Source organism: Amycolatopsis vancoresmycina (genome assembly GCF_000716785.1).
In the GTDB taxonomy this organism is placed as follows: Bacteria; Actinomycetota; Actinomycetes; order Mycobacteriales; family Pseudonocardiaceae; genus Amycolatopsis; species Amycolatopsis vancoresmycina.
This window is the reverse complement of record NZ_JNYY01000002.1, coordinates 222,538-277,597: the sequence shown is the minus strand read 5'-3', so window position 1 is coordinate 277,597 and position 55,060 is coordinate 222,538. Positions and strand designations below refer to the sequence as shown.

The following is a 55,060-nucleotide window of genomic DNA, read 5'->3' as shown; positions in this document are numbered from 1 at the left end:
TTGCTCAGCTGGATCGACGTGCTGGTCGAGCTGGTCGCGTTCGGGCTGCTGTGCGGCGGGCTGGTCTTCTTCCTCGGCCCGGCCGTCGTGTGGACGCGCGGCCGGTCGGCGGTGGCGCGGACGCTCGCCGCGCGCTGGTGCGACGTCGAGATCGAGGCGCCCTACCGGCCCGAGCCGCCCGAACCGGTCCGGGAGCGCGACGGCTGGTACCGCGACGGCAACCAGCTCTACAAGCGGGCGTTCTGGATCCGCTGGCAGCACCGCCTGACGTGGGCGCTGGAGGACCCGGCCGCGGGCCGCGAGTTCGGCTGGCAGCTGGTGAACCCGCTGGTCACGCTGCTGCTGCCGGTGGCCGTCCTGCTCGGCGGGCCGCGGGTGCTGCGCGGCTACGGCCGGTGGACGCGCTGGTGGATCGGGCCACGGCCGCCGGCCGAGCCGCGCCGGAACTGGCTGCACCGGCACCTCGAATCGCTCGGTCAGCAGGTGGGCCTGTTCGCGGCTTCGGTGGTGCACTTCGTGTTCTCGATGGTGCAGCTGATCGTCATCGTCGGAGCGCCGCCGCTGGCCGCCCGGGTCGTGTTGTGGAACCGGACGATCACCGACACCCTGCGGCGCGAGGCCGGGAACTGGACGGGCGTGCGGATCGCGCGGCCGTACCTGCCGCCGCCCGCCCTGCCGGTGCCCCGCGCCGACGGGCTCTACCAGGTCGGCAGGCAGTTGTACGAGGACCCGTTCTGGCCGGTCCAGCAGGCCCGGATGCGGTGGATCCTGCGCGACCGGGCCACCTGGCGCGATCTCGCCGGTGGCGTTCTCTGCCCGCTCGTTTCGTTCGTGCTGATCCTGCCGACGGTGGCGCTGGTCGGCCGGGGCGTCATCGGCCTCGGGGCGCTGTGGATCTGGCGGCCGTTCGTGTCGCCGCGCATCGACTGGTTCCCGTTCCCCGCGGTGTCGACGCACCTGGGTGCCCTGGCGCAGACGCCGGTGCTGCTGGCGATGGTCGTCGCCGGGTTGCTGCCGACGACCTGGCTCGCCCGGCAGCAGGCGCTCTTCCTGCGGGTGTGGCTCGGGCCGACCGAGTCGACCCGGCTCGCTCAGCGCGTCGAACGGCTGAAGCAGACCCGGTCCGACGTCACGGTGACGCAGGCGGCGGAGCTGCGCCGGATCGAGCGCGACCTGCACGACGGCATCCAGTCGCGGCTCGTCGCGATGGGCATGAAGCTCGGCGCGGTCGAGGCACTGGTGGACACCGACCCGGCGGCCGCGAAACGGCTGGCGGCGGAGCTGCGGGCGGCGTCGTCGGAAGCGCTCACCGAGCTGCGGGTGCTGATCCGCGGCATCCACCCGCCGGTGTTGTCGGAACGCGGGCTGCTGGACGCCGTCCGTGCGCTGGCCATGGACAGCCCGCTGAAGTCCGAGGTCACCGGCTCGCTGCCGGGACGCGTCGAGGAGCCGGTGGAGGCGTGCGTGTACTTCGCGGTGTCGGAACTGCTGGGCAACGCGGCGAAGCACGGCGCGAAACGGGTGTCGATCGACGTGGCCTTCGCCGACGATGTCCTGACGGTCGTGGTGACCGACGACGGTCCGGGCGGCGCGAACCCGGCCGGGGGTTCGGGACTGCGGGGAATCGAGCGCCGGCTGGGTGGCTTCGACGGTAGGTTGACGCTGACCAGCCCGATCGGCGGCCCGACGAAGGCGACCCTGGAGATCCCGTGTCAGCTCGACCTCGCACCCTCGTCGCCGAAGACCAGTACCTCCTCCGAGACGGCCTGACCCACCTGCTGACCGCACACGGTTTCGACGTCGTCGCGGCGGTCGGCAGCGGTCCGGAGCTGGTGGCCGCTCTGCGCGCGGAACGCCCCGATGTGTCCATTGTGGACGTCCGGATGCCGCCGACGAACACCGACGAGGGCCTGCAGGCCGCGCTGTCAGCCCGCCGGGACATCCCCGGGCTGCCGATCCTCGTGCTGTCCCAGCACGTCGAGCAGCTGTACGCGCGCGAGCTGCTCGCCGACGGCACCGGCGCGATCGGCTACCTGCTGAAGGACCGCGTGTTCAACGCCGAGCAGTTCATCGACGCGGTCCGCCGGGTCGCCGCCGGCGGCACGGTGATGGACCCCGAGGTGATCGCGAAACTGGTGGCGGGCAACGCCTCCGACCCCCTCGCCGCGCTGACCCCGCGCGAGCGCGAGGTCCTGTCGCTGATGGCGGAGGGTTGTTCGAACGCCGCGATCGCCGCGAAGCTGCACTTCAGCGAGGGCGCGGTGGGCAAGCACACGGCGAACATCTTCGCCAAGCTCGACATCGCGGCCTCGGACGACACCAACCGCCGCGTCCTGGCCGTCCTCGCCTACCTCGGCGCGAGCTGAGCCGCAAGACAGCTGGTCTGCCGCGGCTTGTCGTGAGTGGTAAGGCGGGTTCTAACCCGCCTTACCACTCACGAGCCACCTGATCAGCCGCGCGAGACTCGGGTCATCTCGTCGCGCTCGACCACCTTGATGCGCTCGCGGCCCGCCGCCGCACCCAGGGCCTTCTCGTGGGCGTCCAGGCGGCCCCAGCCGTCCCACGTCGTGAACGGGATGCCGCGCGTCTCGAGGAAGTCGAGGATCGCGTCCGGTGACGCGTACTTCGGGGCCGACAGCGTGTCGGCGTCCGCCAGGAGGCTGGCGATCGTCTCGGCCGCGTCGCCCTTCGTGTGGCCGATCAGGCCGATCGGGCCGCGCTTGATCCAGCCCGTCACGTACACGCCCGGCAGCTGGTTCTCGTCCAGGTCCAGCACGCGGCCCGCCTGGTTCGGCACCACGCCTGACACGTGGTCGAACGGCAGCTCCGGCAGGTGCGACGACAGGTAGCCGACCGCCCGGTACACCGCCTGGACGTCCCAGTCGTGGAACTCGCCGGTGCCGCGGACGGAACCGTCGCCGGTCAGTTCGGTCCGTTCGGTGCGCAGGCCGCTCACCCGGCCGTCCGTCCCCAGCACTGAAACCGGCGAGTGGAAGAAGTGCAGGTGCAGCCGTCGCGGGCGGGTGCCCGGCTCGCGGATCGCCCACTCCTGCAGCGTCTTCACGACCATGTCGATCTGCTTGGACGCCCGCAGCGCGGCGACGCTGCCTTCGTCGAACTCGATGTCCTCGGGGTACACGATGACCTCGACGTTCGGCGAGTGGTCCAGCTCCCGCAGCTCCAGCGGGGTGAACTTCGCCTGTGCCGGGCCGCGGCGGCCGAACACGTGCACGTCGGTCACCGGGCTCTGGCGCAGGCCCTGGTAGACGTTGTCCGGGATGTCGGTGGTCAGCAGCTCGTCGGCCGTCTTCGCCAGGATCCGGGCCACGTCCAGTGCGACGTTCCCGACGCCGAGCACCGCGACCGAGGACGCGGTCAGCGGCCAGGTGCGCGGGACGTCCGGGTGGCCGTCGTACCAGGAGACGAAGTCGGCGGCGCCGTGGCTGCCGTCGAGGTCGATGCCCGGGATGTCGAGCGCGCGGTCGGCGGACGCGCCGGTCGAGAAGATCACCGCGTCGTAGAACTCGCGCAGCTCGTCGAGCTTGATGTCGGTGCCGTAGTCGATGTTGCCCAGCAGCCGGACGTTCGGCTTCGAGAGCACCTTCTCCAGCGCCGTGACGATCCCCTTGATGCGCGGGTGGTCGGGCGCGACGCCGTACCGGATCAGCCCGAAGGGCGCGGGCATGCGTTCGAAGAGGTCGATCGTCACGTCGGCGTCGGACTTGTCCAGGATGTCGGCGGCGTAGATCCCGGCCGGACCGGCACCCACCACGGCTACACGAAGAGAACGGCTCACCCGACCCACGGTAAGTTAGGATCACCTAACCTAAAATGTGATTTGGCGTACGGTCCACCAGGTGGGAGCCGGTAAGCTCGGCGCCATGCGCGTTCTCGTCGTCGACAACTACGACAGCTTCGTCTACAACCTGGTCCAGTACCTGGCCCAGCTCGGCGCCGACTGCACGGTCTGGCGCAACGACGTCGTGGACCTCGACCGCGTGCCCGAATTCGACGCCGTGCTTGTCTCTCCCGGCCCGGGCACGCCCGAACGCGCTGGTCAGAGCATGGACGTCATCCGCAAGTGCGCCGAGACGCGCACTCCGATGCTCGGCGTCTGCCTCGGCCACCAGGCCCTCGGGGTCGTCTACGGCGCGACCGTCGACCGCGCGCCCGAGCTGCTCCACGGCAAGACGAGCCAGGTCCGCCACGAAGGCGCCGGCATCCTCAAGGACCTGCCGGAAGAGTTCACGGCCACCCGGTACCACTCCCTGACCGTGGTGCCCGACACGATTTCCGACGACGTCTTCGAGATCACCGGCCGCACCGAGTCCGGCATCGTGATGGGCATGCGCCACCGCGAGCTGCCGCTGGAAGGCGTCCAGTTCCACCCCGAATCGGTGCTCACCGAGGGCGGTCACCGGATGCTGGCGAACTGGCTGGCCGCGGCCGGCCACCCGGTCGATCCGGCCCGGGTCGACGAGCTCGAGCGGGCGACCAAGGCGCTCCAGAAGGCCGCTGTTGCGTGATCCGGCTCGCGGGGGTCGGCAAGCGGTACGGGCGCGGTGACTTCGTCCTCCACGACGTCGACCTGACCGTCGAGCCCGGGCACGTCGTCGGCATCCTCGGCAGCAACGGTTCGGGAAAGTCGACGCTGCTGCGGATCATGGCCGGCGTCTCGCACGCGACCACCGGGACCCTCACCGGCACCCCGCGGATCGGCTACCTCCCGGACCGCTTCCCGGCCGGTCAGCGCATGGGCGCGCGGGCGTACCTGCGGCACATGGCCCGCATCCACGGCCTGGCCGACCTCTCGGTGATCGATCCGCTGCTCGAACGGCTCGCGCTCGTCGGCGGCCCGACGGCCCCGCTGCGCACGCTGTCGAAGGGCAACGCGCAGAAGGTCGGGCTCGCGCAGGCCGTGATGGTCCGCCCCGACCTGCTGATCCTCGACGAGCCGTGGAGCGGGCTCGACGTCGGGACGCACGCGATCCTCGGCGAGCTCGTCGCCGAGACGCGGGCGCGCGGGGCGAGCGTCGTGTTCACCGACCACCGGCCGCAGGTGGTGCACGACCACGCCGACGTCGTCCACCTCATGAACGAAGGCAGGCTGACGGCCGAGAGCGCCGAGCCGACCACCCGGATCGTGCTGCGCGGCGGCGGAAGCGGCTGGGCGGGCGAGCCCGGTGTGCGGCACGCGGTGGTGGAAGGCACGCAGGTGGTGCTCACGGTCGAGATCGCCGCGGTGGACGCGGTGCTGGTGCGCGCGTTGAAGGACGGCTGGTCGGTGCGGGAGGTGGCGCCGTGCTCGCCCTGACGCGGTACTACCTGGCGCTGCTCGGCCATTCGCAGCGGTACCTGCCGGCGTTGCTGGCGTACCTCGCGCTGTGCGTGATCCTCTACGCCGACCCGCATTCGCCGCCGCTGCCGCTGTTCGGCATCAGCGCGGGCGGGTTGCTGGTTGTCTCGTGCTGGCTGACGATCGCCCTGCTCGACATCGAAGACCCGGTGCAGCGCCTGGTGACGTTGAGCCACGCCCGGCAGTGGCGCCGGATGATCACCGGCGCGGTGCTGACGGTGCTGGCCTGCTCCCTGGTCCTCACGGCGATCACCGAAGTGTGGTCGGCGATCAAGTCGTTCAAGGTGCAGCCGTCGGCGCTGGGGATCGGGCTGCTCGCGCACCTCGCGTGCGCGCTGCTGGGGATCGCCATCGCGCTGCCGTGCTCGCGGCTGCTGGTGCACCGCATCGGCTGGACGGTCCTGGCGGCGGTGATCACCCTCGTCGTCGTGCTGCTGGCGAAGATTCCGCTGGTCCACCCGCTGCTGCACGCGCTGACGGACGACGAACCGGTCGGCGGGCCGCTGGTGTTGGCCCTGGTGACGTCGGTGGTGGTGCTGGCCGCCAGCTTCTTCGCCGTTTCGGCTTTGGTTCGCCGGCGCTCCTGACTGCAAATTGCAATCGTCAAATTCTTCACCGGGGTTCCGGCGGGACCGCGCGGCCGACTAAGGTTCGTGGCCTCTCCGGTTCTGCGTGAAGGGAGCTCGGGTGACGGCTGGGATCGTCGCGATCACCGTGCCAAACTCCGAAGGCGAGCTTCCGGAGCTCGCCGCCTGGTTGCGCGGCGAAGACGAACTGCGCGGCCGCGTGCAGGTCTTCGACGCCGTCGTGGTCGGGGTGTCGAGCAACTCCGCGGCGGCTTTCTGCCGTTCGCTGTTCGCGTGGCTGACGCGGGGAGCGGGCAGCGTCTCGCTGAAGGTGAAGCGCTCGGGCGCCGCCGAGGAGCTGCAGCTCGACTGCGGTGCCGCGAGCGACGCCGATCAGGTGCTCGGTGCGGTGCAGGGATTCCTCGACAAAGCGTGACCCAGGAAGGCATCCCACGCCGGGCTTGAGACGGTGAGATGTCCGGCCGCGCGGTCCTTCGTGTCACGGACACCGACGGCCGGACCGGCGAACGCGATCTCGACGCACTCGCCACCGTTGCTGCTGCTGTAGCTGCTCTTGAACCAGATCGGGGACTCGGGGGCTGTCATCACACACCCCTTCAGGTGGCGTTCTACTTGTAGGACTCTGCCACCTTAGCGAGCAACTTGCGGGACGCTTCCGGGTCCAGTGCGGCATCCCGCAGCCGCCCGTAAACGACGCTGTACTGGGTGAACTCCTCCGGCTCCTTGAGGTAGGTCGCGCCGAAGAGGTCCTCCAGGTAGACCGTCGAGAAGTTCTGCTCCTGCAGGCGGAACAGCGAGAAAGCCGACGGCATTGTGATCCGGTCGGGCACCGAGAACGGCAGCACGCGAATCGTGATGTTCGGCCGGTTCGATGCGGTGACCAGGTGCTGCAACTGCTCGCGCATGATCGCCTTGCTGCCCTGAACACGCCGAAGAACCGCTTCGTTGAGCAGCATGTCGAACCGGAGCGATGGTCGGCCGTTGCGTTTCAGCACCGTCTGGCGGCCAAGCCGGGTCTCCACCTGCTTGTCGATCAACCGCGGGTCGGCTTCGGGTTCCCAAGCCAGGATGTTCGACCTCGCGTAAGCCTCGGTCTGGAGCAAGCCGTGCACGCTCTCGACCTGATAGGTGCGGATTTCCGTCGCATCCCACTCCAGCGCGAGGAACCGGCGGAACCAGTCCGGCACCGCGTCACGCTCGGCGGCCTTCCGCCGACGCCGCCGTTTCGGCTGGGCCTCGGCCAGCGCCACCAGGTAATCCCGCTGCTCCGGCGTCGCGCGGTAGAACTCCGCGAGCTTCCGGATGTCCTCCGGATCCGCGGTCTGGTTGCCGTTCTCCAGCTTCGAGAGCTTCGGCGTGTGCGCGTTGATCGCCGCGCACGCCTCCAGCGCGGTGAACCCGGCCTCTTCACGCAGCCGGCGCAGCTCGATGCCCAGCTGCGTCTTCAGCAGCTCGGGATCCGACGGGATATGCATGCGCAGACACTACCAGTTGCTTAAGGAGAAAGTTTCTCGGTAAGGTCTTTCCATGAGCACTGACCGCACACCGTACCAGCGCGTGATCGAGGAGCTGGCCCTCGCCGGAAAGCCCAGGTTGTTCACGGTCTTCGGCACGTCGAACCACCTCGACGGCGCACCCCTGATCGGCTGGGGCATCGAGCTGCAGGACGGCGGCGGTGCCCTCTTCCGGTACAGCGGGCAGCGCTCGATTCACTCGTCCGATACCGCGGAACGGCTGCTGCGCGTCCAGCGGCGGCTCGGGGACGTCGAACTGCGCTGGCTCGACCACTGAAAAGGCCCGCACGGCGAACCGTGCGGGCCTCCTTCACAGCACCTCGGTCAGGGACCGGAGGTCTTCGTCGGCGACGTCGGGAACAACGGCTCCGAGACGTTGACGTTGACCGTCTGGTTCTTGTCGATCATGGTGCCCGGCCGGGGGCTCTGGCCGGTGATCGTGCCCTCCGGCTGCCCGCTCGTCCGGTCCGCCTTCTGGTTCAGCTGGCCGCTCCAGCCCATGCTCTGCAGCTTGGCCTGCGCGTCCTCGAACGTCATCCCGACCAGGCTCGGCATCTGGATCTGCGTCGGCTGGGACTGGTCGGGGCCCGTCGACACGGTCAGCGTGATCGTCTCGCCCACCGCCAGCTGGCCGCCGTTCGGGTTCTGGGTGATGACCGAGTCCTTCGGCACCGTGTCCGACGGCTGCTCGTTCTTCTTCGTCTTCCAGCCCGCGCCCTCGAGCGCCGCCTTGGCCTGCGCGTACGGCTTGCCGGTGAAGTCGGTGACCGTCTTGAGCTGCTTCGACTTGCCCACCGTGATCTTCACGCTGGAGCCTTGATCGACCTCGGTCCCCGAGGCGGGGTTCTGGTTCTGCACCAGGCCGGCCTGGTTCGGGTCGTCGACCTCGATCTCGCCGACGGTCGGGTCGAGCGTCAGCTTCGCGTCCTTCAGCGCCTGCTCGGCTTGGGCGGGCGTCTTGTTCTTCAGGTCCGGCACGCTGGCCTTGCCCGGTGCGACCCCGACCCACAGCGTGATCTTCTGGCTGGTGGCGACCTGCGTCCCGACCGAGGGGTCGATCTTGATGACGCGGTTGATGTCGCCGTCGCCGCACTGCGGGCTGCCGTCGGTCGGCTGGACGCCGCAGGTGACCTGCTTCTGCTCGATCGTGCCGTTGAAACCCTTGCCGTTCAGCGTTTCGCGGGCCTGGGGAACCGTCTGGTGCAGCACGTCCGGGACCGCGACCAGCGTTGCGTCGTTGCCCTTGAACGAGCCCGCCAGCCACATGATCAGCAGCACCGCGCCCAGCACGAACACCGCTGCGACGGCGGCCAGGATCGTGCGGCGACGGCGCTTGGCCCGCGGGTCCTCGTCGTCCGGCTCGGGGTACTCCTCGTAGCGCTGCGGCTGCCGCCGGTCGGCGTTCATCACCTGCGTGCGCTCGTCCTCGGACATCACCATCGGCGCCGCCGGGCGCTGGCCCGACAGGGTGCGCACCAGGTCCGAGCGCATCTCCGCCGCCGACTGGTAGCGGTTCGCCGGGCCCTTGGCCAGCGCCTTCAGCACCACCGCGTCCAGCTCCGGCGCCACCGCCGGGTTCACCGACGACGGCGGGTTCGGGTCCTCCCGGACGTGCTGGTAGGCCACCGCGACCGGGGAGTCACCGGTGAACGGCGGCTCGCCGGTGATGAGCTCGTACAGCACGCAGCCGGCCGCGTAGACGTCCGAACGCGCGTCGACCGACTCGCCGCGGGCCTGCTCCGGCGAGAGGTACTGCGCGGTGCCGATCACCGCGGCCGTCTGGGTCATGGCGGACTGGCCGTCGTGCATCGCGCGCGCGATGCCGAAGTCCATCACCTTGACCGCGCCGTTCTTCGTGATCATCACGTTGGCCGGCTTGACGTCGCGGTGCACGATGCCGTGGCGGTGCGAGAAGTCCAGCGCCGCGCAGACGTCGGCCATGACCTCCATCGCCCGCTTCTGCGACATCGGGCCTTCGGTCTTGACGATGTCGCGCAGCGTCCGGCCTTCGACGTACTCCATGACGATGTACGGCAGCGGCCCGAAATCGGTGTTGGCTTCACCCGTGTCGTAGACCGCGACGATCGCCGGGTGGTTCAGCGCGGCGGCGTTCTGCGCCTCCCGGCGGAAGCGCTCCTGGAACTGCGGGTCCCTGGCGAGGTCGGCACGGAGGATCTTGATCGCGACTTCCCGGCCGAGACGCACGTCGTGGCCGTGGTGGACCTCGGACATGCCTCCGTAGCCGAGCGTTTCGCCCAGCTCGTACCGGTTGGAGAGCAGTCTGGGTGTGCTCATCTCTGGATGCCGTTCCATTCCGTCCAAGGTGTGGTCATGATGCCTTGCCGGCCATCGTCGGTCGTGCCGGGAGTGTCCGCGGGGTAGACGCTCGAGGACTGTTCCGCGGGCACCTGTCTGCCCGGGACCACCTGGCTCTGCGTCTGGGTGTTGTGCGGCGGCGCACCGTTGCCGCCGCCCAGCATCTTGGCCACGAGCACGATCCCCGCCACCAGGACAACGAGCAGGATCGCCGCGAGGAGCGCCCACCAGCCCCACTGCGTCTTCTTCCGGGCCGCGGGCAGCATGACCTGCCGCGGAGCCGGCCGGGACGGCGGGCCGATCGCGACCATCGGGTTCATCGCCGGCGACGGCGGGCCGCCCGGCATCGGCTGCTGCTGCGGGGGAAGCTGCTGCTGCGGGATCGGCACCGGCATCGACGGGGGCGGCGGCTGCTGGGGCACCTGCTGCGGCACCACCGGCTGCTGGCCCGTCGTGTAGGTGGCGTTGACCAGCCCGGACGGCGTCGGCAGCGGCAGCCCGGCGCGGACCGCGGCGACGGCGGAGGCGAACTCGCCGCCGTTGTTGTAGCGCTGCCGCGGGTCCTTGACCAGGGTCGCCTCGATCACCGCACGCGCCGCGGGCGGCACGTCCGGCGGCAGCGGCGGCGCGATGTCGCGGATGTGCATCATCGCGACCGTCACGGCGTTCTCGGACAGGAACGGCCGGTGCCCGGCGAGGCACTCGTACCCGCACACCGCCAGCGAGTAGACGTCGGACGCCGGCTCCGCGGGCTGCCCGAGCGCCTGCTCCGGCGCGATGTAGTGGGCGGTGCCCATGACCATCCCGGACCGGGTGACCGGGGCCGCGTCGGCCGCCTTCGCGACGCCGAAGTCGGTGATCTTCACCTGGCCGGCCGACGTCACGAGGATGTTGCCCGGCTTGACGTCGCGGTGGACCAGGCCGTGCGAGTGCGCCGCCTGCAGCGCGTTGCCCGCCTGCTCCAGCATGTCGAGCGTGAACTCCGCCGACAGCCGCCCGTGCTTGGCCAGCAACCCGGCCAGCGGGTCGCCGTCGACGAGCTCCATCACCAGGTACGCGATCGACAGGTCGCCGTCGAGGATGGTCTCGCCGTAGTCGTGCACCGCGGCGATGCCGGGGTGGTTCAGCGACGCCGTCATCCGCGCTTCCGTGCGGAAGCGGTGGAGGAACTCGGCGTCGCCGGAGAGCTCGGTCTTCAGGATCTTGACGGCGACAGTCCGGTCCAGCCGGGTGTCACTGGCCTGCCAGACCTCGCCCATCCCGCCGACGGCGATCCGGCTCGTCAGCTTGTAGCGATCGGCCAGCAGCTGACCGGAGGACAGCATGCGCTATCCACCCCCGAGCTTGGCGTTGATCGCCGCGCGGCCGATTTCCGAGGCGACCTTGCCGCCCGTCGCGGCCAGCCCGCGGTCGCCGCCGTTCTCGACGATCACGGCGACCGCGATCTTCGGGTCGTTCGCCGGGGCGAAGGCGGTGTACCACGCGTGCGGGGCAGTGTTCTTGGAGTCCGTGCCGTGCTCCGCGGTGCCGGTCTTCGACGCGATCTGGATGTCCGCGCGCTTGCCACCGCCCGCGGTGAAACCCTCGGAAGCGATCATCATGTCCTTGAGAATCGCCGCGTTCGACGCCGACAGCGCGGGGGTGCCAGTGAGTTCGGTCGGGCTGTAGTCCTCGATGGTCGACAGGTCCGGCGCCAGCACCGACTGCACCAGCTGCGGCTTCATCGCGATCCCGCCGTTGGCCACGGTGGCCGCGAGCAGGCAGTCCTGCAGCGGCGTGATCCGGACGTCGCGCTGGCCGATGCCGCTCTGGTAGAGCGCGCCCTGCGAGTCGAGCGGGCCGACCGTCGACGGGGCGACCTTCATCGGCACGGTCAGGTCGGTCTGCCCGATGCCGAAGTTCGCCGCCGTCTTCTTCATCTTGTCCGCGCCGAGCTGGCCGGCGAACTCCGCGAAGGGCACGTTGCACGAGTGCGCGAGCGCGTCCTTGAAGGTGTTGCCGGGGCACGCTTGGCCCGCGTAGTTCTCGAGCGTGATGCTCGTGTTCGGGAGCTTCGTGTTCGGCGCCGTGTTGACCTGGGTGTCCGGGCCCTTGCCGTCCTCGAGCGCGGCCGCCGCGGTGACCAGCTTGAACGTCGACCCCGGCGGGTAGGTCTCCGAGATCGCCCGGTTCAGCATGGGCTTGTTCGGGTCCTTGTTGTTCGCGTTCCAGGCGTCGGTCTGCGCCTTCGACGTGTGCTGGGCGAGCGCGTTCGGGTCGTACGACGGCGTCGAGACCATCGCCAGGATCCGGCCGGTGCTCGGCTCCATCGCGACGACAGCGCCGGTGTAGCCCTTCTGCGTCATCAGGTCGTACGCGGCCTTCTGCACGGCCGGGTCGATGGTCAGCCGGACGTTGCCACCGCTCGGGTCGCGGCCGGTGACCATGTCCGACAGCCGCCGCACGAACAGCCGCGGGTCGGAGCCGTTGAGGACGTCGTCCTCGGCGCGCTCCAGCCCGCCGGCGCCGTAGTTGATCGAGTAGTAGCCGGTGACCGGCGCGTACATCGGCCCGTCGGCGTAGGTCCGGATGTACTTGTACTTGTCGTTCGACGGGTTGATGCCGGCCAGCACCTCGCCGTTGGCCTGCGACACGATCTTGCCGCGCTGGCGGGCGAACTCGTCGTAGAGCACGCGCGCGTTGCGGGAGTCGGTGCGGTAGTCGTCGGCCTTCACCACCTGGATGTAGGTGGCGTTGGCCAGCAGCAGGACGACCATCACGAGCATCGCCATGCCGACCTTGCGGAGCGGGGTGTTCATGCCTGCGCGCCCCCGTCCGCCGGCGGGCGCTGCACGAGCACGGTGTGCGCCTCCGCGATCGGGGCCTGCGGCTGCTGCTGCGGCTTCGGGCGGGCGGCCGGCCTGCGGGCCGCGTCGGAGATGCGGAGCAGCAGCGCGACGAGGATGTAGTTCGCGAGCAGCGACGAACCACCCTTGGACAGGAACGGGGCGGTGATACCGGTCTCCGGGATGAGTTTCGTGACCCCGCCGACGACGACGAAGATCTGCATGACCATGGTGAACGCGAGGCCGCCGCCCAGCAGCTTGCCGAACGTGTCGCGCACGGCGAGCGCGCTCCGCATGCCGCGCATGGCGACCATCAGGTACAGCATCAGCACCGCGGCCAGCCCGATGAAGCCGAGCTCTTCGCCGATCGACGCGGTGATGAAGTCGGTGTTGGCCTCGGGCACCATGTCCGGCCGTCCGGCGCCGAGCCCGGTGCCGCCGACGCCGCCGGTGCCCAGCCCGAACAGGCCCTGCGCCAGCTGGTAACCGCCGCCCGCCTGGTCGTAGGTGGCCAGCGGGTCCAGCCAGTTCGCCACGCGCTGCTGGACGTGCGTGAAGAGGTTGTAGGCGATGATGCAGCCCACGGCGAAGAAGCTGAGGCCCAGGACGACCCAGATGACCCGCTCGGTCGCGACGTACAGCATCACCAGGATGACGCTGAAGAACAGCAGCGACGTGCCGAGGTCCTTCTCGAACACCAGGATGCCGATGCAGACGAACGCGGCGATCAGGATCGGGCCGAGGTCGCGGGCGCGCGGCAGCTCGACGCCGACGAGCTTCTTGCCCGCCACCATGAACAGGTCCCGCTTCGACACCAGGAACGAAGCGAAGAAGATCATCAGCAGGATCTTCGCGAACTCGCCCGGCTGGATCGAGAAGAACGGCAGCTTCAGCCACACCTTGGCGCCGTTGACCTCGGACAGGCTCGACGGCAGCAGCGCGGGCAGCGCCAGCGCGATGATCCCGATCAGGCCGGCGGTGTAGCCGTAGCGGGTCAGCGTTCGATGGTCGTTCACCACGATCAGTACCACGACGAAGAACACGAGCGAGATCACCGTGAACAGCACCTGCGCGGTGACCGCGGGCGTGTAGTCCTTGCCCTGCTGCGTGGCGCGCTCGGCCAAAGCCAGGTCGATCCGGTGGATCATCACCAGCCCGATGCCGTTCAGCAGCGCGACGCAGGGGAGCAGCACCGGGTCGGCGTACGGCGCCCACTTGCGGACCGCGAGGTGCGCCGCGGCGAAGATCGCCAGGTAGGCGAGCCCCAGCCAGATGATCGACCAGGTCAGCTCCTGCTCCTGGTTCGCTTCCACCAGGACCAGCGCGATGGTGACGATGAAGGTGGCGAACCCCAGCAGCACCAGCTCGGTGTTGCGGCGGGTCGGGACCTCGCGCGGCGGGTTCGTCTGGAACTGCGCGGCGAGCGGTTCGGCGGAACGCGCGACGGGCTGGCCCATCAGTTACCGCCTCCCGTCGTCGGTGCCGTCGAACTCGGCGTCGAGCAGTCCCTCCCCGCTGGCTGGTTCGCCGACGACGGGGCAGTCGAGCCGGCCGGAGCCGACGGAGTCGTCGTCGGCGTGACCGGAGGGGTCGGCGTCGTGGACGGCTGGCCGCCCGACGGCGCGCAGTTGTTCAGGCGCTTGCGCAGCTGCAGGAAGTCGTCGATGTACCTGCGGGCGTCATCGAGGCTGTCCTTCTTGACGCCGTTCTGCACCGCCAGCCGCGCGTCCTCCTGGAGCTGGTTGACGCGCAGCTTGTCCGTGCACACCTGGGTGGGCGGGCAGGACCCCTGCTCGTAGGCGTGCAGGTCGATGCCGAGAATGCTGCCGGGGACGCCGCGGTAGATCACGACCTCCCCGTCCGCTCCCTCGCCGACATAGTACTGACTCAGCACGAAGTAGCGGGTCGCGATGGCCGCCGCGGCGAGCACCACGAGGACCACCAGCGCGCCGGCCAGCCAGCGGAACCGCTTCCGGCGCTTGGCCTTCGGGTCTTCCCGAGGCTGCGGCAGCTCCGGGCGCGGCTGCGGCGGCGGCTGGGTCAGCGCTCTGGCCCGCGCCGCGGGCGAGTCGCCCTGGTGCCGTTCGTCGCTGCCGTCCCCGGCGGCGCCGCCCACGATGGGCGCGTCCTCGCCGAAGTCGACGTCGACGACGTCGGCGATGATCACCGTGACGTTGTCGGTGCCGCCGCCCTTGAGCGCCAGCTCGATCATCCGGTCCGCGCACTGCTGCGGGTCCGGGATCTGCACGGCCTCGGCCAGCGTCTCGTCGGAGACCATGCCGGACAGGCCGTCCGAGCAGATCAGGTACCGGTCACCGGAACGCGCCTCGCGCACGGTGAGGCTCGGCTCGACCTCGTGCCCGGTCAGCGCCTTCAGCAGCAGCGACCGCTGCGGGTGCACCGCCGCCTCTTCCGGCGTGATCCGGCCCTGTTCGAGCAGCTCGTTGACGAAGCTGTCGTCGCGCGTGATCTGCGCGAACTGGCCGCCGCGCAGCAGGTACGCGCGCGAGTCGCCGACGTGCACCAGCCCCAGCCGGGTGCCGGCGAACAGGACGGCGGTGAGCGTGGTGCCCATGCCGTCCAGGTCCGGATCCTGCGAGACGAGCTCGGCGATCGCGGCGTTGCCGTTCGCCACCGCCTCACGGAGTTGCGCGAGCAGGTCGTCGCCCGGCTCGTCGTCGTCGAGCGGGGCGAGGGACGCGATGACGACCTTGCTGGCCACTTCACCCGCCGCGTGGCCACCCATGCCGTCGGCGAGCGCGAGCAGGCGAGGGCCGGCGTACACGGAGTCCTGGTTGCTCGAACGCACCAGGCCCCGGTCGCTGCGGGCTGCGTAGCGGAGGACGAGAGTCATGGGCGAAGCTCGATCACCGTCTTGCCGATCCGGATGGGGACTCCGAGCGGGACCCGGAGGGGTGCAGTGACCTTAGCCCGGTCCAGATAGGTCCCGTTCGTCGAGCCCAGATCTTCCACGTACCAGTCCTCGCCGCGCTGGGCGATCCGGGCGTGCCGGGTCGACGCGTAGTCGTCGTCGAGCACCAGCGTCGAGTCGTCGGCCCGGCCGATCAGGATCGGCCTGCCGTCCAGCGCGATGCGCGTCCCCGCCAGCGCGCCGTGGGTGACGAGCAGCTGCTGCGGGGACTTGCTGTTGCGCGGCTTCTTCTCCTTCTTGCGCCCGAAGGTCGGCACCTGGACGCGCATGCCCGACGCCGCGTAGAGGTCCGAGCGCACGACTCGGAGCGCGGCGAACACGAAGAGCCAGAGCAGCACGAGGAAGCCCACCCTGGTGAGTTGTACGACCAGCTCTGGCACTTGGTGTGTCCGCTCCCGACTCGTCCGTGCAGCCGCGACGCGGGTACGCCGCGGTCCCCCCGCACGTCAATTCTGCGGGAACAGTATTCCGGGTCCCGAGTCAGCCCTGTGTACGGAACACCAGGGACGAATGGCCCACCCGGATGACGTCGCCGTCGGCGAGCTGCCAGGTCTGGACCGGGGTGCCGTTCACGGTCGTGCCGTTGGTCGAGCCGATGTCCGCGAGCGTGGCGCTCTGGCCGTCCCAGGTGATCTCCAGGTGACGGCGCGAGACACCGGTGTCCGGCAGGCGGAAGTCCGCGTCCTGGCCGCGGCCCACGACGTTCCCGCCCTGCTTCAGCGAGTACGTGCGGTTGGAGCCGTCGTCCAGCTGCAGGCTCGCCGCGAGCTGGCGGCCGGGCGCGGGCTGGCCGTAGCCGCCCTGCTGCTGGCCGTACGGGTCACCGGCCGGCTGGCCGTACGCCTGCTGCTGGCCGTACTGGTCGTAGCCGCCCTGCTGCTGGCCGCCGTACTGGTCGTAGCCACCGCCCTGGGGCTGGCCGTAGCCGCCCTGGTCGTAGCCGCCACCCTGGGGCTGGCCGTAGCCGCCCTGGTCGTAGCCGCCGCCTTGAGGCTGGCCGTACCCGCCCTGGTCGTAGCCGCCCTGCTGGGGCTGGCCGTAACCCTGGTCGTAGCCGCCGCCCTGGGGCTGGGCGTAGCCGGCCTGGTCGTACCCGCCCTGCTGCTGGCCGCCGTACTGGTCGTAACCACCACCGGCCGGCTGCTGTTGCTGCTGGCCGTACTGGTCGTATCCACCCTGCTGGCCGTAACCCTGGTCGTACCCGGGCTGCTGGCCACCCTGCTGTCCGTAGCCGTACTGGCCCTGCTGGCCGTACGGGTCACCCTGGTCGTATTGGCCGTAGCCGGGGGGCTGGCTCATTGCTGGGTCTCCTGCGTTGCTGGGTCGTGCCGACCGCGGTGAACCGGCGCCTGAGGGGCGGGCGTCGGGATCGACGGACGAACGGGTCTTGAACTGTCCAGTATGCAGCGCCTCGTTGCGCTCGAGTGATACGACGACGTCACCATAGGTGTCCAGGCCCTCCGCGGCGAGGTGTTCCGCCACCGCCTTGGCCAGGACCTGGGTGACGCGTTGCTCGTCACCGGCCATGCGCTCGTGGTCAGCCGTCCCCAAGGACACGATGTAGTGATTCGGGGCGAGCTGCCGACCGCCTGCCAGCTCACGAACGTTCTCCTCACTCTCCCGCTCCAGGGCGATCGCCACTTCCTGCGTGACGACGTTGCCACCGAACATGCGCGCGAAAGTGTTCCCCACCAGGTTCTCGAGTCGCCTGTCGAATCGTTCGGCGCGGCCCACCGGGGAAAACCTCCTCACACGTGTGCTTCCGCACCGATCCTATCCGGGTGAGCCAGCCTCTACACGGCCCCCGGTGAAAGCCGTTCAAACGACCTGCTAGTCTTCACATCGCTGCCGCAAGGAAGCACTCGGGCGAGTGGCGGAATGGCAGACGCGCACGGTTCAGGTCCGTGTGTCCGAAAGGACGTGAGGGTTCAACTCCCTCCTCGCCCACGCTGTTCAGGGCCCCGATCGCTAGCGCGATCGGGGCCCTTTCCCGTTGGCCTTATCTCGCCCGGGGGGCCGAGCCCCCCGGACCCCCCACGGTGCCTTCCCTCACCTTCCAGCGTGGTTCGGTGGTCTAGGTCACTTTTTCGCCCACGGCGAAGTTACGCCGTGTGGGTGGTGATCCAGCCCGCTATCACGTCCGCCCGGCTCGTCGTCTCGATGCCGGCGTGGGGGCAGCCCGGTCCGGTGGCCTCCAGGGCGACCAGTTCGGTGCCGGTGAAGTACGGGGCTCCCGAGTCGTACGTGCACGCGCTCGTCGTGATCTCCGGGGAGGCGCCGCGGACGCCGAGCGTCGTCGGGTCCACCTTCGCCACCGCCACCGTGCCCTGCTGCATCCGCGTCGCCGGCTTGGGGTCGGTGCCGGTCAGGCTGCCCCAGCCCGCCAGCGTCAGCTGCTGGCCCACCTTCGGGGCCGCGTGGTTCACCGCCAAGGGGGTCACCGCCGTCACCGGGGAGTCCAGGCGGACCAGCGCCACGTCGTTCTCCTTGGCCTGGAGGACCTCGGTCGCCTTGCGGGCGATGCCCGACTCGGTTTCCTCGTCGGTCAGGCCCAGCGTCACCGTCGTCGGGTACGGGATCTTGCCCGAGACGCGGTCGCGGTGGGCGTCGTGGAAGCAGTGGCCGGTCGTGAGGACCCAGGCGGGCGCGATCAGCGCGCCCGTGCAGTAACTGCTGTACGTCGAGCCGTCCGGGCGCGGGATCTTCGTCATCGAGAGCTTCGCGACGAACCCGTACTGCCCCGGTGGGACGTCGGAGCCGTGGGCGACGGCCCAGGCGGCGGGAGCGGTGGAGATGGTCAAAACAGCAGCGGCGAGCAGGGCGCGCAGGCGCATTCTTCCCCTTCGTCGAGTCGGTGGTCGACGTTCGACGTTAGGGCCGCCGCCGCGGGCGGGGAATTCCCTGGCCGGGCGTCACCCGGTGGTCCATCGGGTGACGCCCGGCCCGCGGGCTCAGTTCACGCCGACCAGGTCGACGACGAAGACGAGGGTCTCGGACGGCTCGATCGCGCCGGGCACGCCGCGCTCGCCGTAGGCCAGGTGCGGCGGGATGACCAGCTTGCGGCGGCCGCCGGTCTTCATCCCGGCGACACCCTGGTCCCAGCCCGGGATGACCTGGCCGACCCCGAGGCCGAAGCGCAGCGGCTCGCCGCGGTCCCAGGACGCGTCGAACTGTTCGCCGGTCGAGTGCGAGACACCGACGTAGTGCACGGTGACGGTCTTGCCCGCCGTGGCCTCCGGGCCGTCACCGACGGTGATGTCGGTGATTTCCAGGTCGGCCGGCGCGGGGCCGTCCGGGCGGTCGATGAGGGGCTTTTCCAAGGTCATGGGCCTCACCGTACCTATGCGTTGCACGCTGCGCCGATCGGACTACGCCCAAAGAGGGGAGAAACGCGAAAAGTCTTCACACTTCAGCTACTGCTCGGTAGCGTGCGCTTCGTCACTCTTCTGGACTGAGGGGAGCCCGGCATGCGACGACGCATCCGCGCCCTGACCGTTACGGCACTGGGGGCCCTCGTGGCCGGGCTCACCCAGGTCGCCGTCTCCGCGCCGGCCGCGGAGGCGGCCCTGTCACCCGACGACTACTGCGGCGGGCAGTGCAGCGACATCCTGCCGCCCGGCGAGAACGGCAACGCCACCCTCGCCGACATCCTCGCCCACAAGCTGCTCGGCACCCGCCCGGCGCACGCCGCCGACCAACTCGGCAAGTACGCCTCGCTGGCCGGCGGCTACAAGACGCTGACCACGAGCGCGATCAACCAGTACTTCAACGACTCGTCCTTCGGCGTCCCGGCCGACCAGGTGGCGAGCACGACGAAACCGCGCTCGGACGTCACGATCGTGCGTGACAAGGCTCTCGGCGTCCCGCACATCACCGGCACCACCCGCGCCGGCACCGAGTACGGCGCCGGGTACGCGGCCGCGCAGGACCGGCTGTGGCTGATGGACGTGCTGCGGCACGCCGCCCGCGGCCAGGTGACCTCGTTCGCCGGCGGCGCCGAAGCCAACCGCGAACTCGAGCAGCAGTTCTTCGCGAACGCGCCGTACACCGAAGCCGAGCTGCAGCAGCAGATCGACCGCACGGCCGCCAGCGGCCCGCGCGGCGCGCAGGGCCTCGCCGACGCGCAGGCCTACGTCGACGGCATCAACAAGTACATCAGCGACTCCTACAACGGCCGGTACTTCCCCGGCGAGTACGTGCTGACCGGGCACGTCGACTCGATCACCAACGCCGGGTCGATCGACCCGTTCAAGCTGACCGACCTGGTCGCGCTCGCCTCGCTGATCGGCGCCGAGTTCGGCGCGGGCGGCGGCGGCGAGGTGCAGAACGCCATCGCGAAGCTCGCGATGCAGGAGAAGTACGGCGTCGTGCAGGGCGAGAAGGTGTGGCAGAGCCTGCGCTCGGAGGACGACCCCGAGGCGGTCAAGACGCTGCACGACGGCCAGACCTTCCCGTACGGCAAGACGCCGGCCAATGCGGCCGGCCGGGCCATGCCGGACAAGAACTCGGTGACCCCGCAGCCGCTGGTGTTCGACCAGACCGGCTCGGCCGCCTCCGCCACGCCGTCCACTGTGGACGTCGCCGCGCCCGCCGAGCTCGAGCCGGCCCGCGGGATGTTCGACAACGGCGTGCTGCCGGCGAACATGCTGAGCGAGAAGCACGGCATGTCCAACGCGCTGCTCGTCTCCGGGGCCAAGACCGCCAGCGGCCACCCGGTCGCCGTGTTCGGGCCGCAGACCGGCTACTTCGCCCCGCAGCTGCTGCTGTTGCAGGAACTGCAGGGCCCGGGCATCAGCTCGCGCGGCGCCGCCTTCGCCGGGCTGAGCATGTACACGCTGCTGGGCCGCGGCCAGGACTACTCGTGGAGCGCGACGACGTCGGCGCAGGACATCGTCGACACCTACGCGCTGCAGCTGTGCGACCCCAACGGCGGCACGGCGACGAAGGACTCGAACTACTACACCTACCAGGGCAAGTGCGTCCCGATGGACACCGTCGAGGTCAAGAACGCCTGGAAGCCGACGGTGGCCGACGGCACCGCGGCGGGCTCGTACACCCTGCGCAGCTACCGCACCAAGTACGGGCCGGTGCAGAGCCGGGCGACCGTCGGCGGCAAGCCGGTGGCGTACGCGGCGCTGCGGTCGTCCTACTTCCACGAGGTCGACTCGCTGATCGGCTTCCAGGAGCTGAACGACCCGACCTTCGTCAAGTCCGCGGCGGACTTCCAGAAGGCCGCGGCCGACATCAACTTCACGTTCAACTGGTTCTACGCCGACTCGAAGGACATCGCCTACTTCAACTCCGGCGCCAACCCGGCCCGGCAGTCCGATGTGGACCCGAACATGCCGGTGTGGGGCGACCAGGGCCACGACTGGATCGGCTGGAACCCGGCGGGCAACGTCGCGACCTACACGCCGGCGTCGCAGCACCCGCAGTCGGTCAACCAGGACTACTACGTCAGCTGGAACAACGCGCAGGCCAACGGCTACGCGGCGGCCGGGGCGGACAAGTCCGCCGTGCACCGCGTCGACCTGCTCGACTCGCGCGTCAAGAAGCTGATCAGCAGCGGCACCAAGGTCACCCGGGTCAACCTGACCCAGGCGATGGCGGACGCGGCGCTGGCCGACCTGCGCGCCGAGCGCGTCCTGCCGCTGCTGCTGCAGGTGCTCGACAAGACGCCGACCACCGGCGCGGCCGCGGACGCCGAGGCGAAGCTCAAGACGTGGCTCGCGAACGGCCAGCTGCGCAAGGAGACGTCGGCCGGCAGCAAGACCTACGCCGACGCGGACGCGATCCGCATCTTCGACGCGTGGTGGCCGCTGCTCGTCCAGGCCGAGTTCAAGCCGGGCATGGGTGACAACGCCTACAACGCGATGACCGGCGTGCTCGGCATCAACGAAAGCCCGTCCGGCTGGCAGAACGGCAACGGCCAGCACACCGGCCAGCCGCACAAGGGCTCGTCGTTCCAGTTCGGCTGGTGGGGCTACGTCAGCAAGGACATCCGGCAGGTCCTCGGCCAGCCGGTGGCCGGCCCGCTGGCGCAGACGTTCTGCGGCGGCGGCGACGTCACCGCGTGCCGCCAGGCGCTGGTGGACTCGCTGACCACGGCCGCCGGCCAGTCCGCGAGCACCGTCTACCCGGGTGACGCGAACTGCTCGGCCGGCGACCAGTGGTGCGCCGACTCGATCGTCCAGAACCCGCTCGGCGGCATCACGCAGGACAAGATCAGCTGGCAGAACCGCCCGACGTTCCAGCAGGTCGTCGAGTACGCCGCCCACCGCGGCGACAACATCGCGAACCTGGCGGCGACGAAGACGGTCAGCGCCACGAGCGCCGAAACCGGCTTCTACAACTCGCCGGCGTCCAACGCGATCGACGGGAACGCCTCGACCCGCTGGGCCAGCGACTGGAGCGACGACCAGGCGATCACCGTCGACCTCGGCTCGGTCCAGCAGGTCTCGCGGGTCCTGCTCAGCTGGGAGGCCGCGTACGGCAAGAGCTACCGGATCCAGCTCTCCCCGGACGCGGTCAACTGGACGGACGCAGCAGTGGTGACCGACGGCGACGGCGGCCAGGACAACCTGGCGTTCGCGGCGACCCCGGCCCGCTTCGTCAAGATGCAGGGCGTCCAGCGCGGCACGAAGTACGGCTACTCGCTGTACGAGTTCGAGGTGTACGCGCACTGAAGAGCCCTGCCGCAGTGGTCGTGAGTGGTAAGGCGAGTTCTAACCCGCCTTACCACTCACGACCGGTGACCAGGGCATACCGTGAGGTGCATGGACGACTGGACGCCTCGCACCAAGGCCATCGCCGCCGGCCGGCCGCACGGACCCGGTGAGCCGCTGAACACGCCGCTCGTCGCCACCAGCACCTACCAGGCCGGTGGCGATTTCGCGTACGCGCGCGGGGACGGGACGCCGACCTGGCACGCCCTCGAGGAAGCCGTCGGGGCGCTCGAAGGCGGGGAGGCGACCGCCTTCGCGTCCGGCGTCGCCACCCTGTCCGCCGTCCTGGACCTGCTGCCGGTCGGGTCGCGGGTCGTCGTCCCGACCTTCAGCTACGCCGTCACGCGCGGGGTGCTGGCCCACGCGCAGAAGCTCGGCAAGCTCGCCGTCACCGAGCTCGACCCCACCGACACCGCCGCCTGGGTCGCCGAGGCGGCGACGTCCGACCTGGTCTGGCTGGAGTCGCCGACCAACCCGACCCTCGACGTGATGGACATCGAGACCATCGCGGCCGCCGCGCGTGGCCGGGTCGTCGTCGACAACACCTTCGCGACGCCGTTGCAGCAGCGGCCGCTCGAACTCGGTGCCGACGTCGTCGTGCACAGCGCGACCAAGCTCATCGGCGGGCACAGCGACCTGCTGCTCGGGATCACCGTGGCCAAGGACCCGGCCGTCGCGGCCGAGCTGCGCGGCGCGCGGACGCGGGTCGGGTCGACGCCGGGTGCCCTCGAAGCCTGGCTCGCCCTCCGGGGCCTGCGGACCATGCCCGTCCGGCTCGCGGAGCAGGCCCGCACCGCCGCGCTGCTGGCGGCCCGGCTCGGCGAGCACCCCGCGGTGCAGCGGGTGCGCTACCCGGGCTTCGGGATGATGGTCTCCTTCGACCTGGCCGACGCCGAGACGGCGGACCGCTTCTGCGCCTCGGTCCGGCTGATCCGGTCCGCGACCAGCCTCGGCGGCGTCGAAAGCCTGGTCGAGCGGCGGGCGTGGCTGGCGGGCGAGGAACGCGTCCCGCCCGGGCTGATCCGGTTCAGCGTCGGGCTGGAGGACCCGGAGGACCTCTGGCGCGACCTCGCGTTCGCCCTCACGGAGTAACGCGGGCGTACGAATCGTCGATAGTCGCGACATCGCAGGTCAACGGCAGTTGGAGGCATCGTGGGCAGAACGCTGGGCCGGGTCGCGGGGATCGTGTCCGCGGGTGCGCTGATCACCTTCGCCGCCGCGCCGGCCGCCCTTGCGCAGACCGAGACGGAGACGACCACGGCGTCCTCGCCCTCCGAGACGGCCCCCGGAACGACGACGGCCACCGAGACCACGACCCCGTCGACCCCGGTCACGACCACCGCGACCACTTCGGCGACAGCCACGACCGAGGTCACGCCGACCACCACCCCGAAGACCACCACGACGACCACGACCACGGAGGCGTCCGAGCCGCCGAAGGACGATTACCAGGACAACACCGGCGCGGGTTTCGTCGGCGTCGGCGGCGAAGGCGGCCTGACCATCAACTGCGCGGCCGGCGCACCGGGGAACGTGGCGACCCAGTACCTGAACGTCACCGGCGGCCCGGACCAGGACGGGGCCGACGGCCGGATCTGGCACTACTCCGTGCGCGTCGACCAGCTGCCGCCGGGCACGATCACCGGCAAGTTCAGCTGGACCTGCGCGGGCGTCGAGGGCAACGGCATCGTCGAGTTCGAGCAGGCGCCGCCGCCGGAGACGAGCACCAGCTCCGCGCCGACCAGCTCCGCGCCGACCAGCACCGTGTCGTCGAGCACCGCGCCCGTCACCACGGCCACCCCGGCCGCTTCCGGCAACGCCGCACCGAAGGCCCAGGTCAAGGTCGCGCCCAAGGGCGGGATCGAGACCGGCTTCGGCGGCACAGCCCGGTGAGGGTGCGCGGGGCGGCCGTCGCAGCCGTCCTCGCGGTGACGCTGGCCGGCTGCAGCTCCGCGGCGGAACCGCCCAAAGCGGCGCCGGTGCCCGCTTCGGTTCCGGTGACCGCGCCGTTCAAGGGCCTGCGGCCGACATCGGTGCAGATCCCCAAGATCGGCGCCGAATCCAGCCTGATCTCGGTGGGCCTGAAGACCGACGGCTCGATTTCCGTGCCGTCGGTGCACAAGCCCATGCAAGCCGCCTGGTACCAGCTCTCGCCGGTGCCGGGGGACGTCGGCCCGGCGGTCGTGCTCGGCCACGTCGACGGCGACAAGAAACCCGGCATCTTCTACAAGCTCAAGGACCTCGCGCCCGGCGACGAGGTCGACATCGACCGCAGCGACGGGAAGCGGCTGAAGTTCGTCGTCGACCGCGTCACCCAGGTCCCGAAGGACACGTTCCCGCGCGACGCCGTCTACGGCAACAGCGACAAGCCCGAGCTGCGGCTGATCACCTGCGGTGGCGCGTTCGACCACGCCGAGCACAGCTACAAGGACAACATCGTCGTCTACGCGAACCTAGCCGACGCCTGAGCCGGGGTACGGGAACTCCGGCTTCAACGTCGTCCCGGGGCACACCCAGCGCCGCATGCCCGCGTCGCAGACGGCGTAACCCCAGTTGATCAGCCGGTCCTGCAGCAACTCGGACATCCGGGCCAGCCGGGTGTTCGTGACGGCCAGCGCGCGGGTCGCCTCGATCGGCGCGGGCAGCGCGTCCGGCAGCTCGAAGTGCTCGATGTTGCTGTAGGTCGCCCAGTACGTCCCGGCGAACGTCTTGTCCTCGTAGGACTTCAGCAGCGAGCCGGTGCGCAGCTCCCGGACCTGGTTGTCCATCACGGTCAGCACGCGCAGGAGCTGCATCGGCCAGTTGTGCTTCGGCTTGCCCTCGTGCTTCATCTTCTTGCCCGCGTCGCTGACCAGGACGGTGGCCCGCTGGTTCTCGATGGGGTCCAGGCCGAGGTTGTCGTACACGCCCGCGTCGCTGAGCACGATCTTGCGGCCGGGCTGGTGCGGGTCGTCGATGACGACCGGGGAGAGCATCGGCGGGAACGCCGACGACGCGGCGACCGCGGTGGCCAGCGGGATCTGCCCGTGCGGGCCGCGTTGCCGGAAGAACCACCACAGCGAACCGTCCTGCAGGCTGGTCGCGGTGAACACGAAGTTCGGCCCGGCCGGATCCAGGTCCGCGAGGCAGCAGTCCCCGAAGAGCTGCTTCGCGTAGCGGCGCGCGAGTTCCTCGCCGGCGCTGCGCCACGGCATCACCATCGCCTTGAGCGTGACCGGGATGTCGAGGGTCGTGCGGGCCAGCTTCCGGATCGGCTGCACGACCTCCTTGCCGAAGTTCTCCGCGACGCCGTCGTCGCCGAACCACAGCTTGCTCCACGCGTGCGCCAGTACGCCCGCCGCGATCGAACCGCCGGAGACGCTGGAGACGGTGGTCAGCTTCGGCAGCCAGCCGAGCTCGTTCAGCCGCCAGAGCGCACCGGCGTGGAAGAGCATTGCGCGGTAGCCGCCGCCGGAGAGCGCGAGGCCGACGCCGTCCCGTTTCGCCGAGTCCACGCGGGCGAGTTTAGAGCTCCAGCAGCGGGGTGAGCAGCGGCCGTTGCCCGGCGGGGACGTATTCGGCGTAGTTGTCGTACAAAGCCTGTTTCGCCAGGTGTGCCGCGCCGCTGCCGTCGGCCGCGCGGATCGCGTCGAGCACCTCGGCGTGGTGCGCGAGCCACGCGCGCATCAGCGACGTCCGGTTGCTGGCGTGCTCGAGCTTGTCCTCGATCAGTTCCAGCACGACCCCGCGCACGACCTCCTCGCTGACCACCAGCAGCGGGTTCCGGGAGATGCGCGCGATCACCTCGTGGAAGGCGACATCGGCCCGGCTGAACTCGGCGTACCCGCGCGAGACGCCTTCGCGCATCGACTCCAAGGCCGCGTCGAGCCCGGTCAGGTCGGCGTCCGTGCGGAGCTCGGCCGCGAGCAGGTGGGCCGAGCCGTCCAGGATCATCCGGAACTGCAGGAGTTCCGCGAGCCCGACGTGTTCGGCGCGGGCGAGCCGGTGCATCGAGCGGTGCAACGCGGCGGGGGAGGCGGCCAGCACCTCCGGGCCACGCGGGTCGCCGGGCCGCGACCGGATCATCTCGGCCGCCTGCAGCACGCGCAGGGCTTCCCGGACCGTCGAGCGGCCGACGCCGAACTGCGTCATCAGCTCACGCTCGCTCGGCAGCCGTTCGCCCGGCTTGAGCGCGCCGCTCACCACGGCCTGCTCGATCTGCTCGACGACCCGCTCGTACGCGCGGACCGGGGCCACCGGTTCGAACCGCATCCCTTGACCTCGCCGTCCGCTCGGTGCAGGCTACTGGTCAGACCAGTGTACTTACCGGGAGGCCGAATGAAAGCCCGGATTCCTGCGGTGGCAGCGGCGCTGCTGCTCGCGGTGACGGGCTGCTCGGCCGGCTCGTCAGCGAGCGTCTCCGCAGGTCCCGGCACGCTTTCCGTCGGTTTCACGGCCGAGCCGGCGAACTTCGACTTCACCCGCACCGACGGCGCCGCCATCCCGCAGGCGCTGCTCTACAACGTCTACGAAGGGCTCGTGAAGCTCGACGCGCAAGGCCGGGTGGTGCCGCTGCTCGCGAAGTCGTGGACGATCAGCCCGGACCGGCGCACCTACGACTTCCAGCTGCAGCAAGGCGTCAAGTTCAGCAACGGCGCACCCTTCACCGCGGAGGACGTCAAGTTCTCGCTCATGCGCGTGAAGACCGCGTGGACGATCTCGATCAAGTCCACCATGGACGTCGTCGACCACGTCGACGCCGTCGCGCCGGACCACGCGCGGGTGGTGCTGGCGAAGCCGTCCAACGGCTGGCTGTTCAGCCTCACCAGCCGGCTCGGCGCGATGTTCAGCCCGACCGGCGTGGCCGACCTGGCGAACAAGCCGGTCGGCACCGGGCCCTACGTCGTCGCGGCCCGCAAGCGCGGCGATTCGGTGGTGCTGAAGGAGAACCCCGCGTACTGGGGCCGGAAACCGGCGTACTCGACGGTGGTGCTCAAGTACATCAAGGACCCGACGGCGCTGAACAACGCGTTGTTCAGCAACGGCATCGACGTCATCTCCGCGATCACCGCGCCCGACTCGATCCCGCAGTTCCAGGCCGACGACCGGTTCCAGGTCGTCCAGGGCACGTCGAACAGCGAGGTCACGCTGGCCATGAACAACCAGCGGGCGCCGCTGAACGACGTCCGCGTGCGCCAGGCTTTGACGTACGCGATCGACCGGAAGGCGCTGCTCGACACCGCGTGGGCCGGGCGCGGGACGCTGATCGGCAGCATGGTCCCGCCGACCGACCCCTGGTACGAGGACCTGGCGAACGCGTACCCCTTCGACCCCGCGCGGGCCAAGGCGCTGCTGTCCGAAGCCGGCGCGACGAACCTGAACCTGCGGCTGCGGATCCCGAACCTGCCGTACGCGGTGTCGGCCGCCCAGGTCGTCCAGTCGCAGCTCGCCGACGTCGGCGTGCGGACCACGATCGAGCCGCTCGACTTCCCGGCGGTGTGGCTGAAGCAGGTGTTCACCGACCACGACTACGACCTGTCGATCATCCAGCACGTCGAGGCCAGGGACATCACCACGTTCGGCAAGCCGAAGTACTACTGGGGCTACGACAGCAAGCGCGTCCAGCAGCTGCTCGCCGAAGCCGACAGCGGGACGCCGGAGCAGCAGGTCGCCGACATGAAGCAGGTGGCGCGGCAGCTGAACACCGACGCCGCCGCGGACTGGCTGTTCCTGTTCCCCAACGTGATCGTCGCGAAGGCGAAGGTCGGCGGGTTCGCGGCGAACCAGGTCAGCGAGTCGTTCGACCTCACCGGGCTGGCGCCGCGATGACCGCCAAGGTGCTGCGCCGGGTGGCGATCTTCGTGGTGAGCCTGCTGGTTGCCTCCGTCGTCGTGTTCCTGTTCATGGCCGTGCTGCCGGGCGACCCGGCGCAGGTCGCCCTCGGCGTCAACGCGACGCCGGAGCTGCTCGCCAAGACCCGCGCGGAGTTCGGCATCGACCGGCCGCTGGTCACGCAGTACTTCGACTGGATCGGCGGTGTGCTGCACGGCGACTTCGGCCGCTCGTACGTGACGCGGGACGCGATCGGGCCACAGCTGCTCGACCGCCTCGGCGTCACGCTGTGGCTGGTCGGCGCGGGCATGCTGGTCGCGCTGGTGATCGCGGTTCCCACGGGCACGTTCGCCGCGGTGAAGCACCGGAAGGCTTCCGGTGCGGGCGTTTCCGGCCTGTCGCAGCTCGGCGTCGCGATCCCCGCGTTCCTCGCCGGGATCATCCTGGTGCAGATCTTCGCCGTCCAGCTGCGCTGGCTGCCCTCCGGCGGATGGACACCGCCGGACCAGGACGCGGGCGAGTTCGTCCGCGGGCTGATCCTCCCCGCGCTGTCCCTCGGGCTGGTGCAGGGCGCGGTGCTCACGCGGTACGTGCGGTCGGCGGTGCTCGACACGCTCGGGCAGGACTACCTGCGGACCGCGCGGTCGAAGGGGCTCCGGCCCGGCCAGGCCCTGGTGCGCCACGGCCTGCGCAACGCCTCGGTGCCGGTGGTGACCGTGCTGGGCCTGCAGCTGGCCACGCTGCTGATCGGCGCGGTCGTCGTCGAGCGCGTGTTCGTGCTGCCGGGGCTGGGGTCGATGCTGCTGGACGCCGTCTCCGCGCGTGACCTGCTGACCGTGCAGGGGATCGTCCTGGTCCTGGTGGCCGGCGTGCTGCTGGTCAACTTCGTCGTCGACGTCCTCTACACCGTGCTCGACCCGAGATTGCGGGGTTCGTGATGCGCAGTCTGGTGCTGGGCGGGATCCTCGTCGGCCTGGTCGTGCTGGCCGCGCTGCTGTCGTTCCTGTGGACGCCGTTCGACCCGGTGCAGGTCGACGCGGCCCACCGGCTGCTCGGCTCCGGCGCGGCGCACTGGTTCGGCACCGACAAGTTCGGCCGCGACCTGCTCAGCCAGATCATGGTCGGCGCCCGCACGACCCTGTACGTCGGAGTCGTCGCCGTCGGCATCGCCGCGGTGATCGGGACGCCGCTGGGGATCCTCGCCGGGATGTCGCCGCGGTGGCTCGGCGAGTTCGTCATGCGGGTCAACGACCTCGTGCTCGCGTTCCCCGCGCTGCTGCTGGCGATCATGTTCGGGGCCGTGTTCGGGGCGGACACGCTGACCGCGATGGTCGCCATCGGCATCGCCACCATCCCGTCGTTCGCGCGGATCGCCCGGTCCGGGACGCTGCAGGTGATGAGCACCGAGTTCGTCCTCGCCGCCCGCGCCGGCGGCCGATCCCGGGTGCACATCGCGCGGCGGCACGTGCTGCCGAACATCTCGGGCCTGCTGATCGTGCAGGCGTCGGTGTCGTTCGCGATCGCCGTGCTCGCCGAAGCGGCGTTGTCGTTCCTCGGCTTCGGCACGCGGCCGCCGACGCCGTCGTGGGGCCGGATGCTGCAGGAGTCCCAGGAACTCCTGACCGTGCAGCCGCGGCTGGCGCTGGTGCCGGGCATCGCGATCGCGGTCGCCGTCCTCGGCTTCAACCTCCTCGGCGACGGCCTGCGCGACCGCCTCGACCCCCGATTGGCGGCCCGCGTATGACGCTTTCGGTGTCCGGGCTGCGGGTCGGCGACCTGGTCCGTGACGTGTCCTTCGAGATCGGCGCGGGTGAGCGCGTCGGCTTGATCGGCGAGTCCGGGTCCGGGAAGTCGCTGACGGCGCTGGCGATCATGGGCCTGCTGCCCGAGGAGCTGCGCGCGTCCGGCTCGGTGTCCCTCGGCGGCCGCGAGCTGCTGGGGATGTCCGAAAAGGACCTTTCCCGGCTGCGCGGCGACGAGCTGGCCATGGTCTTCCAGGAGCCGATGACGGCGTTGAACCCGGCCATGCGCGTCGGCCGCCAGGTCACCGAGCCCGGCCGCGTCCACGGACGCCGTCACCGGGCCGAGGACCTGCTGGCCGCGGTGGGGCTCCCAGACACCGCGCGCGCGTACCCGCACCAGCTCTCGGGCGGGCAGCGGCAGCGGGTCGTGCTGGCGATGGCGCTGGCAAACGAGCCGTCGCTGCTGATCTGCGACGAGCCGACGACCGCCCTCGACGTCACCGTCCAGGCCCAGATCCTTTCGCTCATCAAGACGTCGTTGCCCGCCGAGAGCGCGTTGCTGTTCATCACGCACGACCTCGCCGTCGTGGCTTCGGTGTGCGAGCGCGTGCTGGTGATGCTCGACGGCGAGATCGTCGAAGCGGGCTCGACGCGCGAAGTGCTGACGTCGCCTTCGCACGCCTACACGCGCAAACTCCTCGACGCCTCAAACCTGGAGGCCCGGCGATGATGCTCGAAGTCCGCGACCTCGAACGCCGGTACGCCCGGCGCGACGTCCACGCGCTGCGTGGAGTCAGCTTCGACGTCGAGGCCGGGCAGCGGTTCGGCATCGTCGGGGAGTCCGGCTCGGGCAAGTCGACGCTGGTCCGGCTGCTGGCCGCGCTCGACAAGCCGACCGCGGGCACGGTTTCGTTCCAGGGTCGCCGCATCGACAACCTGCCCGAACGTCGTCTCGGCTTCCTGCGGTCCGAGCTGCAGATCGTCTTCCAGGACCCGATGGGCTCGCTCGACCCGCGGATGCGCGTGCTGGACATCGTTTCCGAGCCGCTCGGCCGGCGCGAGCCCGGCCGCGTCGCCGAACTGCTGGCCGCCGTCGGCCTGCCCGCGGACGCGGCGGGGCGGTACCCGCACCAGTTCTCCGGCGGCCAGCGGCAGCGGATCTCGATCGCCCGCGCACTGGCGCCCAACCCGAGCGTGCTCATCGCGGACGAACCGGTCAGCGCCCTCGACGTCTCCGTGCGCGGCCAAATCCTCGACCTGCTCGCGTCCCTGGTCGAGCAGTTCGCGCTGACGCTGGTCTTCGTGTCGCACGACCTCGGCGTTGTCCGGCACGTCTGCGACCGGGTCGCGGTGCTGCGCCGCGGCGAGATCGTCGAACTCGGCGACGTGGCGCAGGTCTACGACGCCCCGCAGCACGAGTACACGCGGGAACTGCTGGCCGCCGCGCCGAACCTGCGCGCGGAGCTGGCCCGGCTGAGCGGAGGTGACGATGGCTGAGTACCCGGACGGCCTGCCGGTCGGCGGTGGCTGGGTGTCCACTGTGGATGTCGAAGAAATCGTTTTCCCGTACGACGGGAGCGTCATCGGCCACGCGCCGGTCGGTACGCCCGAGCTGGCTACACGCGCATTGGACGAAGCTGTCGCCGTCGCCCGCGAAGTGGCTTCGCTGCCTTCGCGGGTTCGCCGGGCCCTGCTGAACGACGTCGCTGCCGCTCTCGCCGCGCGCCGGTCCGAGTTCGAAGACCTGCTGGTGCTGGAAACCGGGAAACCGCTGGTCGACTGCCGCGTCGAGGTCGCGCGCACGATCGTCACCTGGGAAGCCGCCGCCGAAGAGGTGTCGCGGCTGCACGGCGAGACCGTGCCGCTCGACCTGCTGCCGTCGGGTGACGGCCTGGTCGGGTTCTGGAAGCGCAAGCCGATCGGTGTGGTCGTCGGTATCGCGGGCTTCAACTACCCGCTGCTGCTCGCGTCGCACAAGATCGCCCCGGCGATCGCCGCGGGCTGCCCGGTGATCGTCAAACCGGCGCCGCAGACCCCGCTCGCCACCCTGTGGCTGGTGCACCTCGTGCGTTCGGTCGCGCCGGTGGCGGCGATGGTCCAGCTGGTCACCGGGGACGCGTCCGTGGGCGCGGCGCTCACGACGGACCGCCGCGTCGGCGCGGTCTCGTTCACCGGCTCGGCCGCGGTCGGCCACCGGATCGCCCGTGACGCGGCCCCGACGAAGACGCTGCTGGAGCTGGGCTCGAACGCGGCGCTCGTGGTGGCCGAAGACGCGGATCTCGATGCCGCGGTGGACGCCGTGCTGCGCGGCGGGTTCTACGCGTCCGGGCAGGCGTGCATCTCGGTGCAGCGGGTGCTCGTCGTCGCGTCGGTCGCTGCGGACTTCACCGACCGCCTGCTGGCCCGGCTCGGCGAGATCGTCGTCGGCGACCCGCGCGACGAGAAGACGCGGGTGTCCGCGCTGATCGACCCCGCTTCGACCGAGCGGGTCGCCGCGTGGATCTCGAAGTCCGGCGCGCGCCAGGTCGGCGGCGGTGTCGAGGGAACCGTGCTGCGGCCGACCGTCCTCCTCGACGTGCCGGACGGCGTCGAAGTCTGGGACGAAGAGATCTTCGGCCCGGTCGTCTGCGTCCGCACGGTGTCCGATGTGGACGAAGCGTTCGCCGCGGTGAACGCGTCCCGCTACGGGCTCCACGCCAGCGTCTACAGCCGGTCGCTGAACACCGCGTTCCGGGCGCTCGACGAGCTCGAAGTGGGCGGGGTCGTGATCAACGAGGTGCCCGGCTTCCGCTCGGACACCATGCCCTACGGCGGCGTGAAGGACTCCGGCATCGGCCGCGAGGGGCCGCGGTTCGCCGTCGAAGAGCTGACCGTGACGAGGATGGCGGTGCTGCGCCCGTGACGTACGAAAACCTGTTCCGCCTGGACGGCCGCCGGGCCGTCGTGCTCGGCGCGGGCGGCATCGGCCGCGAAGCCGCGCGGGCTTTGGCCGCGCACGGCGCCGACGTCGTCTGCGCGGACCGCGACCTCGAAGCCGCGCGAGAAGCCGGTGTCGGTGAGGCGTACCCGCTGGACCTCCTGGAACCGGGCGCGATCGACCGCGCCGCGGCCGAGCTGGGCGAGGTCGACGTCGTCGTGCTCACCGCCGCGACCAACGTCCGCAAACGGTTGCTGGACTACACGCGCGAGGAGTTCGACCGCGTCATCGCGCTGAACCTCGGCGTGACGTTCGAGGTCGTCCGCGGCTTCGGCGCCGGCATGGTCGCGCGCGGCCGGGGCAGCATCATCGGCTTCTCGTCGATCCGCGGCACGACCGTCGAGCCGGGACAGGGCCCGTACGCGGCCACGAAAGCCGGGCTCGTCCAGCTGTTCCGGACGGCCGCGGCGGAGTTCGGCCCGGCTGGCGTCCGGGTCAACGCGATCGCCCCCGGCGTCGTCGAGACCCCGCTGACCGCGCAGATCAAGGCGAACCCGGAGTGGTACGACGCGTACGCGGCGAAGGGCGCGTTGGGCCGCTGGGCGCGTCCGGACGAACTCGCCGGCGCCGTCGTGTACCTCGCTTCGGACGCTTCGTCGTTCGTGACCGGCTCAGTGCTCGCGGTGGACGGCGGCTGGACCGCCGTCGACGGCCGCTTCGACCCGCCTGCCTCGTGAAGGAGCGCTCATGACCGAGTTGCCCGACCTGACCGCCGTCGAGCTCGTGGCGCAGTACCGCGCGAAGACGCTCTCGCCGGTCGAGGTGACCGAAGCCGTGCTCGCCCGTATCGAAGCGCGAGAGCCGGAGCTGCACGCGTTGTACGCGTACGATCCGTCAGGCGCTCGCGAAGACGCGAAGGCGTCCGAAGCGCGTTGGGCGTCGGACGAACCGCTGGGCGCGATCGACGGCGTCCCGCTCACGCTCAAGGAGAACATCGCGACCCGCGGCACACCGGTTCCGCTGGGCACCGCGGCCACGGCACTGGTCCCGGCCGCCGAAGACGCCCCGGCGGCCGCCCGGGTCCGCGAGTCCGGCGGTGTCCTGCTGGCCAAGACGACCATGCCGGACTACGGGATGCTGACGTCCGGGCTGTCGAGCTTCCACCCCACGGCCCGCAACCCGTGGCAGCTCTCGGCCACGCCCGGCGGCTCGAGCGCGGGCGCCGGGGCCGCGGCCGCGGCCGGGTACGGCCCGCTGCACGCCGGCACGGACATCGGCGGCTCGATCCGGCTGCCGGCGGGCTGGTGCGGCCTGGTCGGGCTGAAGCCGAGCTTCGGGCGGGTGCCGGTCCACCCGCCGTTCCTCGGCCGCGTCGCCGGCCCGATGACCCGCACGGTCGCGGACACGGCGTTGCTGATGGGCGTGCTCTCGGGCCCGGACGAACGTGACCACCTGTGCCTGCCGCCGGAAGACCTCGATTGGTCGTCGCTCGACGGTTCGACGGCGGGCCTGCGCGTCGGCCTGCAGCTGGAGTCCGGGCCCGGCCTCCCGGTCGACCCGGCGATCACGGACGCCGTCACCGCGGCGGCCCGCGCCTTCGAAGCCGCGGGGGCGGTCGTCGAGCCGGTCGAGCCGTTCCTGACCCGCGAAATGCTGGAGGGCCTCGACGTCTTCTGGCGCACCCGTGCCTGGTCGGACACGGTGGACCTGCCGCCGGACCGCCGCGCGAAGGTCCTGCCGTACATCGCCGACTGGGCGGCCGCCGGCGCGAACGCGTCCGGGGTCGACGTCTACCGCGGCTTCGCCCAGATCGACGCGATGAGCGTGGCGGCACTGGGCGCGACCTCGGCGTTCGACGTGGTGCTGTCCCCGACGTGCCCGGTGGCGGCCCCGCCGGCGGAGTGGGCGTCCCCGACGAACGACCCGGCCCGGCCGTTCGAGCACATCGCGTTCACGGTCCCGTACAACATGTCCGGCCAGCCCGCGGTCTCGCTGAACTGCGGCTACACCGACGACGGCCGCCCGATCGGCCTCCAGATCGCCGGCCGCCGCTTCGACGACCTCGGCGTGTTGCGCGCAGCCGCGGCGTACGAGCGGCTGCGCCCGCCGCAGCGGCCCTGGCCGGTGGGGTAGGGAAGAAGTTCCGTCCCTGCGGCGAAGTGGTGGTGAAACTGCCGCCGACGGGAAGGAACCCCATGACAGAGGCAGCCCCGGTGACTGGCGTCGACCAGTTCACCGAGGTGCACGACCGCCACTTCCCCGAGGTCTACCGCTACATCGCCGGCCGGCTCGGCGCGCAAGCCGCGGAGGACGTCGCCGCCGAGACGTTCCTGGTGGCGTTCGACCGCCGCGGGAAGTTCGACCCCGCCCGCGGCGACCTGCGGGCCTGGCTGTTCGGCATCGCGACGAACCTGGTCTCCCGGCACCGCCGCAAGGAGGCCCGGCACTACCGCGCCCTCTCGCGGCTCGACCCGCGCGAGGCCGCCGAAGGACACGAAAACCGGGTCGTCGATGCGGTCGCGGCCGCGCGGGTGGGGAAGGCGCTGGCCCGCCTTTCCGCCGGCGAGCGCGATGTCCTGCTGCTCGTCGCGCTCGGCGACCTCGGCTACGCGGAAGTCGCCGAGGCCCTCGGCATCTCCCCGGGCACGGTCGGTTCCCGGCTGAACCGCGCCCGCAAAAAGCTCACCCTCGTCCTTTCCCAGGAGGCTTCCGATGAATGACCTGCAGACCCTGCGGGCCGCTTTGATGCCGCCCGAACCCGCCGCGGACGTCGTCGACCGGAGCCGGCACCGGCTGCAGAACCGGATGCTCGGCGCGCCCCGCCGCCGGATCCGCCCGTTCGCGATCGGCATCGGCTTCGCGGCCGCCGCGGCCGCCGCCGCGGTGGTCGTGGCGACCCTGCCCGCGACTCCGGCCCCACCGCCGCCGCCCCAGGCGGTGGCCCCGGTCGACCCCGGCCGGCAGATCCTGCTGGCGGCGGCCACAGTCGCCGAACGAGCCCCGGTCGGCACCGGCAAGTACTGGCACTCGACGACGAAGGTCGGCACGGAAACCTGGGAGTACTGGACCACCGCCGACGGCCACGAGTGGTACCGCGACGCGAAGACCCACGGCAAAGCCGTGCCCCAGGTGCGTCCCCGGCCCATCCGGCTCAACGGCGACGACGACGTCACGATCAGCGGGATCCTGGCGCTGCCCGCGGATCCGGCGGCCCTGCGGAACTGGCTCGTCGAAGGGCTGAAGCGGCACGGGGTGCCCGCGAACCAGCGGGACGCGTTCGTGCTCCAGTCGTTGATCGACCTGGTCTCCGTGGTGCCGTCGCCCCCGGCGGTCCGGGCGGCGGCGTTCCGCGCGATCGCCGCCGACCCCGGCGTGCACGCGGCCCCCGACGGCACGGGCGTCCAGCTGCCGGGCGGCGGCCGCCTCGTCGTCGACCCGGCGACCGGCCAGGTCGACGGGTCGTCGGTGTTCCTCGGCCCGGACGGCAAACCGGCCACGGACACGAAGGGCCACACGTACGCGGTCAGTGCCGAGTGGACGGACGACCTGCCGAAGTGACCCACCGATAGCCTGAGGCGTGCACATCCCGGGTTACCTGGACGGCTTCCGGCCACCGGTCGATGCCGCCCTGCTCGAAGACGCGACCGGCCTGCGGACGGATTCGCTGTTCTGGCCCGCCTTCCTGCTCGCCGCGGGCGGCGCGGACTCGGCGCCCCAGGCGTTCGGCGCCGATCCCGCCGACGTGGAGTCGTACGCGGATTCGATGGTGACGCCGGAGAGCTGGCCGGTGTTCACCCTGCCCGCCGGCGCGCACCGGATCCACGTCGTCTTCCGGAACTTCCCCGAAGACGCCGGGATCGACTACCTGCTGTCCCCGGCGGACGGTGGCCCGGTTCTGCGGCTGGCCGCACTGGAGGGGCACTTCCTGGGGCCCGCCTTCTCCTGGCCCGAGGTCGTCGCGGTGGCGGGCATGCCCGACCCGGACCTCACCGCGGCGGAGCGTCTCCTGCTGCTGCTCCCGGCGTTCGGCGACGGCGACACACCGGCGGCCGCCACCGAGGTCATCGCCGCCGCGCTCACCTCGGTGGGTGCGGCGGCCGGCCGGACCGGCCTGGCCGCGGACCTCATCGAGGGCTGGGGCTACTGGCCGTCGGCCGGCTGGCGCGTCCACGACGGAGTCCGGTACGCCAACGGACCGGCCAGCACCCGGGGCGCCGGCCGGTCCCGTGCCGAACTCGCCCTGCTCACCGAGGCTTTCCGCGCGAGCTAGGAACGCACCGCCTCCGCCAGGGCGAGCACCCGCCGCGCGTTGTCGACGTGCAGGTTCTCGATCATCCGGCCGTCCACGGTGACCACGCCGCGGCCGTCCTGCTGCGCCTCCTCGAAGGCGTCGATGATCCGCCGCGACCGGTCGATCTCCGCTTCGGAGGGCGCGAAGATCCGGTTGCACGGCTCGACCTGCGCCGGGTGGATCAGCGTCTTGCCGTCGAAGCCGTACTGGCGGCCCTGGGCGCACTCCGCTTCGAAGCCTTCAAGGTCCTTCACGTCGTTGTAGACGCCGTCGAGGATCACCTTGCCGGTCGCGCGGGCGGCCAGCAGGCACAGCGAAAGCCCGCCCAGCAACGGCCCGCGGCCCGGGACGAACTCCGCGTGCAGTTCCTTGGCCAGGTCGTTGGTGCCCATCACCAGCACGGTCAGCCGCTCCGAGGCCGCCGCGATCTCCTCGGCGTGCAGCATCGCGACCGGCGTCTCGACCATCGCCCAGATCTTCGTGTGGTCCGGCGCGCCGCCCAGCTCCAGCGCGCGCTCGATGTTGTGCACCTCGGCCGCCGAATTCACCTTCGGCACCACCACCGCGGCGGGGCCGGCCGCCGCGGCCGCGCGCAGGTCGGCGTCGTGCCACTCGGTGTCCAGGCCGTTCACCCGGATCGTCACCTCGCGCCCGCCGTAGTTGCCCACCGCCGCGCACACGCGGTCCCGCGCGGCCGCCTTCGCGTCCGGCGCGACGGCGTCCTCGAGGTCGAGGATCAGCGCGTCCGCCGGGATCGTCTTGGCCTTCTCCAGCGCGCGCTCGTTCGCACCGGGCATGTAGAGGACGGACCGCCTCGGCTTCAGCTCGGTCATCCGATGGCCTCCTTGGTGGCCGCGTCGTAGGCCGCGGCGAGTTCGGGGTCGTCCGCGGCGAGCGCGTCGGCCAGTTCGGCGACCACGCGGCACTGCTTCACCGACGCGTCGTCCTGCATCTTCCCGTCGATCATCACCGCGCCCGTGCCGTCACCCATCTCGGCGATCACCCGGCGCGCCCAGGCCACATCGGACGGCGAAGGCGAGAACACCTTCTTCGCGATGTCGATCTGCACCGGGTGCAGGCTCCACGCGCCGACGCAGCCGAGCAGGAACGCGTTGCGGAACTGGTCCTCACAGGCCACGACGTCCCGGATGTCCCCGAACGGCCCGTAGTACGGCAGGATCCCGTGCATCGCGCACGCGTCCACCATCCGCGCGACCGTGTAGTGCCAAAGGTCCTGCTGGTAGGTCGTCCGGCCCGCGTTCAGGTCGTCGCCGGTCGGGTCGGTGCGCACGAGGTAGCCGGGGTGGCCACCGCCGACGCGGGTCGTCTTCATCCGGCGGCTCGCGGCCAGGTCGGCCGGGCCGAGCGAGATGCCCTGCATGCGCGGGCTGGCGCCGGCGATCTCCTCCACATTGGCCACGCCGCTCGCCGTCTCGAGGATCGCGTGCACCAGCAACGGCTTCGTGAGGCCGGCGCGCGCTTCGAGCTGGGCGAGCAGCCGGTCGACGTAGTGGATGTCCTGCGCGCCTTCCACCTTCGGCACCATGATCACGTCGAGCTTGTCGCCGATTTCGGTGACCAGCGTGACCAGGTCGTCGAGCACCCACGGCGAGTCGAGGCTGTTGACCCGCGTCCACAACTGCGTCTTCCCGAAGTCGTTCGCCTTGGCGATCGCGACCAGCCCGGCGCGCGCGGCCTCCTTGCGGTCGGCGCGGACGGCGTCCTCGAGGTTGCCGAGCAGGACGTCGACCTTCTTCGCGATGTCCGGCACCTTGGCCGCCATCTTCTCGTTGCCCGGGTCGAAGAAGTGGATCATCCGGGACGGCGTCACCGGGATCTCCCGCACGGGGGCGGGCGCGCCCAGGGCGAGCGGGGCGAAGAAGTCCTTCGGGGAGCGCATCGGTCCTCCAAGGCGGGGGCTAAGTAACTGGTGGGTAACTTTAGTCCCCGGCCGCGCGTGACCGCTGCGGCGTAGCTCACCGCCGACCGGGTGACGGCGGACATCCGCAGCTCAGCGGCCTGCGTCCACAGTGGAAGCCACCGGGTTGCGCCGAACGGGCTAGTCCCGGCCGGGTGATCCGCGGTTGGCGCGTTCTGCTGGGGGTAGTCGGTTGCCGTCGGACGGTAATGCCACTCACCTCGCTCTCACTCGGTTGGCCGCACCGTTCGACCGAAGTCCGATGACCGCCTACCGACCGGTCATCGACCGCTGGGCGCCGCCGATCGCAGCCACTCGCACTACCCGGCGACGCCGCGCCGCCGCGCTGTTAGACAAGTGAGGTGCCGGTTTCCCCCGGTCACGAAGCGGTGCAGATCAGAAGGAGGCGGACTCGTGGCGGCTACACCTCAGAACACCGAGCGCTCGACGGTCGCCGGTGGCGCGAAGCGCAGCCGGTCGATGCCGAGCCGCGTGGTGCCGCCGATCGAGCTCCCCGCGAGCGTCGACGAGCTCGCCCGCACCGCCGCCGCCCAGCTGGGCTGGAACGGCATCGTGCTCCCCGAGACCACGATCCTCGGCCGCAAGGTCTGCGTGGTCGCCAAGCTTCGCACCGACGTGCACGCCGAACGCATCGCGATGGGTGCCGGCCCGGTGGCCGACCGCGCCACCGTCGACACCTGGACCTGGCCGGAGCTGGCCGGAACCGCCCCCGCCCCGGCCGCCGAGATCGTCGGCGTCCTGGCCGTCGCGCGCCACTGGCGCACCGCGATGGCCTCCGCGGTTCCGTTCGCCCGCTACGGCGAGGCCGCGATGGTGCTCCCGTCGCCGGCCGTCCTCACCGAGGACTACGTCGGCAACTGCCTGCCGCGCGCCCGCGCGTACGGCCTCGCCGTCGTGACCGCCGACCCGAACGCGGTCGTCGACCTCGACCTCGAGGGCCGCACCGAGCGCGTCGTGCTGGCCGAGGACCCGGTCTCCCGGCTGGTGAACGAGCTGGTGTACGACCACCTGCTGCGCACCGCAGAGGCGCCCGCTTCGCACTAAGGTCGGCTCCATGCGAGTCGTCATTGCAGGTGGACACGGTCAGATCGCGTTGCGGCTCGAGCGGCTGCTCGCCGCACGCGGGGACGAAGCGGTCGGGATCATCCGGAATCCCGCCCACGCGGCGGACCTCGAGGCCGTCGGCGCCCAAGCCGTCGTGCTCGACCTCGAGAATTCCGATGTGGACGCCGTCGCCGAAGTCCTGAAAGGTGCCGACGCCGCGGTGTTCTCCGCGGGTGCCGGGCCGGGCAGCGGCACCGCCCGCAAGGACACTGTGGACAGGGGCGCGGCCGCGCTGTTCGCCGAAGCGGCCGAGCGGGCCGGCGTCCGGCGGCACATCCAGGTCGGGTCGATCGGCGCCGACAACCCGGAGAACCCCGACGTCACCGAGGAGTTCCGCCACTACCTGCGCGCCAAGCGCGCGGCGGAGGACGACCTCAAGGCACGGGACCTCGACTGGACGATCCTCCGGCCGGGGCAGCTGACCGACGACCCCGGCACCGGCCTGGTCCTGCTGGCCGAGCAGGCCGGCCGCGGCCCGATCCCGCGCGACGACGTCGCCGCGGTGCTCGTCGGCTTGCTCGAGACACCCGCCTCGGTGCACCGCACCCTCACGCTGATCTCCGGTGAGGACGCCATCGGCGAAGCGATCTCGGCGCTGTGATCACCCAGGCTTCGAGAGAGATCGCCGTCTTCAGCGGCAGCGCGCACCCCGAGCTGGCCGAAGAGATCTGCGAGCACCTCGGCGTGCCGCTGCGGCCGGTCGAGATCCAGCGGTTCGCCAACGACTGCCTCGAGGTGCAGCTGCAGTCCAACTGCCGCGAGCGGGACGTCTTCATCATCCAGCCGCTGGTCAAGCCGGTGCAGGAGCACCTCGTCGAGCTGCTGCTGATGCTCGACGCGGCGCGCGGCGCGTCGGCGTCCCGCATCACCGCCGTGATTCCGCACTACTCGTACGCGCGCTCGGACAAGAAGGACGCGCCGCGCATCTCGATCGGCGGCCGGCTGGTCGCCGACCTGCTGGTGACCGCCGGCGCGAGCCGCGTGCTGGCGATGACCCTGCACTCGCCGCAGGTCCACGGGTTCTTCAGCGTTCCGGTCGACCACCTGCACGCGCTGCAGGAGCTGGCCAAGCACTTCCGCCAGTACGACCTCTCGCGCGCCACCGTCGTCTCACCGGACCTGGGCAACGCGAAGGAGGCGTCGCACTTCGCGCGGCTCCTCGGCGTCCAGGTCGCAGCCGGGGCGAAGGAGCGCTTCCCGGACGACCGCGTCCAGATCACGTCGGTGATCGGCGAGATCACCGGCCGGGACGTGATCGTGCTCGACGACGAGATCGCCAAGGGCAGCACGGTGCTCGAGCTGCTGGACCGGCTCGCCGAGCTTCAGCCGCGCTCGATCCGGGTCGCGTGCACGCACGGGCTGTTCGCGGCGAAGGCCATCGAACGCATCGGCAGCCGGCCCGAAGTGCTGGAGATCGTCTGCACCAACACGGTCCCGGTGCCCGAGGAAGAGCGCACCGAGAAGTTGAAGATCCTGTCGATCGCGCCGGCGATGGCCGAGGCGATCCGCCGGATCCACAACGGCGAATCGGTGTCGGCGCTCTTCTAGACGTGTCCGAGGACGCGGTCCAGGTAGGTGTTCGTGAAGACGCCGTTGGGGTCGGTTTCTTTGCGCACGCGCAGGAAGTCGTCGAAGTGCGGGTAGCGCGAGCGGAGGACGCCGGCGTCGAGGTCGTGCATCTTGCCCCAGTGCGGGCGGCCGCCGACCGCGCCGGCGATCTTCTCGAACGCGCTGAAGTACTCCCGGTACGGCATGCCGACGAACTGGTGGATGGCGATGTAGGCGGAGTCGCGGCCCTGCGCGGTCGACAGCCAGATGTCGTCGGCCGCGGCGACCCGCACCTCGACCGGGAACATCACCGGGTCCTTCAGCGTCGGCACTACCGCGCGTAGTTCGGCGAGCACGTCGAGCACTGATTCACGTGGAACAGCGTATTCCGTTTCGGTGAACCGGACGTTGCGCGCCGTGACGAACACCCGGTGCGAGACGTCGCTGTACTCGCGGGCGCTCAGGACGTTCGAGGCGAAGCTGCCGAGCGACGGCACCAGCTTCGGCATCAGCCGCCCGGTCCGGCAAAGACCGCCGAAGGCGACGTTCTCCATGATCTGGTAGTCGACGAACTCCCGGACCTTGCTCAACGGCTGCGCGGTCTCGCACCGGTTGTTGCGCTTGACCAGGGCGTTCTTGCCGTAGGGGAACCAGTAGAACTCGAAGTGGTCGTTCTCGGCGGCGAAGTCGTGGAAGCCCTCGAGGACCTGCTCCAGCGGCTCCGGCCGTTCCTGCGCGCGCAGGTAGAAGGATTTTTCGCAGCGCAGGGTCACGGTGGTGATCACGCCGAGCGCGCCGAGGCCGACGCGGGCGGCGGCGAAGAGGTCGGGCTTCTCGTCGGCCGAACAGGTGACGACCGAGCCGTCGGCGAGCACTAGTTCGAGCGCCACGATCTGGGTCGCGATGCCGCCGAGCTTCGCGCCGGTGCCGTGGGTGCCGGTGGAAATCGCGCCGGCGATGGTCTGCGCGTCGATGTCACCGAGGTTGGCCATGGCCAGCCCGAGCGCGTCGAGTTCGGCGTTGAGCTGTTTGATCGTCGTGCCCGAGCGGACGGTGACGTGGCCGGTTTCGAGGTCGGCCTTCTCGACGCCGGTCCAGTGCCGCAGGTCGAGCGCGTCGGAGTCGGCGACGGCGATCGCGGTGAAGGAGTGCCCGCTGCCCCAGGGGCGCACGGTGCGGCCGGCGCCGGCGACGCGCTCGACGACCGCCGCGATCTCAGCCGCGTCGCGCGGCTGGTGAACGTGTTGTGGCGAGGCGGACGCCGTGCCCGCCCAGTTGGTCCACCGGGTCATGCGCGCACCCTTCATCGTCGAGTGCCCGAAACAGTAAGTGAATAGTATTCGCGTTTCAAGCCTTCGTGTCGTACTTTAGACCTCGTGACCAGTGCGACGGTGTACGACTTGGCGACCAAAGACCTCGATCCGCCCTTGGCGGTGGTCGATCTGGCTGCCTTCGACGCGAACGCCGACGACCTCCGCCGCCGCGCGGCGGGCAAGCCGATCCGCGTCGTCAGCAAGTCGGTCCGCTGCCGCGCGCTGCTGGAGCGGGCGCTGGCGATGCCGGGCTTCGAGGGCCTGATGTGCTACTCGCTGGCGGAAGCGGTCTGGCACATCGAGCAGGGCACGACCGATGACATCGTCGTCGCGTACCCGACAGCCGACCACGAAGCCCTCCGCCGGCTGGCCGCGTCCGAGCGCGCCCGCGCGTCAATCGCGATCATGGTGGATTCGGTCGCGCACCTGGACCTGGTGGACGCGGCCCTCGGCCACGGCCACCCGGAAATCCGGGTGTGCCTGGAGCTGGACGCATCCTGGCGCCCGCTGCCCGGAGTCCACGTCGGCACGCGGCGGTCCCCGGTGTTCACCCCGAACCAGGCGTCGGCGTTCGCCCGCCAGATCGTGGCCCGCGCGGGCTTCCGCCTGGTGGGCGTGATGGCGTACGAAGGCCAGATCGCGGGCCTCGGCGACGCGGCGGGCCGCCGGCTGAACCGGGCCGTGGTCGGCTGGATGCAACGCAAGTCGGCGGCCGAGCTGGCCCGCCGCCGCGGCGAGGTGGTCCGCGCGGTCCGCGAGGTGACGGACCTGGAGTTCGTCAACGGAGGCGGAACGGGCAGCCTGGAGTCGACGGGCGCGGACGAGGTGGTGACGGAGATAGCGGCGGGCTCGGGCTTGATCGGCCCCACGCTGTTCGACGGCTACACGAAGTTCAGGCCCCGCCCGGCGGCGCTGTTCGCGCTCCCGGTGGTCCGCCGCCCGACCCGCAAGATCGCCACCCTGTTCTCGGGCGGCTACATCGCTTCGGGCCCGACAGGGCCGTCGCGCCAGCCGCAGCCGTACCTGCCGGCGGGGCTGAAGTTCTTGGGCTTCGAGGGAGCGGGCGAGGTCCAGACCCCGGTGACGGGCCGCGCGGCGCGCGGGTTGCAGCTGGGCGACCGGGTGTGGCTGCGGCACGCGAAGGCGGGCGAGCTGGCGGAGCGGTTCACGCACTACCACCTGATCAACGGCGACCAGGTGGAGCGGACAGTCCCGACCTACCGGGGCGAGCACCAGAACTTCGGCTGACTCGACCACATCATCGATCGAGCGGCGGGCATCGATCAGCGAGATGCCACCGAGTTCGTCGCCCTCCCGGGGCCGTGATCAGCGGGGATGCAAGTCGGCCCACCGCCGCGGAACCTGGTTGCCGGCGGGCATTCCGGCCGCCACGCGCGCGCCCACCCTCCCTGGGGGAACCCCCACTTCCAGTCTATCGGCCCCCACCGACAACCGAGCCCCGAGCGCCCCAGTTGTCCACAGGTGTGCATACCTGTGGACAACTTCTGTGGACAGCTAGGACTGCTCCCCGAACCGAGCCGCCAAGTACCCCTTCACCACGTACTTGGCCTCCGCGACGATCTTCTCGTCCCCGCTGGGCTCCTTCCGGAACGCCAGCTTCAACAGTGCGTCAGCCACCTCGTTCGCGATCCCGATCGCGAACCGCAGGTCCTCCACCGGCCGATCGACCTGGGTCGACACCAGATCCGTCAGCGAGTCCACGATCACCGCGTTGTTGTCGCGTGTCTCGTCGAGCAGCTGGCGGTCGATGATGTCGCCGAAGTGGACCTTCGAGAACCCCGGCACTGTCCGGTGCATCTCCAGGTAGATGTCGAGGATCGAGTCCACGACGTCCCACCAGTGCTCCGGGCCGAGCTGCTTCAGCCGCTCGTTCACCGCGCCCACGAACCGGTCCAGGTTGCGTGCGGTGAGGGCCTGGACCACCGCGCGCTTGTCCGGGAAGAACTGGTACAGCGAACCTACGGCGACCCCTGCCCGCTTGGCGATCAACGTCGTCGTCAGCGCGTCGTAACCGAGCTCGTCGATCAACGCCGCGCTCGCGTCGAGCATCTGCTCGACCCGCTTCGCGCTTCGCTGCTGAACCGGCTGGCGGCGCAAGGGGGTGGCTTCTGCCGGCACCTTCGCGGCCTGGATGTCGGACACGGCACTCCTCCTCGTCTGATCTGCGACTTTATCGTGCCGACGGGCTTCCCCACGGACGAGTGAAGACCTAGTATATGAGAACTTTTCATGTTCACCCGTACGGGTGGCCTGACGAAGGGGTCAGCAGCCGGTGCAGAACCCGATCTTCCCGCCCGACTTCCTCTGGGGTGTCTCGACCTCGGCGTTCCAGATCGAAGGCGCCACCAGCGAAGGTGGGCGCGGACCGTCCATCTGGGACACGTTCACCGCGACCGAAGGCAAGATCGCCCGCGGTGAACAAGCCAACGTAGCCGCCGACCACTACCACCGCTACCCCGAAGACATCGCGCTGATGGCCGAACTCGGCGTCGGCGCCTACCGGATGTCCATCGCCTGGCCCCGCATCCAGCCCGACGGGAAGGGCGCGCCCAACCCCGAAGGTCTCGGCTTCTACGACAAGCTCCTCGACGCCGTCTGCGAAGCCGGGATCGCGCCCGCCGTCACGCTCTACCACTGGGACACCCCCCAATCGATCGAAGACGAGGGCGGCTGGCTCTCCCGGGCGACCGCTGAGCGCTTCGCCGAGTACGCCCAAATCCTCGGAGAGCGCTTCGCCGATCGGGTGAAACTGTGGATTCCGCTCAACGAACCGATGGTCATGTCCATCTTCGGGTACGGCATCGGTGAGTACGCGCCCGGCAAGGTCCTCCTCCTGGACGCCATCCCGACCGCGCACCACCAGAACCTCGCGCACGGCCTCGCCGTCCAGGCCCTCCGCGCGGCCGGCGCGACGAACATCGGCACCGCCAACAACCACTCGCCGATCTGGCCCGCGGACGACGACGCGCACGACGCGGCGGACTACCTCGACGCCCTGCTCAACCGGCTCTACGCCGATCCCATGCTGCTCGGCAGCTACCCCGAACAGCTCCACGAACACCTCCCCGCCGGGTTCGCCGACGACCTCCCCACCATCGCGCAGCCGCTCGACTTCTACGGCGTCAACTACTACGAGCCGCAGGGGGTCGCGAAACCCGGGCCGGGCAACCCGCTGCCCTTCGAGCTGCGCGACATCGAGGGTTACCCGATGACGACGAACGCCTCGCCGATCGTCCCGCACGCGCTGCGTGAGCTGCTGCTGGACTTCCACCACCGCTACCAGGACAAGCTCCCGCCGATCCAGATCACCGAGAACGGCTGCAGCTTCGCCGACGAAGTCGCCGAGGACGGCGGGGTGCACGATCCCGAGCGCATCGACTTCCTGCACAGCCACCTCGTCGCGCTGCGCGAGGCGATGGACGCCGGGGTCGACGTCCGTGGCTACTTCTGCTGGTCCCTGATGGACAATTTCGAATGGTCCAAGGGTTACGCGCCGCGCTTCGGCCTGGTGCACGTCGACTACGAGACCCTGCGGCGGACGCCGAAGGACTCGTTCCACTGGTACCGGAAGCTGGTGCGGCATGAGTGAATCGACCCGAACCCAGCCGGAGGCGCTCGCCGAGCCCACCGTGCGGGTGCGGCCCGGCTGGATGAGCCTGCTGTTCTTCGCGAACATCGCGCTGTGGCTCGGTGTCTACGCGCCGATCCAGGTGCTGCTGCCGAAGCAGGCCGAACTGCTCGACCAGGTGAACAAGGAATCCGTCCTCGGGCTGGTGATGGGCTTCGGCGCGGCGGTGGCGCTGGTGGCCAACCCGGCGATCGGGCTGCTGTCCGACCGGACCTGCTCCCGGTTCGGCCGGCGGCACCCGTGGACCGTCGGCGGCGCGCTCGTTGCCGCCGTCGGGCTGCTGGTGCTGGCGTTCGCGCCGACGGTCGCCGTGATGATCGCCGGCTGGTGCCTGGTGCAGGGCGGTCTCAACGGCATGCTCGCCGCGCTCATGGCGGCCCTGCCCGACCGGGTTCCGGTCAAGCAGCTGGCCGTGGTCGGCGGCCTCGTCGGCATCGCGCAGATGCTCGGGACGGTACTGGGCGCGCTCGTGGTCGTCGTCGTGCTCGGCATGGCGGGGCTACCGCTCGCGTACGCGGTCTGCGCCGGGATCGTGGTGGTCGGCGCCGTGTTCTTCGTCCTCTGGACGCCGGACGCGCGGCTGCCGGTCGAGTTCCGCCCGCCGTGGGCGCTGCGCCCCGTGCTCCGCGACTTCTGGGTTTCGCCCCGGAAGTACCCCGACTTCGCGTGGGCCTGGAGCTGCCACTTCATGATCAACCTCGGCAACGCGTTCGGCACGCTCTACCTTTTGTTCTTCCTGCAGGACGCGGTGCACTACCCGGACCCGGAGACCGGGCTGCTGATCATGATGGGCCTGTACGGCGTCGCGCTCGTGGCCGGCGCCGTGCTCGCGGGGCACTTCTCCGACAAGTCCGGACGGCGCAAGCCGTACGTCCTGGCGGCGTCCGGCGTGATGGCCCTTGCCGCGCTGCTGCTGGTCGGGTGGCAGAGCTGGCCGGTGGCGCTGGCCGCGTCCCCGCTGCTCGGCGTCGGCTTCGGGGCGTACATGGCGGTCGCGCTGGCGATGCTGACGCAGGTGCTGCCCGCGGCGCAGAACCGCGCCAAGGACTTCGGGATCATCAACATCGCGAACTCGCTGCCACAGGTGGTGGCTCCGCTGCTGACACCGCTGCTGCTGGCCCACGTCGGCGGCTATCCCGGGCTGTTCGCGGCTTCGGCGGTCGCGACGCTCGCGGCCGCGGTGCTCGTGCTGCGCGTGAAGGCGGTTCGCTAGACGTGGAACCGCGGGCCGGTGCCGGTCGGGGGAGGGGAGTGCAACGGCACCGGCCCGCGGAATTCGAGGGCCGCTCGGGCGGTCGACGCGGTGAACCAGTGGTCCATACCGCTTGTGATGATCAATCTAGCGGGGGATTACCGCCTGGGCTAGGGCTAACGCGGATTTTTTTCGATTAATCGCGGTGGGGACCGAGATGATGGCCGAGGACCGGTTCGCGCTGCTCGGGGGTGCGGGCGAAACAGTCCTCGGCCGGGGCGAGTGCGGGTGCGGGTCCGATGGGGCGATCGGCCGGCCGCGCTCGCCGGTCTGGGGTCAGGCCGTGACCGCTCGGCGCGGGTTCACCAACGCGTGGCGACCGGTGGTCTCGGCCGCGGTGGGCGGCGCGGGGTGCGTCGGCACCGGGCTCTTGCGGCGGCCCTGGAGCCGGCTGTCCGCTGCGGACGGTTGCTGCGGGGCCAGGCCGCCGGCCACGAGGTGTTCGTGCGCGACCTGCCAGACCGAGCACGGCGCCTTGCAGCGGTGCCACCGGGTCGAGCAGGTCGGGCAGTCGCCGCGCTCGTCGGGCTCGTGCATCTTCAGCATCGCGCGCCACGCCTCCGTCAAGCGGGGCAGTTCGGAGCGCGCGACCGAGACGAGCGACTGGGCGTCGGCGCGGTTCGCCAGGTCGGTCAGCATGTCGAGGCGCTCCCAGACCGCGTTGCGGAGGACCTGCCCGAGTACCTGATCCATGTCAGCTCACCGTTACCTTTCCGCCATCTTGGCGGCTTCGTTGAGCGCGGCGCGCAGCTGTCCGAGCTGGCCGGACGTCAACCGCGCGGTCTCACCGGGAGGCGAGACCAGTACCACCTGGTTGTCTTCGACGAACACCGTGACCGCCCGTTCCCGGCTGATCAGGTCGCCGCACTGCACGCGCCAGACGAGCTGACCGCCTTCGTAGTGGCGGACGCTCGCGGTGCGGGGGTCCACCGCGGCGGCGGGGGTGACGGGACGGACGGCGGAGACGGGAGAGACCGTCGCGACCGCCGGCCGCACGGCGCGGGTCGCCGTGCCGGCATGTCCCCCTGCGAACGAGTCCACGAACTCCACGCCCTTCTCCGCTCTGTCGACAGTCTTCGAAGATGCCTTCTGCAACATCCCTGCGGGTTTCGTAGCTCTCCGTGATCGCTGCCGGTGTCCGGGCGGTGACGGAGATCTGACAACTACAGTGAGGTGAAACCGGGTGCGATAGAAGGTGGAATCGGCGTCATAGCGGTGACTGGGCTCGGTTCCACGGTAAGCGGTCAACGGACTTCGCCCCGACCGATCAGGGCACCAGTTCGGCTGTTCACACGGTTCCGCAGGTTTGCCTACGCTGTTTCTCAGACGCCCGACCGGACAGTGGAGGGGGCGCGATGGACGCCAGTAACGGTGGCAGTGCCGAAGCCCGGCAGAGCCACGCGGTTCCCGCTGACGCGTGGGAGCAGCCGGAGATGAGATCGGCTCTCGCGTCACGCGAGATCAGCGCCGTGTACCGGCTCCTGCGCAAGCACGGTGTCTCGCAGCGCCAGATCGCCGCGATGACCGGCCAGTCCCAGTCCGAGGTGTCGGAGATCCTCAAGGGTCGCCAGGTCATGGCCTACGACGTGCTCACGAGGATCGCCGACGGCCTGGGCGTCCCCCGTGGGTACATGGGCCTCGCCTACGACGAGGCCACGGCGATCCGGGTCGTCGGCTCCGCCGACGGCCAGCAGGCTGAGGAGGACGAGTCCGTGAAGCGACGGAGGTTCCTCGCGCACGCTGCCCAGGTCACGATGGGCGCGGCAGTGTTCGGTCCGGAATCGGGCACCTGGTCGGCCGGGCCGGCCAGGACACCGGCGCCCGGGCGCATCGGCATGACCGACGTCCGCCAGGTGGAAGCCGCGACGCGGGCGCTACGGGCGCTGGACTACCAGTACGGCGGCGGGTTCTGCCGCGACGCCGTGGTGGCGCAGCTGTCCTGGGGCCAGCAGATGCTCGAGGCGCACGGCACCGAGATCGTCAAGAACCGGCTGTACGTGGCGCTCGCCGACCTGCACTCGCTGGCCGGCTGGACCTCCTTCGACACCGGCCTGATGGACTCCGCCCGCGGCCACTTCGCGAACGCGCTGGACCTGGCCAAGCAGGGCGAAAACCACCCGTTGGTGGCCAACGTGCTCTACCGGATGGGCCGCGTCTACCTGCACCAGGACGCCCCGAACGACGCGCTGAAGCTGTTCCAGCTGGGCCAGATCGCGGCTCAGGAAAGCGGTTCCGAGCTGGCCGTCTCCGTGCTCTGCGCGAACGAGGCGTGGGCCTACGCGATGATGGGCAACGAAGAGCAGGCGGTGAAGCTGCTCGGCCGGAGCAAGGACGAGTTCGAGCGCGCCAACCTGGCCGAAGCCGAGTCGTGGGTGAAGTTCTTCACCGAGACCGACGTCTACGCCATGGTCGGCACCGTCCACACGGTGCTCGCGCAGAAGAACGCCGAGCACACGAAGTACGCGATCCCCGCGCTGACCAAGGCCGTCGAGTCCTATGACGACGAAATGGCCCGCTCCAAGACGTTCATGCTGAGCGCGCTGGCCACCAACCACCTGCTGGACGGCGACCTCGACCACGGTGCCAAGGTCGGTGGCAAGGCCATCGACTGCGCCGAGGGCATCAAGTCCGAGCGGGTCAAGGACCGGATGCGGCCTCTGCAGGAAGAGGCCGAGCGCCGCCGCAACAACGCCGACGCCCGTGACCTCGCCGACCGCCTCCACGCTTTCTACGCCGCCTAACGCCGAAGGCGCCGGAGCGGTCTTGGACGGCCGGTTCACCTCCGGGAAGCTGCGTGGCGTGCTGGCCGAGACCTGCGCGCTGCTGGGTCTCGACCCGGCTGGCGCGCGCCTGCTGCGGTTCACCAACAACGCGGTGTACGCGCTGGTCACGGCCCCGTTCGTGATCCGGATCGTCGGCTCGACGCAGCTGCGGCACCGCGTCGGCACGGTCGTGCGCGTGGCCCGGCACTTCGAACGCCACGGCGTGCCCGCGATCCGGCTCCTCGCCGACGTCGAGCAGCCCCTGGAGGTCGGCGGGCACCTGGTGACCGTGTGGCACCGGGTGCCGAGCATCGGCCGGCCGGCGACGTCCACCGACCTGGCCCGGCTGCTGCTCCAGGTGCACGCCCTGCCCGCGCCGGAGGGGCTCGCGGAGTGGGCGCCGTTCGCCGCGGTGCGGGCCCGGGTGTCCGACGCCGAGGAGATCAGCGACAGCGACCGGGAGTTCCTGCTCGACCGCTGTGCCGAGCTCGAGGCGGAGCTGGCCGAGCTGGAGTTTCCGCTGCCCAGGGGCCTGGTCCACGGCGACGCGTACCCCGGGAACGTGATCCCCGGCCCGGCGGGGCCGGTGCTCTGCGACTTCGATTCGTCGTGCGTCGGGCCGCCGGAATGGGACCTGACGCCGCTCGCGGTCGGCCGTGAGCGGTTCGGCGACCCGCCGGTGCGCTACCGGACGTTCGCCGCGGCGTACGGCTTCGACGTGACGTCCTGGCCCGGGTTCGCCGTGCTCCGGGGGATCCGCGAACTGAAGCTCACGACCAGCGTGCTGCCGATCCTGCGCAGCCGGCCCCAGGTCCGCCCGGAGCTCTTCCGCCGGCTGGACGATCTCCGCAGCGGCCGGACGGACGTGCGGTGGACGCGTTACCGCTGACCGTCATCTGTCACTTGGTGTGATCGACACCACATCCTGCACGTGCATTCGCCGACTGCAAATGACCGTTCGTCGCATCCGAAAGGCGGTCAGCTCAGGGTAGAAAGTTCTGCCCGACCAGTCACCCCCAATGGATTACCGGTCAGTCCAATGCGCAACTTGCAGCTACTCGCGGTGACTTCGTACCGGTCCTACCTGCGGCGACGACGGTCAGGAGGCGACGACCGGCGCCCGCGTCAGCACGACGGCGAACCCGAACGCCAGTCCCATCACGGTCAGCTCCAGCGTCGCCCAGGCGGCGAGCGCCGTGCGGTCGTGCCGGACGATCCGCGGCAGCAGCCGCCAGCGGACGTTCGCGCCGAGCAGCGCGATGACGCCGGTGCACCCGGTCTTCAGGATGAGCAACTGCCCGTACGGCGTCGTGAAGATCGCCGTCCAGAAGCCGATGGTCGGGTTGAGCGAGATCTCGGCCAGCCCGTTGAACAGCCCGGTCGCCACCGAGAGGACCAGGCAGAGCGTCGCCAGCTTCGAGAATCGGGGCAGCGCGTGCGCGAGCAGCGTCCGGTTCGCCACCAGCAGCACGGTCATCGCGCCGAGGCCGCCGGTCCAGGCGACGGCGCTCATGACGTGCAGCTCCATCGAGATCATCGTGTAGTCGTGGTAGCTCCAGTTCGACGCGTGCCCGGTCACCGGCAGCGGCAGCAGCGCGAACAGGCCGAGCCCGACCCGCACCTCGGCGGGCACCTTCTCGCCGAAGCGCAGCGACAGCGCGCCGATCCCGGCGTGGACCAGCGCGAGCGCGGCGACGATGACGAGCGCCTTCCCGGCACCGACGTCGGCGATGTAGCGGCCGATGTCCGACGGCGAGAGCGTCGACGAACCCGGCTTGTACTCCGCGGTCTGCAGGACCAGGGCGACGACGGCGGCGGTGGCCCAGACGAGCGCGGCGGCGACGCCGGCCGGGCGGGCCAGCCGCATGACCGGCTCGGTGAGCTTCGGCCGGTCGTAGCCGATGAGCACCGACAGCAGGGCGAGCCCGATGGTCGTGACCGCGGCGAGGTCGAGCAGGACGCGCACGACCGGGATCCCGGCCGAGACCACCGCGCTGGGCTCCACCACCCCGGGCACCGGGGCGGTGGACATGAGCGCGACGCCGATCAGGGCGCCGAGCAGGCCCGCCGTCACGACGCACAGCAGCGTCGAGTAGCGGGGTTTCGCGGTGGTCTCGGCCTGGGTCATCAGTTCTTCTCTTCGACTTTCCCGCCCGACCGCAGGGCCACGGTCAGGCCGATCGCCAGCAGCACGACGGCACCGGCGATCCACACCCAGATCGGGACACCGCTCGACGTCGACGACGTGGTGGCCTGGGCGGAGCCGCCCGGCGACCGCGCCGCGTCGACGGTCGCCGGCGTGCCGGTGCCCGCGGTCGTCAGGGTGAAGGTCAGCTCACCGGTCACCGGGTGGCCGTCCGCGGACAGCACCCGGTAGCCGACGGTGTACTTCCCGGCCGGTCCGAGCGGCCGCAGCGGCGCGCTGATCACGTTGTTCACCACACTGATCGGCCCCTCGGCCCACTGGCCGCCGCCGGGTCCGGTCACCGCGATCTGGTTGACGTCCGCGCCCTGCACGTACTGGTCGAACGTCAGGCTGACCTTCGCCGGGCCAGCGGCGACGGAAGAGCCGTTCGCCGGGTCCGAGGAGATCAGCACGTTGTGCGCCAGCGCCGGGGTGGCCGTGCCGAGCACGGCCACCGCGGTCAACGCCAGCGCGACGAGCACACCGCGCATTTAGCTGTTGCCTCCCGACTTCGCCGTGGCCTTGCGGGCCCGGATGGTCGCGCCGGCCCCGACGCCGAGGCCGATGGCGCCGACGAGCAGGCCGGCGCCGCCGAGCCAGCGGGCCGTGTTGTCCGACGTCGCCGCCGCGGCCTCGGAGTGGTCACCGGTGGTCGACGCCGTGTTCGCGTTCATCCCGGCGTGGTCGCCGTCGCCCTCGACCTTCGCGGCCAGCTTGACGGACGGCGTGGGGTGCTCCGGCTCCTCGCCGCTCGCCGGCGTCGGCTGGTTCCAGTCGACGACCTTGCCGTCACTGTAGGTCTGGTGGGCCGGGAACTCGACCTCGTCCACGTTGGTCGGCAGGGGGCCGAAGCTGACCGCGAACTCCTGGTAGTCGGTGGCCTTGAGCTCGCTGCCGGGCTGGGCGGTCCAGGTCACCGCGGTGACGGCTTCGGTGATCTGCGTGCCGTTGTCCTTGGTGATCGGGGCGGGCAGCTTGGACTTCGTCACCGTGGACGTCCAGCCGGGCACCGGCTTGGTCCGCACCGAGCCGATGCCGTAGTCGGCCTTGAAGTCGACGGAGACCTTCGTGGTGGTGATCGGGTCCTTCTCCTCGCTCGGCACGCGGAAGACGATCGCCGCGTAACCGCCCTTCGTGGGCTGCGAGCCGTAGACGTTCGCGGTCACGTGCGCGGACGCGACGCCCGCGCCGAGGAGACCGGCGACACCGACGGTGGCGGCGAGGAAACCGGCGCGCTTGAAGACGTGCTGGGACATGGGTTCACTCCTGATGAACTCAAGAAGGGGCAGCGGACTCGGGGGTCCGCTGGTTCGGGGTCGAGCTGTGATTCAGGAGTGCACGGGCGGCCCGCGCCGCCCGCGGATCCGGCGCAGGTCGACGCCGACGAGGTGGTCCGGACCGGCCACGCGGGCCGGGACGAGCGCGGGCGCCGCGGACGGCACCGGCAGCGGGGTCAGCAGCCGCGGCAGGAAGGCGCGCAGCACCGCCAGCACGGTGAGCAGCATCTTGTCCGCGCGGGCGAGCAGGAGCGCGGTCACCACGGTCGCCGCGGCGTGCGCGCCGATCATGCCGAGCCCGGTGCGGCCGTCCATCGCGTACATGTCGTGGTGGCCGGCGAGCGTGGTGAGCAGCAGGTGCATCACCAGCTGGGCGATCCCCAGCAGGGTGGTCGTGGCGACCGGGCCGCGGGCCTTGCGGGCGAGCGCGGCCGCCGTCCAGCCGAAGAGCGCCGTGAGCAGCAGGGTCATCGCCGGGTCCGGCAGGCCGCCGTCGGCGAGCCGGTGCGCGGTCACGGAAAGCACGCCGGCGCTCACGGCGAGCAACACTCCGCGGGTAGCGCCCAGCACGGCGGGTCGCCGTGCCGGAACGCTCATGCCGAGCAGCCTAAGGGACCTGTTCCGGCGTGAGCGTGTGATCCCGTGAAGTGAGCACACGAAGAGTTCACGTCCCGCGGCCCGGCGTGGTTCAGCCCACTTGTTGCCGATCTCGGCGAGGTGGGCCACGGTGGGCCGAAGCCGGGGGTTTCGGCGGGTCGTGCCGTGGGTACTGAGCCGTCGGTCAGGAACTAGCCCGTTCGGGTGAAGGCCGGCGCGAAGGGCGGGAGAGCGACACGGATGAACCTCTTCGACTACATCTCCGACCGGGCGAGCAAGCTGTGGCTGGAGGCCTACCTGCACACCAGCATGGTGGTGCAGTGCACGATCATCGCCGCGGTCCTCGGCGTGCTGATCGGGGTCGCGGTGTACCGCAGCCCGATCGGCTCGGCGGTGGCCACGGCGCTGGCGAGCACGA

General features: G+C 70.7%; 55 protein-coding genes and 1 tRNA gene (2 of these 56 running past the window's edge). 32 read left to right on the top strand and 24 right to left on the bottom strand.

The annotated features are described in order from the left end of the window. Together OO60_RS06875 and OO60_RS06870 are read left to right on the top strand one after the other, a co-directional pair. Positions 1-1,770: the 3' portion of a sensor histidine kinase gene (locus tag OO60_RS06875; protein ID WP_003079048.1), read on the top strand. 51 nt of this gene lie to the left of the window's left edge; only the last 1,770 of its 1,821 coding nucleotides appear in the window; its start codon lies off the left edge, out of view; the stop codon is at positions 1,768-1,770. Beyond that, a complete protein-coding gene (locus OO60_RS06870) occupies positions 1,710-2,366 on the top strand; it encodes a response regulator (RefSeq protein WP_003079047.1) in 657 nt (218 codons plus the stop codon). Before OO60_RS06875 ends, OO60_RS06870 begins: the two co-directional genes overlap by 61 nt. A gap of 83 nt (positions 2,367-2,449) precedes the next feature. Here OO60_RS06870 and OO60_RS06865 read toward each other — a convergent pair whose 3' ends face one another. Next, entirely contained in the window at positions 2,450-3,769 is a 1,320-nt protein-coding gene (locus OO60_RS06865; protein WP_003079044.1) for an FAD-dependent oxidoreductase, read from the bottom strand. Between the two features lie 112 nt (positions 3,770-3,881). Here OO60_RS06865 and OO60_RS06860 point away from each other — a divergent pair, with 112 nt between their 5' ends. The 4 genes from OO60_RS06860 (at position 3,882) to OO60_RS06845 (ending at position 6,358) form a co-directional block, all read left to right on the top strand. After that, positions 3,882-4,526, top strand: a complete 645-nt coding sequence (locus OO60_RS06860) for an aminodeoxychorismate/anthranilate synthase component II (RefSeq protein ID WP_003079041.1) — start codon at positions 3,882-3,884, stop codon at positions 4,524-4,526. After that, on the top strand, positions 4,523-5,314 hold the full coding sequence (locus OO60_RS06855; protein ID WP_003079038.1) for an ABC transporter ATP-binding protein: 792 nt from the start codon (positions 4,523-4,525) through the stop codon (positions 5,312-5,314). Before OO60_RS06860 ends, OO60_RS06855 begins: the two co-directional genes overlap by 4 nt. After that, entirely contained in the window at positions 5,302-5,943 is a 642-nt protein-coding gene (locus OO60_RS06850) for a hypothetical protein (protein WP_003079035.1), read from the top strand. The genes OO60_RS06855 and OO60_RS06850 overlap by 13 nt, the downstream gene beginning before the upstream one ends. 100 nt (positions 5,944-6,043) lie before the next feature. Beyond that, the gene (locus tag OO60_RS06845; RefSeq protein WP_003079032.1) at positions 6,044-6,358 is read left to right on the top strand and encodes an effector-associated constant component EACC1; all 315 of its coding nucleotides are present in this window, start codon (positions 6,044-6,046) and stop codon (positions 6,356-6,358) included. Here the strand turns inward: OO60_RS06845 and OO60_RS45375 are convergent. Together OO60_RS45375 and OO60_RS06840 are read right to left on the bottom strand one after the other, a co-directional pair. After that, positions 6,316-6,528 (bottom strand): DUF397 domain-containing protein, encoded by a 213-nt coding sequence (locus OO60_RS45375; RefSeq protein ID WP_003079027.1) that lies wholly within the window; start codon positions 6,526-6,528, stop codon positions 6,316-6,318. The genes OO60_RS06845 and OO60_RS45375 overlap by 43 nt on opposite strands. Positions 6,529-6,551: 23 nt before the next feature. Then, positions 6,552-7,418, bottom strand: coding sequence for a helix-turn-helix domain-containing protein (locus OO60_RS06840; RefSeq protein WP_003079023.1), 867 nt, complete (start codon positions 7,416-7,418; stop codon positions 6,552-6,554). A gap of 52 nt (positions 7,419-7,470) precedes the next feature. Between OO60_RS06840 and OO60_RS06835 the strand changes: the two genes are divergently transcribed. Then, positions 7,471-7,734 carry a hypothetical protein gene (locus tag OO60_RS06835; protein WP_003079019.1) on the top strand — a complete coding sequence of 88 codons (264 nt, stop codon included), beginning with the start codon at positions 7,471-7,473 and terminating at the stop codon, positions 7,732-7,734. A gap of 47 nt (positions 7,735-7,781) precedes the next feature. On the opposite strand, the gene pknB is transcribed toward OO60_RS06835, so the two are convergent. From pknB to OO60_RS06800, 7 genes are all read right to left on the bottom strand, one after another. Beyond that, positions 7,782-9,752 carry a Stk1 family PASTA domain-containing Ser/Thr kinase gene (gene pknB, locus OO60_RS06830; RefSeq protein WP_003079017.1) on the bottom strand — a complete coding sequence of 657 codons (1,971 nt, stop codon included), beginning with the start codon at positions 9,750-9,752 and terminating at the stop codon, positions 7,782-7,784. Beyond that, entirely contained in the window at positions 9,749-11,098 is a 1,350-nt protein-coding gene (locus OO60_RS06825; RefSeq protein ID WP_003079014.1) for a serine/threonine-protein kinase, read from the bottom strand. Before OO60_RS06825 ends, pknB begins: the two co-directional genes overlap by 4 nt. Positions 11,099-11,101: 3 nt before the next feature. Next, entirely contained in the window at positions 11,102-12,571 is a 1,470-nt protein-coding gene (locus OO60_RS06820; protein WP_003079012.1) for a peptidoglycan D,D-transpeptidase FtsI family protein, read from the bottom strand. Then, positions 12,568-14,055 carry an FtsW/RodA/SpoVE family cell cycle protein gene (locus tag OO60_RS06815; RefSeq protein ID WP_003079008.1) on the bottom strand — a complete coding sequence of 496 codons (1,488 nt, stop codon included), beginning with the start codon at positions 14,053-14,055 and terminating at the stop codon, positions 12,568-12,570. The genes OO60_RS06820 and OO60_RS06815 overlap by 4 nt, the downstream gene beginning before the upstream one ends. After that, complete coding sequence (locus OO60_RS06810) at positions 14,055-15,452, bottom strand: PP2C family protein-serine/threonine phosphatase (RefSeq protein WP_003079005.1); 1,398 nt, start codon at positions 15,450-15,452, stop codon at positions 14,055-14,057. The genes OO60_RS06815 and OO60_RS06810 overlap by 1 nt, the downstream gene beginning before the upstream one ends. Then, complete coding sequence (locus OO60_RS06805) at positions 15,449-15,910, bottom strand: FHA domain-containing protein FhaB/FipA (RefSeq protein ID WP_003079002.1); 462 nt, start codon at positions 15,908-15,910, stop codon at positions 15,449-15,451. Before OO60_RS06805 ends, OO60_RS06810 begins: the two co-directional genes overlap by 4 nt. Before the next feature lie 100 nt (positions 15,911-16,010). Continuing rightward, positions 16,011-17,264, bottom strand: a complete 1,254-nt coding sequence (locus OO60_RS06800) for an FHA domain-containing protein (RefSeq protein ID WP_033261028.1) — start codon at positions 17,262-17,264, stop codon at positions 16,011-16,013. 130 nt (positions 17,265-17,394) lie between these two features. Here OO60_RS06800 and OO60_RS06795 point away from each other — a divergent pair. Then, positions 17,395-17,477: transfer RNA gene (locus OO60_RS06795), tRNA-Leu, on the top strand. 155 nt (positions 17,478-17,632) lie between these two features. On the opposite strand, the gene OO60_RS06790 is transcribed toward OO60_RS06795, so the two are convergent. Further along, positions 17,633-18,364, bottom strand: a complete 732-nt coding sequence (locus OO60_RS06790) for a S1 family peptidase (protein WP_003078995.1) — start codon at positions 18,362-18,364, stop codon at positions 17,633-17,635. Positions 18,365-18,481: 117 nt separating this feature from the next. Further along, entirely contained in the window at positions 18,482-18,856 is a 375-nt protein-coding gene (locus OO60_RS06785) for an FKBP-type peptidyl-prolyl cis-trans isomerase (protein WP_003078991.1), read from the bottom strand. Between the two features lie 141 nt (positions 18,857-18,997). On the opposite strand from OO60_RS06785, the gene OO60_RS06780 reads away from it, so the two are divergent. The 4 genes from OO60_RS06780 (at position 18,998) to OO60_RS06765 (ending at position 24,723) form a co-directional block, all read left to right on the top strand. Then, positions 18,998-22,216 (top strand): penicillin acylase family protein, encoded by a 3,219-nt coding sequence (locus OO60_RS06780; protein WP_205624147.1) that lies wholly within the window; start codon positions 18,998-19,000, stop codon positions 22,214-22,216. Between the two features lie 90 nt (positions 22,217-22,306). Beyond that, positions 22,307-23,347, top strand: coding sequence for a trans-sulfuration enzyme family protein (locus OO60_RS06775; RefSeq protein ID WP_003078986.1), 1,041 nt, complete (start codon positions 22,307-22,309; stop codon positions 23,345-23,347). A 60-nt stretch (positions 23,348-23,407) separates the two neighbouring features. Further along, positions 23,408-24,148, top strand: a complete 741-nt coding sequence (locus tag OO60_RS06770; protein WP_003078983.1) for a hypothetical protein — start codon at positions 23,408-23,410, stop codon at positions 24,146-24,148. Between the two features lie 2 nt (positions 24,149-24,150). After that, a complete protein-coding gene (locus tag OO60_RS06765; protein WP_003078981.1) occupies positions 24,151-24,723 on the top strand; it encodes a class F sortase in 573 nt (190 codons plus the stop codon). On the opposite strand, the gene OO60_RS06760 is transcribed toward OO60_RS06765, so the two are convergent. Both OO60_RS06760 and OO60_RS06755 read right to left on the bottom strand, forming a co-directional pair. After that, a complete protein-coding gene (locus tag OO60_RS06760) occupies positions 24,709-25,749 on the bottom strand; it encodes a patatin-like phospholipase family protein (protein WP_003078978.1) in 1,041 nt (346 codons plus the stop codon). The genes OO60_RS06765 and OO60_RS06760 overlap by 15 nt on opposite strands. Positions 25,750-25,759: 10 nt before the next feature. Next, positions 25,760-26,506, bottom strand: coding sequence for a FadR/GntR family transcriptional regulator (locus OO60_RS06755; RefSeq protein ID WP_003078974.1), 747 nt, complete (start codon positions 26,504-26,506; stop codon positions 25,760-25,762). Between the two features lie 66 nt (positions 26,507-26,572). Between OO60_RS06755 and OO60_RS06750 the strand changes: the two genes are divergently transcribed. The 11 genes from OO60_RS06750 to OO60_RS44930 all read left to right on the top strand — a co-directional run bounded on the left by OO60_RS06750 (position 26,573) and on the right by OO60_RS44930 (position 36,995). After that, positions 26,573-28,063 (top strand): ABC transporter substrate-binding protein, encoded by a 1,491-nt coding sequence (locus OO60_RS06750; RefSeq protein WP_205624146.1) that lies wholly within the window; start codon positions 26,573-26,575, stop codon positions 28,061-28,063. Beyond that, entirely contained in the window at positions 28,060-29,004 is a 945-nt protein-coding gene (locus OO60_RS06745) for an ABC transporter permease (RefSeq protein WP_003078969.1), read from the top strand. Before OO60_RS06750 ends, OO60_RS06745 begins: the two co-directional genes overlap by 4 nt. Further along, positions 29,004-29,810, top strand: a complete 807-nt coding sequence (locus OO60_RS06740) for an ABC transporter permease (protein ID WP_003078966.1) — start codon at positions 29,004-29,006, stop codon at positions 29,808-29,810. Before OO60_RS06745 ends, OO60_RS06740 begins: the two co-directional genes overlap by 1 nt. Further along, positions 29,807-30,538 carry an ABC transporter ATP-binding protein gene (locus OO60_RS06735; protein ID WP_003078962.1) on the top strand — a complete coding sequence of 244 codons (732 nt, stop codon included), beginning with the start codon at positions 29,807-29,809 and terminating at the stop codon, positions 30,536-30,538. The genes OO60_RS06740 and OO60_RS06735 overlap by 4 nt, the downstream gene beginning before the upstream one ends. After that, entirely contained in the window at positions 30,535-31,305 is a 771-nt protein-coding gene (locus tag OO60_RS06730; RefSeq protein ID WP_003078959.1) for an ABC transporter ATP-binding protein, read from the top strand. Before OO60_RS06735 ends, OO60_RS06730 begins: the two co-directional genes overlap by 4 nt. Continuing rightward, positions 31,298-32,710 carry an aldehyde dehydrogenase family protein gene (locus OO60_RS06725; protein WP_003078956.1) on the top strand — a complete coding sequence of 471 codons (1,413 nt, stop codon included), beginning with the start codon at positions 31,298-31,300 and terminating at the stop codon, positions 32,708-32,710. The genes OO60_RS06730 and OO60_RS06725 overlap by 8 nt, the downstream gene beginning before the upstream one ends. Then, complete coding sequence (locus OO60_RS06720) at positions 32,707-33,462, top strand: SDR family NAD(P)-dependent oxidoreductase (RefSeq protein WP_003078953.1); 756 nt, start codon at positions 32,707-32,709, stop codon at positions 33,460-33,462. The genes OO60_RS06725 and OO60_RS06720 overlap by 4 nt, the downstream gene beginning before the upstream one ends. 10 nt (positions 33,463-33,472) lie before the next feature. Further along, positions 33,473-34,858 (top strand): amidase, encoded by a 1,386-nt coding sequence (locus tag OO60_RS06715; RefSeq protein WP_033261026.1) that lies wholly within the window; start codon positions 33,473-33,475, stop codon positions 34,856-34,858. 62 nt (positions 34,859-34,920) lie between these two features. Then, complete coding sequence (locus OO60_RS06710) at positions 34,921-35,445, top strand: RNA polymerase sigma factor (RefSeq protein WP_033261025.1); 525 nt, start codon at positions 34,921-34,923, stop codon at positions 35,443-35,445. Further along, the gene (locus OO60_RS06705; RefSeq protein WP_033261024.1) at positions 35,438-36,283 is read left to right on the top strand and encodes a CU044_5270 family protein; all 846 of its coding nucleotides are present in this window, start codon (positions 35,438-35,440) and stop codon (positions 36,281-36,283) included. Before OO60_RS06710 ends, OO60_RS06705 begins: the two co-directional genes overlap by 8 nt. A 19-nt stretch (positions 36,284-36,302) precedes the next feature. After that, entirely contained in the window at positions 36,303-36,995 is a 693-nt protein-coding gene (locus tag OO60_RS44930) for a hypothetical protein (RefSeq protein WP_003069047.1), read from the top strand. Here OO60_RS44930 and OO60_RS06695 read toward each other — a convergent pair. Next, positions 36,992-37,849, bottom strand: a complete 858-nt coding sequence (locus OO60_RS06695; protein WP_003069044.1) for an HpcH/HpaI aldolase/citrate lyase family protein — start codon at positions 37,847-37,849, stop codon at positions 36,992-36,994. The two genes, OO60_RS44930 and OO60_RS06695, sit on opposite strands and share 4 nt — an antisense overlap. After that, the gene (locus tag OO60_RS06690) at positions 37,846-38,916 is read right to left on the bottom strand and encodes an HpcH/HpaI aldolase/citrate lyase family protein (RefSeq protein WP_003069042.1); all 1,071 of its coding nucleotides are present in this window, start codon (positions 38,914-38,916) and stop codon (positions 37,846-37,848) included. Before OO60_RS06690 ends, OO60_RS06695 begins: the two co-directional genes overlap by 4 nt. A 432-nt stretch (positions 38,917-39,348) precedes the next feature. Between OO60_RS06690 and OO60_RS06685 the strand changes: the two genes are divergently transcribed. Genes OO60_RS06685 through OO60_RS06675 form a run of 3 tightly spaced genes read left to right on the top strand, consistent with a single transcriptional unit; the run spans position 39,349 to position 41,607 of the window. After that, entirely contained in the window at positions 39,349-39,999 is a 651-nt protein-coding gene (locus OO60_RS06685) for a hypothetical protein (protein ID WP_003069039.1), read from the top strand. A 10-nt stretch (positions 40,000-40,009) separates the two neighbouring features. Further along, positions 40,010-40,660, top strand: a complete 651-nt coding sequence (locus OO60_RS06680) for an SDR family oxidoreductase (protein ID WP_033261023.1) — start codon at positions 40,010-40,012, stop codon at positions 40,658-40,660. After that, positions 40,657-41,607, top strand: a complete 951-nt coding sequence (locus OO60_RS06675; protein WP_003069034.1) for a ribose-phosphate diphosphokinase — start codon at positions 40,657-40,659, stop codon at positions 41,605-41,607. Before OO60_RS06680 ends, OO60_RS06675 begins: the two co-directional genes overlap by 4 nt. On the opposite strand, the gene OO60_RS06670 is transcribed toward OO60_RS06675, so the two are convergent. Then, positions 41,604-42,899 carry a D-arabinono-1,4-lactone oxidase gene (locus OO60_RS06670; protein WP_003069029.1) on the bottom strand — a complete coding sequence of 432 codons (1,296 nt, stop codon included), beginning with the start codon at positions 42,897-42,899 and terminating at the stop codon, positions 41,604-41,606. The two genes, OO60_RS06675 and OO60_RS06670, sit on opposite strands and share 4 nt — an antisense overlap. A gap of 84 nt (positions 42,900-42,983) precedes the next feature. Here OO60_RS06670 and OO60_RS06665 point away from each other — a divergent pair, with 84 nt between their 5' ends. Next, positions 42,984-44,168, top strand: coding sequence for an amino acid deaminase/aldolase (locus OO60_RS06665; protein ID WP_033261022.1), 1,185 nt, complete (start codon positions 42,984-42,986; stop codon positions 44,166-44,168). Between the two features lie 267 nt (positions 44,169-44,435). Here the strand turns inward: OO60_RS06665 and OO60_RS06660 are convergent, their stop codons facing one another. Next, positions 44,436-45,083, bottom strand: a complete 648-nt coding sequence (locus OO60_RS06660) for a TetR/AcrR family transcriptional regulator (RefSeq protein ID WP_003069019.1) — start codon at positions 45,081-45,083, stop codon at positions 44,436-44,438. Positions 45,084-45,213: 130 nt separating this feature from the next. Between OO60_RS06660 and OO60_RS06655 the strand changes: the two genes are divergently transcribed. Both OO60_RS06655 and OO60_RS06650 read left to right on the top strand, forming a co-directional pair. Beyond that, positions 45,214-46,530: a GH1 family beta-glucosidase gene (locus OO60_RS06655; RefSeq protein WP_003069017.1), complete on the top strand. Its 1,317-nt coding sequence runs from the start codon at positions 45,214-45,216 to the stop codon at positions 46,528-46,530. Continuing rightward, entirely contained in the window at positions 46,523-47,782 is a 1,260-nt protein-coding gene (locus OO60_RS06650; RefSeq protein ID WP_003069013.1) for an MFS transporter, read from the top strand. Before OO60_RS06655 ends, OO60_RS06650 begins: the two co-directional genes overlap by 8 nt. Positions 47,783-48,097: 315 nt before the next feature. Here OO60_RS06650 and OO60_RS06645 read toward each other — a convergent pair whose 3' ends face one another. Beyond that, a complete protein-coding gene (locus tag OO60_RS06645) occupies positions 48,098-48,514 on the bottom strand; it encodes a hypothetical protein (protein WP_003069010.1) in 417 nt (138 codons plus the stop codon). Positions 48,515-48,526: 12 nt separating this feature from the next. Continuing rightward, a complete protein-coding gene (locus OO60_RS06640; protein ID WP_003069007.1) occupies positions 48,527-48,871 on the bottom strand; it encodes a hypothetical protein in 345 nt (114 codons plus the stop codon). A gap of 305 nt (positions 48,872-49,176) precedes the next feature. Between OO60_RS06640 and OO60_RS06635 the strand changes: the two genes are divergently transcribed. Together OO60_RS06635 and OO60_RS06630 are read left to right on the top strand one after the other, a co-directional pair. After that, entirely contained in the window at positions 49,177-50,562 is a 1,386-nt protein-coding gene (locus tag OO60_RS06635; protein ID WP_033261021.1) for a helix-turn-helix transcriptional regulator, read from the top strand. 22 nt (positions 50,563-50,584) lie between these two features. After that, positions 50,585-51,472, top strand: coding sequence for a phosphotransferase enzyme family protein (locus tag OO60_RS06630; protein WP_003069001.1), 888 nt, complete (start codon positions 50,585-50,587; stop codon positions 51,470-51,472). 210 nt (positions 51,473-51,682) lie between these two features. Here the strand turns inward: OO60_RS06630 and OO60_RS06625 are convergent, their stop codons facing one another. The 4 genes from OO60_RS06625 to OO60_RS06610 all read right to left on the bottom strand — a co-directional run bounded on the left by OO60_RS06625 (position 51,683) and on the right by OO60_RS06610 (position 54,591). Further along, the gene (locus OO60_RS06625; RefSeq protein ID WP_003068999.1) at positions 51,683-52,711 is read right to left on the bottom strand and encodes a copper resistance D family protein; all 1,029 of its coding nucleotides are present in this window, start codon (positions 52,709-52,711) and stop codon (positions 51,683-51,685) included. Then, positions 52,711-53,259: a copper resistance CopC family protein gene (locus OO60_RS06620; protein WP_003068996.1), complete on the bottom strand. Its 549-nt coding sequence runs from the start codon at positions 53,257-53,259 to the stop codon at positions 52,711-52,713. Before OO60_RS06620 ends, OO60_RS06625 begins: the two co-directional genes overlap by 1 nt. After that, positions 53,260-54,024, bottom strand: a complete 765-nt coding sequence (locus tag OO60_RS06615) for a YcnI family copper-binding membrane protein (protein WP_003068993.1) — start codon at positions 54,022-54,024, stop codon at positions 53,260-53,262. 72 nt (positions 54,025-54,096) lie between these two features. Continuing rightward, the gene (locus tag OO60_RS06610; protein WP_003068990.1) at positions 54,097-54,591 is read right to left on the bottom strand and encodes a hypothetical protein; all 495 of its coding nucleotides are present in this window, start codon (positions 54,589-54,591) and stop codon (positions 54,097-54,099) included. 291 nt (positions 54,592-54,882) lie between these two features. Between OO60_RS06610 and OO60_RS06605 the strand changes: the two genes are divergently transcribed. Further along, a protein-coding gene (locus tag OO60_RS06605) for an ABC transporter permease (RefSeq protein ID WP_003068987.1) crosses the window boundary here: on the top strand, positions 54,883-55,060 show its beginning. It continues 470 nt past the right edge of the window; the window shows 178 of its 648 coding nt (coding positions 1-178); the start codon lies at positions 54,883-54,885; its stop codon lies off the right edge, out of view.

Coding starts and splice junctions, on each gene's coding strand:
- OO60_RS06745 (WP_003078969.1), top strand. CDS start 28,060: ATGACCGCCAAGGTGCTGCGCCGGGTGGCGATCTTCGTGGTGAGCCTG.
- OO60_RS06825 (WP_003079014.1), bottom strand. CDS start 11,098: ATGCTGTCCTCCGGTCAGCTGCTGGCCGATCGCTACAAGCTGACGAGC.
- OO60_RS06735 (WP_003078962.1), top strand. CDS start 29,807: ATGACGCTTTCGGTGTCCGGGCTGCGGGTCGGCGACCTGGTCCGTGAC.
- OO60_RS06620 (WP_003068996.1), bottom strand. CDS start 53,259: ATGCGCGGTGTGCTCGTCGCGCTGGCGTTGACCGCGGTGGCCGTGCTC.
- OO60_RS06705 (WP_033261024.1), top strand. CDS start 35,438: ATGAATGACCTGCAGACCCTGCGGGCCGCTTTGATGCCGCCCGAACCC.
- OO60_RS06740 (WP_003078966.1), top strand. CDS start 29,004: ATGCGCAGTCTGGTGCTGGGCGGGATCCTCGTCGGCCTGGTCGTGCTG.
- pknB (WP_003079017.1), bottom strand. CDS start 9,752: ATGAGCACACCCAGACTGCTCTCCAACCGGTACGAGCTGGGCGAAACG.
- OO60_RS06715 (WP_033261026.1), top strand. CDS start 33,473: ATGACCGAGTTGCCCGACCTGACCGCCGTCGAGCTCGTGGCGCAGTAC.
- OO60_RS06810 (WP_003079005.1), bottom strand. CDS start 15,452: ATGACTCTCGTCCTCCGCTACGCAGCCCGCAGCGACCGGGGCCTGGTG.
- OO60_RS06670 (WP_003069029.1), bottom strand. CDS start 42,899: ATGACCCGGTGGACCAACTGGGCGGGCACGGCGTCCGCCTCGCCACAA.
- OO60_RS06710 (WP_033261025.1), top strand. CDS start 34,921: ATGACAGAGGCAGCCCCGGTGACTGGCGTCGACCAGTTCACCGAGGTG.
- OO60_RS06820 (WP_003079012.1), bottom strand. CDS start 12,571: ATGAACACCCCGCTCCGCAAGGTCGGCATGGCGATGCTCGTGATGGTC.
- OO60_RS06840 (WP_003079023.1), bottom strand. CDS start 7,418: ATGCATATCCCGTCGGATCCCGAGCTGCTGAAGACGCAGCTGGGCATC.
- OO60_RS06780 (WP_205624147.1), top strand. CDS start 18,998: ATGCGACGACGCATCCGCGCCCTGACCGTTACGGCACTGGGGGCCCTC.
- OO60_RS06785 (WP_003078991.1), bottom strand. CDS start 18,856: ATGACCTTGGAAAAGCCCCTCATCGACCGCCCGGACGGCCCCGCGCCG.
- OO60_RS06695 (WP_003069044.1), bottom strand. CDS start 37,849: ATGACCGAGCTGAAGCCGAGGCGGTCCGTCCTCTACATGCCCGGTGCG.
- OO60_RS06625 (WP_003068999.1), bottom strand. CDS start 52,711: ATGACCCAGGCCGAGACCACCGCGAAACCCCGCTACTCGACGCTGCTG.
- OO60_RS45375 (WP_003079027.1), bottom strand. CDS start 6,528: ATGACAGCCCCCGAGTCCCCGATCTGGTTCAAGAGCAGCTACAGCAGC.
- OO60_RS06650 (WP_003069013.1), top strand. CDS start 46,523: ATGAGTGAATCGACCCGAACCCAGCCGGAGGCGCTCGCCGAGCCCACC.
- OO60_RS06725 (WP_003078956.1), top strand. CDS start 31,298: ATGGCTGAGTACCCGGACGGCCTGCCGGTCGGCGGTGGCTGGGTGTCC.
- OO60_RS06615 (WP_003068993.1), bottom strand. CDS start 54,024: ATGTCCCAGCACGTCTTCAAGCGCGCCGGTTTCCTCGCCGCCACCGTC.
- OO60_RS06750 (WP_205624146.1), top strand. CDS start 26,573: ATGAAAGCCCGGATTCCTGCGGTGGCAGCGGCGCTGCTGCTCGCGGTG.
- OO60_RS06835 (WP_003079019.1), top strand. CDS start 7,471: ATGAGCACTGACCGCACACCGTACCAGCGCGTGATCGAGGAGCTGGCC.
- OO60_RS06645 (WP_003069010.1), bottom strand. CDS start 48,514: ATGGATCAGGTACTCGGGCAGGTCCTCCGCAACGCGGTCTGGGAGCGC.
- OO60_RS06690 (WP_003069042.1), bottom strand. CDS start 38,916: ATGCGCTCCCCGAAGGACTTCTTCGCCCCGCTCGCCCTGGGCGCGCCC.
- OO60_RS06860 (WP_003079041.1), top strand. CDS start 3,882: ATGCGCGTTCTCGTCGTCGACAACTACGACAGCTTCGTCTACAACCTG.
- OO60_RS06680 (WP_033261023.1), top strand. CDS start 40,010: ATGCGAGTCGTCATTGCAGGTGGACACGGTCAGATCGCGTTGCGGCTC.
- OO60_RS06635 (WP_033261021.1), top strand. CDS start 49,177: ATGGACGCCAGTAACGGTGGCAGTGCCGAAGCCCGGCAGAGCCACGCG.
- OO60_RS06755 (WP_003078974.1), bottom strand. CDS start 26,506: ATGCGGTTCGAACCGGTGGCCCCGGTCCGCGCGTACGAGCGGGTCGTC.
- OO60_RS06815 (WP_003079008.1), bottom strand. CDS start 14,055: ATGGGCCAGCCCGTCGCGCGTTCCGCCGAACCGCTCGCCGCGCAGTTC.
- OO60_RS06790 (WP_003078995.1), bottom strand. CDS start 18,364: ATGCGCCTGCGCGCCCTGCTCGCCGCTGCTGTTTTGACCATCTCCACC.
- OO60_RS06775 (WP_003078986.1), top strand. CDS start 22,307: ATGGACGACTGGACGCCTCGCACCAAGGCCATCGCCGCCGGCCGGCCG.
- OO60_RS06730 (WP_003078959.1), top strand. CDS start 30,535: ATGATGCTCGAAGTCCGCGACCTCGAACGCCGGTACGCCCGGCGCGAC.